General features: G+C 61.7%; 40 protein-coding genes and 1 pseudogene. 16 read left to right on the top strand and 25 right to left on the bottom strand.

What is annotated here, in order from left to right; translation table 11 throughout:
- Positions 1–23: 23 nt before the first annotated feature.
- Together ABI_RS19190 and ABI_RS19195 are read right to left on the bottom strand one after the other, a co-directional pair.
- A complete protein-coding gene (locus ABI_RS19190) occupies positions 24–782 on the bottom strand; it encodes an NAD kinase (protein WP_006274725.1) in 759 nt (252 codons plus the stop codon).
- A 38-nt stretch (positions 783–820) separates the two neighbouring features.
- On the bottom strand, positions 821–1642 hold the full coding sequence (locus ABI_RS19195) for a DUF2336 domain-containing protein (RefSeq protein ID WP_006274726.1): 822 nt from the start codon (positions 1640–1642) through the stop codon (positions 821–823).
- A gap of 173 nt (positions 1643–1815) precedes the next feature.
- On the opposite strand from ABI_RS19195, the gene ABI_RS19200 reads away from it, so the two are divergent.
- Entirely contained in the window at positions 1816–3210 is a 1395-nt protein-coding gene (locus tag ABI_RS19200; protein ID WP_006274727.1) for a hypothetical protein, read from the top strand.
- Here ABI_RS19200 and ABI_RS19205 read toward each other — a convergent pair.
- Both ABI_RS19205 and ypfJ read right to left on the bottom strand, forming a co-directional pair.
- Positions 3194–3577 carry a hypothetical protein gene (locus ABI_RS19205; RefSeq protein WP_006274728.1) on the bottom strand — a complete coding sequence of 128 codons (384 nt, stop codon included), beginning with the start codon at positions 3575–3577 and terminating at the stop codon, positions 3194–3196. The two genes, ABI_RS19200 and ABI_RS19205, sit on opposite strands and share 17 nt — an antisense overlap.
- A gap of 69 nt (positions 3578–3646) precedes the next feature.
- Positions 3647–4489, bottom strand: coding sequence for a KPN_02809 family neutral zinc metallopeptidase (gene ypfJ, locus ABI_RS19210; protein ID WP_006274729.1), 843 nt, complete (start codon positions 4487–4489; stop codon positions 3647–3649).
- A gap of 264 nt (positions 4490–4753) precedes the next feature.
- Here ypfJ and ABI_RS19215 point away from each other — a divergent pair, with 264 nt between their 5' ends.
- Both ABI_RS19215 and ABI_RS23925 read left to right on the top strand, forming a co-directional pair.
- Complete coding sequence (locus ABI_RS19215; RefSeq protein ID WP_006274730.1) at positions 4754–5848, top strand: efflux RND transporter periplasmic adaptor subunit; 1095 nt, start codon at positions 4754–4756, stop codon at positions 5846–5848.
- A 1-nt stretch (position 5849) separates the two neighbouring features.
- Positions 5850–9380 (top strand): efflux RND transporter permease subunit, encoded by a 3531-nt coding sequence (locus tag ABI_RS23925; RefSeq protein WP_050808361.1) that lies wholly within the window; start codon positions 5850–5852, stop codon positions 9378–9380.
- Between the two features lie 313 nt (positions 9381–9693).
- On the opposite strand, the gene ABI_RS19225 is transcribed toward ABI_RS23925, so the two are convergent.
- The 3 genes from ABI_RS19225 to ABI_RS19235 are packed head-to-tail and all read right to left on the bottom strand — an operon-like array spanning position 9694 to position 12702.
- Entirely contained in the window at positions 9694–10992 is a 1299-nt protein-coding gene (locus ABI_RS19225) for an HlyC/CorC family transporter (RefSeq protein WP_006274731.1), read from the bottom strand.
- Position 10993: 1 nt separating this feature from the next.
- Positions 10994–12121, bottom strand: a complete 1128-nt coding sequence (aroB, locus tag ABI_RS19230; RefSeq protein WP_006274732.1) for a 3-dehydroquinate synthase — start codon at positions 12119–12121, stop codon at positions 10994–10996.
- Positions 12118–12702, bottom strand: a complete 585-nt coding sequence (locus ABI_RS19235) for a shikimate kinase (protein WP_006274733.1) — start codon at positions 12700–12702, stop codon at positions 12118–12120. Before ABI_RS19235 ends, aroB begins: the two co-directional genes overlap by 4 nt.
- Before the next feature lie 100 nt (positions 12703–12802).
- On the opposite strand from ABI_RS19235, the gene ABI_RS19240 reads away from it, so the two are divergent.
- From ABI_RS19240 to ABI_RS23930, 3 genes are all read left to right on the top strand, one after another.
- Positions 12803–13714, top strand: a complete 912-nt coding sequence (locus ABI_RS19240; RefSeq protein ID WP_040309748.1) for a site-specific tyrosine recombinase XerD — start codon at positions 12803–12805, stop codon at positions 13712–13714.
- Between the two features lie 116 nt (positions 13715–13830).
- Positions 13831–14790, top strand: a complete 960-nt coding sequence (locus ABI_RS19245) for an acetyl-CoA carboxylase carboxyltransferase subunit alpha (RefSeq protein ID WP_085930207.1) — start codon at positions 13831–13833, stop codon at positions 14788–14790.
- A 105-nt stretch (positions 14791–14895) separates the two neighbouring features.
- Positions 14896–15558 (top strand): hypothetical protein, encoded by a 663-nt coding sequence (locus tag ABI_RS23930; protein ID WP_006274736.1) that lies wholly within the window; start codon positions 14896–14898, stop codon positions 15556–15558.
- Here ABI_RS23930 and ABI_RS19255 read toward each other — a convergent pair whose 3' ends face one another.
- The 4 genes from ABI_RS19255 to ABI_RS19270 all read right to left on the bottom strand — a co-directional run bounded on the left by ABI_RS19255 (position 15559) and on the right by ABI_RS19270 (position 19816).
- The gene (locus ABI_RS19255) at positions 15559–16032 is read right to left on the bottom strand and encodes a DUF6702 family protein (RefSeq protein WP_006274737.1); all 474 of its coding nucleotides are present in this window, start codon (positions 16030–16032) and stop codon (positions 15559–15561) included. It lies immediately after the preceding gene.
- 11 nt (positions 16033–16043) lie between these two features.
- Positions 16044–18419, bottom strand: coding sequence for a M1 family metallopeptidase (locus ABI_RS19260; protein ID WP_006274738.1), 2376 nt, complete (start codon positions 18417–18419; stop codon positions 16044–16046).
- 96 nt (positions 18420–18515) lie between these two features.
- Positions 18516–19355 (bottom strand): mechanosensitive ion channel family protein, encoded by an 840-nt coding sequence (locus ABI_RS19265; protein WP_050808362.1) that lies wholly within the window; start codon positions 19353–19355, stop codon positions 18516–18518.
- A complete protein-coding gene (locus tag ABI_RS19270) occupies positions 19352–19816 on the bottom strand; it encodes a nucleoside deaminase (RefSeq protein WP_006274739.1) in 465 nt (154 codons plus the stop codon). The genes ABI_RS19265 and ABI_RS19270 overlap by 4 nt, the downstream gene beginning before the upstream one ends.
- Positions 19817–19873: 57 nt before the next feature.
- Here ABI_RS19270 and ABI_RS26565 point away from each other — a divergent pair, with 57 nt between their 5' ends.
- The 3 genes from ABI_RS26565 (at position 19874) to ABI_RS25790 (ending at position 23081) form a co-directional block, all read left to right on the top strand.
- Entirely contained in the window at positions 19874–22156 is a 2283-nt protein-coding gene (locus ABI_RS26565) for a pseudouridine synthase (RefSeq protein ID WP_006274740.1), read from the top strand.
- A 5-nt stretch (positions 22157–22161) separates the two neighbouring features.
- Positions 22162–22737 (top strand): 16S rRNA (guanine(966)-N(2))-methyltransferase RsmD, encoded by a 576-nt coding sequence (gene rsmD, locus ABI_RS19280; protein ID WP_006274741.1) that lies wholly within the window; start codon positions 22162–22164, stop codon positions 22735–22737.
- 194 nt (positions 22738–22931) lie between these two features.
- Positions 22932–23081: a hypothetical protein gene (locus tag ABI_RS25790; protein WP_006274742.1), complete on the top strand. Its 150-nt coding sequence runs from the start codon at positions 22932–22934 to the stop codon at positions 23079–23081.
- A 169-nt stretch (positions 23082–23250) separates the two neighbouring features.
- On the opposite strand, the gene mutL is transcribed toward ABI_RS25790, so the two are convergent.
- The 5 genes from mutL to ileS all read right to left on the bottom strand — a co-directional run bounded on the left by mutL (position 23251) and on the right by ileS (position 30441).
- Complete coding sequence (gene mutL / locus ABI_RS19285; protein WP_006274743.1) at positions 23251–25101, bottom strand: DNA mismatch repair endonuclease MutL; 1851 nt, start codon at positions 25099–25101, stop codon at positions 23251–23253.
- A gap of 297 nt (positions 25102–25398) precedes the next feature.
- Positions 25399–26163, bottom strand: coding sequence for a methyltransferase domain-containing protein (locus ABI_RS19290; RefSeq protein WP_083811573.1), 765 nt, complete (start codon positions 26161–26163; stop codon positions 25399–25401).
- Positions 26164–26248: 85 nt separating this feature from the next.
- Positions 26249–26806: a DUF3035 domain-containing protein gene (locus ABI_RS19295; RefSeq protein WP_006274747.1), complete on the bottom strand. Its 558-nt coding sequence runs from the start codon at positions 26804–26806 to the stop codon at positions 26249–26251.
- A 112-nt stretch (positions 26807–26918) separates the two neighbouring features.
- Positions 26919–27455, bottom strand: coding sequence for a signal peptidase II (gene lspA / locus ABI_RS19300; RefSeq protein ID WP_006274748.1), 537 nt, complete (start codon positions 27453–27455; stop codon positions 26919–26921).
- A complete protein-coding gene (gene ileS / locus ABI_RS19305) occupies positions 27445–30441 on the bottom strand; it encodes an isoleucine--tRNA ligase (RefSeq protein ID WP_040309749.1) in 2997 nt (998 codons plus the stop codon). The genes lspA and ileS overlap by 11 nt, the downstream gene beginning before the upstream one ends.
- 425 nt (positions 30442–30866) lie before the next feature.
- Here ileS and ABI_RS19310 point away from each other — a divergent pair.
- The 4 genes and pseudogenes from ABI_RS19310 (at position 30867) to ABI_RS19325 (ending at position 33680) form a co-directional block, all read left to right on the top strand.
- Positions 30867–31852 (top strand): annotated as a pseudogene (locus ABI_RS19310) (PQQ-dependent sugar dehydrogenase).
- Between the two features lie 63 nt (positions 31853–31915).
- Positions 31916–32554 carry a GyrI-like domain-containing protein gene (locus tag ABI_RS19315; RefSeq protein WP_006274750.1) on the top strand — a complete coding sequence of 213 codons (639 nt, stop codon included), beginning with the start codon at positions 31916–31918 and terminating at the stop codon, positions 32552–32554.
- Positions 32555–32617: 63 nt separating this feature from the next.
- Positions 32618–32998 (top strand): hypothetical protein, encoded by a 381-nt coding sequence (locus ABI_RS19320; protein ID WP_006274751.1) that lies wholly within the window; start codon positions 32618–32620, stop codon positions 32996–32998.
- A 55-nt stretch (positions 32999–33053) separates the two neighbouring features.
- Positions 33054–33680, top strand: a complete 627-nt coding sequence (locus tag ABI_RS19325) for a hypothetical protein (protein WP_006274752.1) — start codon at positions 33054–33056, stop codon at positions 33678–33680.
- Here ABI_RS19325 and ribF read toward each other — a convergent pair.
- On the bottom strand, positions 33670–34668 hold the full coding sequence (gene ribF / locus ABI_RS19330; RefSeq protein ID WP_006274753.1) for a riboflavin biosynthesis protein RibF: 999 nt from the start codon (positions 34666–34668) through the stop codon (positions 33670–33672). The two genes, ABI_RS19325 and ribF, sit on opposite strands and share 11 nt — an antisense overlap.
- Before the next feature lie 96 nt (positions 34669–34764).
- Positions 34765–35187: a MaoC family dehydratase gene (locus ABI_RS19335; RefSeq protein ID WP_006274754.1), complete on the bottom strand. Its 423-nt coding sequence runs from the start codon at positions 35185–35187 to the stop codon at positions 34765–34767.
- A gap of 276 nt (positions 35188–35463) precedes the next feature.
- On the opposite strand from ABI_RS19335, the gene ABI_RS19340 reads away from it, so the two are divergent.
- Entirely contained in the window at positions 35464–35850 is a 387-nt protein-coding gene (locus ABI_RS19340) for a response regulator (protein WP_006274755.1), read from the top strand.
- A gap of 24 nt (positions 35851–35874) precedes the next feature.
- On the top strand, positions 35875–36819 hold the full coding sequence (locus tag ABI_RS19345; RefSeq protein ID WP_006274756.1) for a protein phosphatase CheZ: 945 nt from the start codon (positions 35875–35877) through the stop codon (positions 36817–36819).
- Positions 36820–36942: 123 nt separating this feature from the next.
- On the opposite strand, the gene ABI_RS19350 is transcribed toward ABI_RS19345, so the two are convergent.
- The 7 genes from ABI_RS19350 to xseA form a co-directional block, all read right to left on the bottom strand.
- Entirely contained in the window at positions 36943–37263 is a 321-nt protein-coding gene (locus tag ABI_RS19350) for a GNAT family N-acetyltransferase (RefSeq protein WP_006274757.1), read from the bottom strand.
- A gap of 110 nt (positions 37264–37373) precedes the next feature.
- Complete coding sequence (locus tag ABI_RS19355) at positions 37374–38252, bottom strand: TIGR01459 family HAD-type hydrolase (protein WP_006274758.1); 879 nt, start codon at positions 38250–38252, stop codon at positions 37374–37376.
- A gap of 66 nt (positions 38253–38318) precedes the next feature.
- Positions 38319–39605 (bottom strand): flagella assembly cyclic-di-GMP phosphodiesterase TipF, encoded by a 1287-nt coding sequence (gene tipF, locus ABI_RS19360; RefSeq protein WP_006274759.1) that lies wholly within the window; start codon positions 39603–39605, stop codon positions 38319–38321.
- 91 nt (positions 39606–39696) lie between these two features.
- Positions 39697–40191 (bottom strand): response regulator, encoded by a 495-nt coding sequence (locus ABI_RS19365; RefSeq protein ID WP_006274760.1) that lies wholly within the window; start codon positions 40189–40191, stop codon positions 39697–39699.
- 126 nt (positions 40192–40317) lie between these two features.
- Positions 40318–41103: a M23 family metallopeptidase gene (locus ABI_RS19370; RefSeq protein ID WP_006274761.1), complete on the bottom strand. Its 786-nt coding sequence runs from the start codon at positions 41101–41103 to the stop codon at positions 40318–40320.
- A 32-nt stretch (positions 41104–41135) separates the two neighbouring features.
- On the bottom strand, positions 41136–41351 hold the full coding sequence (locus ABI_RS19375; protein ID WP_050808364.1) for a DUF2093 domain-containing protein: 216 nt from the start codon (positions 41349–41351) through the stop codon (positions 41136–41138).
- Positions 41352–41395: 44 nt separating this feature from the next.
- Entirely contained in the window at positions 41396–42958 is a 1563-nt protein-coding gene (gene xseA, locus ABI_RS19380; protein ID WP_006274763.1) for an exodeoxyribonuclease VII large subunit, read from the bottom strand.
- Between the two features lie 117 nt (positions 42959–43075).
- Here xseA and ABI_RS19385 point away from each other — a divergent pair, with 117 nt between their 5' ends.
- Entirely contained in the window at positions 43076–45118 is a 2043-nt protein-coding gene (locus tag ABI_RS19385) for an ATP-binding protein (RefSeq protein WP_006274764.1), read from the top strand.
- Positions 45119–45158: the final 40 nt, after the last annotated feature.

The raw sequence follows: 45158 nt of genomic DNA on the forward strand, positions 1-45158 counted from the left end.
CGGGCCAATTTGCATACAGTCTCTCAGGCTATAAATTGTTCCGCCATAACCCGTTCGTCGTAGCCCTTGCCGGCATCGAACAGCAGAGTCGCTTTCAGATCCTCGGCTTCGGCGATATCAACACTGATCACGTTGCGGACCTCAAAGGTGTCAGCGGCCGCGCTGATCGGGCGTTTATCGACCTCCAGCGCCTCGATCCGTACCTTGGCCGTATGCGGCAGGATGGCGCCGCGCCAGCGCCTGGGCCGGAACGCGCTGATCGGTGTCAGAGCCAGCGCCTTGGCGGTCAGGGGGATAATCGGCCCGTGCGCCGACAGATTATAGGCCGTGGATCCGGCCGGGGTCGACACCAGGGCGCCATCGCAGATCAGTTCGTCCATGCGCTCTTTCCCGTCGATCAGGATGCGCAGTTTCGCCCCTTGATGCGACTGCCGAAGCAACGACACCTCGTTGAAGGCCAGGGCGCGGTGTTCCTTGCCATCGCGGCACAGCGCCGTCATGCTCAGCGGACTGATCAGGGTGCTTTCGCTCTTGATGATCCGCTCTATCAGCCGCTCTTCCGAGAAGTCGTTGAGCAGAAACCCGACCGAGCCGCGGTTCATGCCGAAGATCGGCACCTGGTCCTTCAGGTATCTGTGAAGGCTTTGCAGCAGGAAGCCGTCGCCGCCAAGGGCCACGACCACATCCGGATTGGCAGCCGATCCATACAAGGCTTTCAGGCGCGCGCAGGCGACCTGGGCTTCGGGACGGTCGGACGCGGTGAAGTCAAGGCGCAGGGACATGACAGGGTTGTAGCTGTTTGCGGAGGAAATACAACCGGCTACGCCAGACGTGCGGCGAGCTTCTGTCGGGCTTCGGCGGGGGGGAGGGTAAACACGGACAGGACAACGGGCCGATGACGGTCGTTGAGCTGAGGCTCGCCGTTGTGGCGATTCTGCCAGAAGGACAGCAGGTGCAGGAAGACCGCCCTGTCGAGTTCCAGAGCACAGCACGTCAGGGCCAGGGGGACGGCGGAGCCGGCGGCCAGGACCCTGTTGAGACTATCGATATCCAGTTTCAGGCGGCGCGAGGCTTCGCGGACGAAACCGTCGGTCTCGCCGGAACGCATGAATTTCAGTAGTTTGAGATTGCTGTGGCTGTCCCAGGTGGCCGGGTCGGCAGCCGGCACGGCACGGCGAAAGCGTTCCGACAGGGCCTGGCGCAGTTCGGGGCGTTCCTGGGCCAGACGTTCCAGTCGGGTCTGGTCGTCTTCGTCCAGTTCGGCGGCCGGGTTACGGACCAGGGCGACCAGCACGCTGTCGTGCCCGGACCTCTGGAGGGCGCGGACGACCTTCCAGTCGAGGGCAGGGCGTTGCGCGATCAGCAGATGATGGGCTTCGCCGGTGGCGGCAATCAGGGCCAGCAAGGCCGGCGTATCCAGCGAGGGCAGGGACGACCTGAGCAGGGGCGCCGCCAGATCGATCGGCATGCGGCACAGGCGCACGATCAGGTCATGGTCGTTGCGCAAGGCTTCGGGCGCATGAGCAACAGCGCGGGTTTCGCAGTGCGGTGTATGGAAACGGACCGTGTGGAAATCTGGGCGCGGAGCCGCGACCGGTTCTACGGGCTCGGCGATGGGTTGGACTGACTTCAAGGCCGGCACGGCGGACTCCACGATTCGCGTCAAGTGTGCCGAAACAGGGTGAACAGCTGCTTAATATTTCCACAACCGGTACGCGTAACAATGGTCTGACCAAATTCTGCCGGTGTTAATCTTGTTTCAATCCAAGGTCGTTACAGTAACAGGCTGTATCAGTACCCATACAAGGGCAGTTCATGTCCGGAAGTGACCAGGAAATATCAAGGGGATATGCGGCCGGTGGGGCGCCGCCTGCGCCCTCGCGTGAGCGGCTGGTGTTGCAGCGCGACGATGCGGTGAACATCGTCGAACGCCTGCGCGAGACTCATGTCGACGTCCACGGCCATGCGTTTCTGCTTCAGTTCGATACCCTGATCGTTCGTCTCGGCGTCAAATGGCATGCCAAGTGCGATCTGGTGTTCGAGCATCTTAAAACGAATTTCGAAAAGGTTTATCCCGAGCCCAACTGGTGTATTGGCGTCAATGGCGATGCCTGGCTGGTGATGATTCCGCAGTTGAGCCCGCGCAAGGGTGCGCTGGCCGTGGCTGACATGTGGCGCGACCTGTGCGGTTTCTTCGTCGGCGACATGTCGTCAGTGGAGGTTCCGATCTACGACGTTCTGGTCGAGGATGTTGACCGGTTGTCGATCGGCAAGATCGATCTACGTACCTATGTCGGTCCTGCGCAGATCGATGCGCCTTTGAGGGCCCGTCATGGCCCTTTCCAGGATGAGGGCGGTGAAAGCGGCCATGCAACCGGAGGCATGGCCCATGCTGTGCCGATTCAGCGTCCGGTGATCGTGGCAGCGTCGGTGAACTATGCCGGACGGACCCTGAAGGTGGCCAGTTCCGTCGAACCTCTGTTCGAGATGAAGAAGATGGTGATGATCGGCCATCGTCTCGAAGCCATGGTGATGGAAAACCTGGATAACGCCTTGCTTGACCGCAAGCATCTGGCCAATCTCGACTGGAACCTTCGTGAGCAGGTCGATCTGGTGAACATTGACCAGGGCCTGAAACTGTTGCGGCTGCGTTCGCCGGAACAACGCAAGATGATGATGGTGGTGCCTGCGGCCTTCTCGACCTTCGCCTCAGCGCGGTCGCGTCAGAAGATCACGGTCGAGGTCGCCAAGGCGGCGGCCGAGATGGGCCTGAAAGTGCTGTTCGAGGTACGAGGCCTGGATGGGGTTCCGCCCCATCGCGTTCTCGAAATCGTCTCGATGATCAAGCCGTTCTGCATGACGGTCGTGGGATCAGTCAATGCCGATCGCAAGACGATTGCCACGCTGAACAAATGCGGCCTGTCGGGGGTCTGCATTGAGTATGACGGCGTCAAGCGTGACGAGGCGGGTTTGCAGGACCATCTCTCGACCCTGGCCGCGGCGGCCAAGCTGTCGGCGGGGGCCTGCATGGTCCAGGGGTTCGACAATTATCGCCAGATGGCGGTGGCGCGGCTGGCGGGCGTGACCCACGCCAGCATGAAGACGGCCGCCCTGATGTCGCCCAAGGGCGCGGCCCACGTGGCGTCACGGGCCGCAGAGGGGCTGCGCGACAGTGACGCGCCGCTGCCCAGCCTTAGTCAGGGGCTTTGACGGGGGCGCAGTTGGCGTCGTGAATGCGCCGGCCTTCCGACGCTTTTTTCAGCGCAAAATCGCGGGCGTCGATCAGAACCATGTCCGACGAACGCGCCATGTCATTGGCGTCTTTTGGCGCGGCCATGGCCTGGTCATAAAAGCCAGCGGCCTTGTTCCAGTCGATCACGGCCGAATCCAGTTGCGGACAGACCTCCGCTGCGTCACTGCCGGTATCAAGCAGGGCCGAAACGCCGGTCAGGAGCGTGTCCCCCAACTGATCGTAGAGTTCGGCATATTCGATCGCCGTATCATAAGGGGTCTTGTCGTCCGCGAAGGCCGCGGCCGGTGACAGGAGCAGGGTGAACGCAAGCGCATAACGGAACATGGCGGCCTCGACAGGGATGATCCCGCCAAGCTAGCCGCTGTGTGTGCTGCGCCCTACTTACAAATCCTGTTATGCAGCGAAGGTGTCGCAGTCCGCCGGGTTGCCGCGCGAAAACCCGGTTTTGAACCACTTGATCCGGTCGGCTGAGCTGCCGTGGGTGAAGCTGTCCGGGACGACCCGGCCCTGAGACGCCTGCTGCAGCGTATCGTCGCCAACCGCCGAGGCCGCGCCGATGGCTTCTTCGATATCGCCGGCTTCCAGCCAGTTCATCTTGGTGTTGGAGCGGTAAGCCCAGACGCCGGCATAGCAATCCGCCTGAAGTTCCAGCTTGACAGACAGAGCATTGGCCTGCGTCTTGCTGACCTGACGCTCCTGCTGCTGGATATAGTCGGTAATCCCAAGCTGGTTCTGGACGTGATGTCCGACCTCATGGGCGATGACATAGGCGCGGGCGTAGTCGCCCTTGGCGCCCAGTTGCTGATCCAGCGTGCTCCAGAAGCTGAGGTCGATATAGACGCGATTGTCGGCCGGGCAATAGAAGGGCCCCATGGCCGCCTGGCCAGTGCCGCAGCCGGTATTGGTAGCGGCTTCGTAAAGAACGACTCGCGACGGCTGGTAGGACTTGCCCTGGGCTTGGAACAACTCGACCCAGGCGTCATTGGCTGAGGTGTGCACCGTATCGACGAAGGCGCCGGCCTCGTCTTGCGGTGCTCCGACCGACGCCTGCTGTTGCTGCTGGCCGCCCTGGACGGCCTCGAGCCCGCTCAACACGGTCTGCGGGTCGATGCCAAAGAAGTAGTAGCCGGCCAGCGCCAGGATTACCGCGACGATACCGCCGCCGCCGATCATGCCCGGCCCGCCCAGGCCCCGCCGGTCCTCAACGCCGCCTCTGCGTCCGCCTTCCCACTTCATGCCAAGCCTCCATTATGTCTGTCCGGACTCACACACATCTTAACTCTGTTTTCAAGAGGGTGTGTGTTGGCCGCGCCACGTGAAGAATTTTTAACCTCGCCAGTACCCAATACTGACAGTTTCAGGTGGCCGATGAAACTAATTGCCGGTATGACAGGGCTGTCAGAGATAAGTTGCACTTGCGAACATTTTGCAGCGCTTCGTTGACTTGGTGAGAGGCCGCCGCCATCATGGGTGGTGGATAGAGACACGGGATTCTAAAGCATGTTTATGGGGCTTGGCATGGGTTCGCGGCCGCTGCGTCTGGCAGCCGGTCTGGCGACGGCATTGGTGATGGCTATCAGCCTTCAGGCATGTTCCGAGAAGAAAGACGAGAAGAAGACGGAGGAAAAGAAATCCGCCGTTCACGCTTCGACGGTGAGCTACGCCGTGGTGGGCCAGGTCAGTGCGCCGATCACCATCACCGGTTCGGGTACCGTCAGCGCCTGGCAGGAGGTGCCGGTCGCCGCCGAAACCGGCGGGCTGACCGCGGTCGCCCTGCTGGTCGACGAAGGCGCCTTTGTCAAGCAGGGCCAGCCCCTCTTGCGCATGAACGACGTCCTTCTTCAGGCGCAGCTCAAGCAGGCCAAGGCCAGCTTCGACCAGGCCAACAAGGCCTATGACCGCGCCAACACGCTGTTCAAGCAGGGCTATCTGTCGGCGGCGGCTTTGGACAATGCTCAGGCCTCGATGCTGACCACCCAGGCCGCCATGGAAACCGCCCAGACCCAGCTGTCGCTCGCCACAGTGCGCGCGCCGGTCTCAGGCATCATCACCAAGCGCACAGCCGTGCTGGGGCAGGTCGTGTCGCCGGGCGCCGAACTGTTCCGCATGGTGCGTGACGGCCGCGTCGAACTGAACCTGGAAGTGGTCGAAACCGAACTGGCCCTGGTGCGTCCGAACATGGCCGCGACGGTGACCTCGCAATCGACGGGGCCTGTCACCGGCACGGTGCGCATTGTGACCCCGCAGGTCGATGCTGCCACCCGCCTGGGTTATGCCCGCATCTCGGTGCCATGGGAATCGGGCCTGCGTCCGGGCATGTTCGCCCAAGGATCGATCGATGCCGGCACCCAGCCGGCCCTCGTCATCCCGCAGTCGGCCATCGCCTACAGCGAAAACAAGCCGGGCGTCTATGTCATCGGTCCTGCCAACAAGGTCGCGTTCCGCCAGGTCAGTCTGGGTGGCCAGCAGGGCAAGAACATTATCGTCCGCGAGGGATTGTCCGTCGGTGAACGTATTGTCACCACAGGTTCAGGCTTCTTGAACAACGGCGACACGGTGAAGCCGGTCGGCAACCCGCAAACGACGGGCCTGTAAGATGTCTGCTGATAAAACTCCCACCCCGAAGACGCAACCCACCGGTTTCCAGATATCGTCCTGGTCGATCCGCAACCCTATTCCGGTCATCGTCTTCTTTGTCGTGATGACCGTGGCCGGCATCATCGGCTTCAACAGCCTGCGCATCAACAACTGGCCCGACATCGACTTTCCGATCGTCGTGGTGACGGTGGTGCGCTCGGGCGCTGCGCCGACTGAACTGCAAAACCAGGTTACGCGCATTGTCGAGGATTCGGTCTCCGGGCTCGGCGGCGTGCGGCACATCCAGTCCTATGTCAACGAAGGGGCGTCGACGACCGTCATCACCTTCCAGCTCGAAACTGATCTGGAAAAGGCGACGAACGACGTCCGAAACGCTGTGGCGGGGGTGCGGGGTAATCTGCCCGGCGATGTGCAGGATCCCATCGTCTCGCGCGTCGAAAACGCCCAGGGCCAGGCACTGGTCAGCTATACCATACGCGCCGCCAATATGACCCCGGACCAACTCAGCTGGTACGTTGATAATGACGTTGCCAAGAAGATTCTCGGCGTCAAGGGCGTGTCGCAACTGAACCGCGACGGCGGCGTCAGCCGTGAAATCCGCATCGAACTGGATCCGGCCAAGCTGGCCGCACGAGGCGTGTCGGCGGGCGATATCTCGCGTCAACTGACGTCCTTTAACGTCAACATGCCCGGCGGCCGGTTCAATGCCGGCTCCTCGGAACAGACCATCCGCACCATCGGCGGCGCCGATACTGTCGAGCAACTGGCTGAAACCCGTATAACCCTGTCCAATGGCGGCACAGTACGCCTGGGCGATCTGGGCTCGGTGACCGACACCTGGTCCGAACCGCGCGCCCGCGCCCGGTTCAATGGCCAGGAGGTGGTCGGCTTCAACGTCCAGCGCACCCGTGGCACGTCGGAACACCACGTCGCCAAGGCGGTGCGGGCGGCGGTCGAGCAGTTGAAAAAGCAGAACCCCAACGTCCAGATCGAAGAGGTGGCCTCCAGTGTCACCGAGGTCGACCGCAGTTTTGACGTCTCTATGGAAGCCCTTGTGGTTGGGGCTGCCCTGGCGGTGCTGGTCGTTTTCCTGTTCCTGCGCGACTGGCGGGCGACCCTGGTGTCAGCGATCGCCATGCCGATGTCGTTGCTGCCGACCTTTTTCGTCATGTACCTGTTCAACCAGTCGTTCAACGTGGTCACCTTGCTGGCCCTGTCGTTGACGGTCGGTATACTGGTCGACGATGCCATCGTGGAAATCGAGAATATCGTCCGGCATATTCGCGAGGGCAAAAAGCCCTATCCGGCCGCGATCGAAGCCGCAGACGAAATCGGCCTGGCCGTCGTAGCGACCACGGCGACCCTGATCGCGGTGTTCGCGCCGACCGGTTTCATGCCGGGCATCGTCGGGCAGTTCTTCGAGAGCTTCGCTATTGCGACCTGCGTCAGCGTCTTCTTCTCGCTGGTCGTGGCGCGGACCCTGACCCCGTTGATGGGCGCTTACCTGCTCCGCGCCAACCCCAAGCATGACCATGACGTCCCGTTCTGGATGGGCACCTATCAGAAGATGCTCAAATGGACGCTGGAGGGCCATCTGAAGTGGCGCTGGTATATCCTGTTCCATGGCGCCCTCGTTCTGCTGGTCTGCGGCATTATGGGCGTGATGCAGAAGAACTACATGGTCGCCGGGATCGGCGTAGGGGTCTTCCTGGCCACCGTTGTGTTGTTTGTCATCTTCCACAACACGTACATGAAGGCCCGCTGGGCAGCGTTGGAGTTCGGCGGTTTGTTGTCGCTGGCGATAATTGGCATGGGCCTGCCCAAGCCGCCGCAACCGGGGGCTCAGGCGGCCGTCGAGGCTGGCCAGGCGGCCGCTCAGGCCAATCCGATGGTGAGCGCCATCGTCTTTGGCGTCATTGGACTTTTGCTGCTGATCGGGACCCTCTTCCTGGTTATCAAGATGAAAAAGTCTCTGCTCAGTGCTCGCTGGGCCGTCATCATTGGCGGCATCGCCTTCTTCATCGGGTCGGTAGCGCTTCTGCAACTGATCCCCAGCGATAACTTCCCGGCCGACGACGCCTCCATGTCGGTGATGAGCATCTCGCTGCCGCCGGGGACACCGCTTGAGCCGACCGATACGATCGTCAAGCGCATTGACGCCGACCTGCGCAGCCGTCCGGAGGTGAAGAGCACCTACGCGACAATCAATATGAACAGCGCGACCATCATCGCCAATCTGGTGCCGCGCCACGACCGCAAGGTGACGCAAGTCGAATTCGAACAGGCCTTTTCCAAGACGCTGGACGCCTATCCCGGTATCCGGGCCAGCTTTGGCCAGGGCGGCGGCGGCGGCACAGGTGTTGCCTATATTCTGGTCGGCGAGGACGAAAACGTCCTGATGTCGACCCTGGCCCAGTTGCAACGTGAAATGCAGGCCCTGCCGGAACTGACCAATGTCCGTTCCGAGGACAACCTGACGCGACCGGAAATCGTCATTACGCCCAAGCCCGACCAGGCCGCCTTGATGGGGGTGTCGACCCAGGACATCAGTTCGGTGGCCCGCGTCGCGACCGTGGGCGACATCGATCAGATCCTGGCCAAGTTCAATCAGGGCGACCGTCAGGTACCGATCCGCGTCCTGCTGAAAGAAGATGCCCGGCTTGACGTCAGCAACCTGAACAACCTGATGGTGCCGACCCGTTTCGGCACCTCGGTGCCGCTGTCGGCGGTGGCCGACATTAGCTTCGGCGCCGGTCCCATTACGATCAATCGCCTCGACCGGACACGGACGGCGACGATTCGCGCCGACCTGAACGGTGTCCCCACCGGTCCGGCCGACCTGGCTGTGGCCAATACGCCGACCATGAAGAAGATTGCGGCGAACCAGATTCCTGGTGTTCGGACGGTTCTTAATCCGGATACTGAAGACTTCGCGGCGATGGCGATAAACTTCCTGATTGCCATCGCGACCGGTATCGCCCTGATGTACGTGGTGTTGGTGCTGCTGTTCGGATCGTTCTCTCACCCTTTCACCATCATCTTCGCCTTGCCTCTGTGCTTTGGCGGCGCCTTCATTGCGCTCCTGATGTTCCGGATGAGTCTCAGTATGCCGACCTATATCGGCCTGATAATGCTGGTCGGCATCGCCGCCAAGAACTCGATCCTGCTCGTCGAGTACGCCATGGTGGCCATCAAAGAGGGGATGACGCGGACCGAGGCCCTGACCGAAGCCGCCAAGAAGCGCGCCCGCCCGATCGTCATGACCACCATCGCCATGGGCGCGGGCATGATCCCGGTCGCGGTGGGCGAAGACGCCTTCCGTCAGCCGATGGCGGTGACGGTGATCGGCGGCTTGATAACCTCGACCCTGCTGTCGCTGTTGTTCGTGCCGGCGACCTATACGGTGATCGACCAGATCTCGCACTTCTTCGGCAAGCTGATCTCGCCGGCCTTCCAGGCCCAGGGCAAGGACGAACCGGAACCGGAGCCCGATCCGGCCCCCCCGCCGGTCGAAGAGTGGAAATACTGAAAAAAAAGAGCCCTTCGGATTGATCCGGAGGGCTTTTTCCTTTGCGCGGTAAGAAGGCGAACCACCGATGGACACGAATCAAGCAGATTTCATGGTGTCCTGGAACTGAACCGCGCAGATGCATCTGTTGCAAAGTGGATCCACAGATTACACCGATTACACAGATTAAGCGTTCAATCTGTGTAATCGGTGTAATCTGTGGATCCGCTTGAATCATAGATGTCGCCGCTCGACAGGGGCCGAACGACCCGGAAATCCGTGTCTATCTGTGTCTATCCGTGGTTCAAAACTTCGGACTTCGGACTTCGGCGGCTCAGGCCTCGGAATTCAGTCCCGATGTCACCGACACGGGCGTGATCTTCAGCGCCGTAATCTGGTTGCGTTGACGACGCATGATCTGGAAACGGCGACCATAGAACAGGAAGGTCTGGCCGGGCTCGGGGATGGTCCGCGCCTCGTGGATGACCAGGCCGGCCACGGTCACGGCGACATCGTCGGGCAGGTCCCAGTCCATGGCGCGGTTGAGGTCGCGGATGGGCATATCGCCGTCGACATGGATCGAGCCGTCCGACTGCTTGCGGATGGCGGTGAAGACGGCATCGTGCTCATCGTCGATCTCACCGACAATTTCTTCCAGGATGTCTTCCAGCGTCACCAGGCCCTGCAAGGCGCCATACTCGTCGACCACCAGGGCGAAGTGCTGCTTCTGTTTCAGGAAGGCGGCCAGTTGATCCTTCAGGTTGGTGGTGTCGGGAATGAACCACGGCGTGCGGGTGATGGCCATGACGTCGACCGAGGCGAGATCGCCCCGGGCGCGCGTTACCGCCGCCATCAGGTCGCGGGCATGCAGGATGCCGATGATGTTTTCCGGGTTATCGCGGTACATCGGGATGCGCGTATGGCTGAAGTTCAGAGCCGCCTCGATGATCTCGGCCATCGGCAGGTCAGCATCGATCATATCGATCGACTTGCGGTGCACCATGATCTGGCTGACGTCCAGATCCTGGAGATCCAGCACGCCGCGGAACATATTGCGGTCCTCGGCCTCGACGGCGCCTTCGTCGTGGTGGTATTCCACGGCACCACGGATCTCCTCGTGAGCCGCCAGGACGTCGACTTCCATGGATAGCCTTACGCCGAACAGGCGAAGCGTGCCGCGGACGAACCACTGCACCGCCTGGACGACCGGCCCGAAGATGTAGACCGTCCACATCACCAGAGGCGACATGCCGCGGGCGACGTCGTCGGGCTTCAGGATGGCCAGGGTTTTTGGCAGGACTTCGCCGAAGACCAGAATCAGCACGGTCATGACCGCGGTCGAAATCGCCACGCCCCAATAGCCGGGGAACAGGCCACCCAGAACGCTGGTCGTCAGGGCGGAGGCGCCAATATTGAGCACATTGTTGGCCAGCAGGATGGCGCCGATCATCTTCTCCTGGTCGCCCAGCAGGATGTTGACGCGTTTGGCGGCCTTGTCGCCGTCGCGCTCCAACTGGTGCATTCGCCCGCGCGACGCGGCGGTCAGAGACGTTTCCCCGGCCGAGAACAGTGCCGACATGAACAGCAGGGCAATCAGGGAGGGCGCCAGAAACAGGATCGTGGCGATGAGCATATCAGGCGTCCTGCAACTGGGCGCCGTCGCGCACCAGGAAGTCATGAACGGACTGACGATCGACCCTCTTGGCGACGAAGGCCTTGCCGATGCCCTCGACCAGGACGAAGGTCAGGGTACCGCCCTCGGCCTTCTTGTCGTGGCCCATATGGACCAGCAGTTTGTCCGGATCGAAGGGGGCGTTCCTGATATCTGACATGGCCGTCGGAAGGCCGGCATGTCGCACAGCAGCGATGGCGCGTTCGGCCTCACTGGCCGCACAGCCTCCCGTCGCCGAACTGTAGCGGAAAGCCTGGGCCATGCCGATGGCGACGGCTTCACCGTGCAGCAGCAGATCGCCGAAGCCGACCTCAGCCTCCAGAGCGTGGCCAAAAGTATGGCCCAGGTTGAGCAGGGCGCGTTTCCCGCCTTCGCGTTCGTCCTGGGCGACGATCTCAGCCTTCATCTCGACCGAACGCGCCACGGCGTGGCGGATGGCCTCGGGCTCCAGCGCCAGGACGGCGGCATCGTTGGCCTCCAGCCAGTCGAAAAAGGCGTGGTCGCCCAGCAGGCCATACTTGATGATCTCTGCATAACCGCAGCGGATCTGGCGGGCGGGCAGGGTGGTCAGGACATCGAGATCGCACAGGACCAGGCGCGGCTGGTGAAAGGCGCCGATCAGGTTCTTGCCCTGCGGGTGGTCAATGGCGGTTTTCCCGCCGACCGAGCTGTCGACCTGGGCCAGAACGGTGGTAGGAATCTGGATGAAGTCGATGCCGCGCATATAGACAGCGCAGGCAAAGCCGGTCAGGTCGCCAATGACCCCGCCGCCAAACGCCAGGACGATGTCCTTGCGGTCGAGTCCGGCGGCCACGAAGGCGTCGGTGACCTGCTGAAGACCTTCCCATGACTTGGTCTGTTCGCCGGCCTCGACCACAAGGGTTTCAACTGTAAAGCCCGCGGCTGTGAACTGAGCTTCCAGCGGGCCCAGGTGTAGCGGCGCGACATTGGCGTCGGTGATAATGAAAACCCGGCGGTTCTTCAGGAAGGGCGCGATATGGCCGACGGCGTTTTGCAGCAGGCCCTGGCCGACCAGGACCTCATAGGGTTTAAAGCCCTCGCCGGCGACCGGAATACGGGTGGTGGTCATGCCAGGCTCTCCACATGGGCTTTCAGCGCGTTCAGCACTAGTTCCAACGACTTGGCGTGCGACTGGTCGCCGGTATCGACCACCACATCGGCCATTTGATAGAGGGGGTATCGAGTCTTCGCGTGTTCGCGCAGCACGTCCATCGGCGAGCGGTCCTTGAGCAGTGGCCGATGCGGCTTGTTGGCAACGCGGCGCGAAAGCACCTTCAGGTCGGTCTTCAGCCACACGGTGATGGCCTTGGCCTTCAGGTTCTCGCGTGTTTTTGCCGAGGTGAGGGCGCCGCCGCCGGTCGCCAGGATCTGGGGCGGCGAATCGAGCAGACGCGAGATCACCCGCTCTTCGCCGTCACGAAACCCCTTTTCGCCATAGTGGGCGAAGATATCGGCAACGCTTTGGCCCGCTGCCTTTTCGATTTCCTCGTCGGCATCGACGAAGGGCAGGGCGAAGTGCTCGGCCAGGCGCTTGCCGATCGTGGTCTTGCCGACACCCATCAGCCCGACCAGGGCGACGGTTTTGGGCAGTATGAAGCTGGGGCGATCCGGCACAGGCGCGGCCGCCGCAGGTTGGGGTGTCGCGGTCATCTTAACGCCGCGAGAAAGGGAAAAGAGTCATAATGCAGAACTTTTACACGATGTTAGGGGGGCTTTGCCAGTGTTGCCGGGAAAAAACCCAAAAGGTCTCATGTCCCGTTTCGATCCTGTGCGACAGTTTCTGCAGATGATGGCCGTCGAGCGCAACGCCGCCCGGCCGACTCTGGACGCCTATGGCCGCGATCTTGACGACCTGATGGCGACCTGCAAGGTGACGCCGCAGGGGCTCCTGGGTCTGTCGGATGGCGATCTGGCCGGTTATTTTCAGGACCTGTCGGAACGCGGCCTGGCCTCGTCGTCGCTCCAGCGCAAACGCTCGGCCGTACGCCAGTTCTACCGTTTCTGTGTCGCGGAAAACCTGACCGGGCACGACCCCTCGCGCAAGATCGCCGCAGCGAAGAAGGGGCTCAAGCTCCCCAAGATCCTCAGCCGCGACGAGGTCGATGCCCTGATTGCCGCGGCTGACGCCATTGCCCCCAACCAGGCGGTGCGACTGGAGTGCCTGATCGAGATGGCCTATGCCTCGGGCATGCGCATCTCGGAACTGGTCGGTCTGAAGCTGGATGCGGTGGCGCGTGACCCGGCATGTCTGATTATCAAGGGCAAGGGCGGGGTTGAGCGTCTGGTTCCGCTGAACCCGTCGGCACGCGCGGCGATCAAGGAATATCTCGACATCCGCTACACCTTTTTACCCGCCGGGGATAAGGCGAACCCGTATCTGTTTTCATCGCGCGGCAAGGAGGGACATCTGACGCGTCGCCGAGTCGGGCAACTTCTGGACCAGGCCGCCATCAATGCCGGGATCGATCCGGCGCGGGTGTCGCCGCACGTCCTGCGCCATGCCTTTGCGACCCACCTGCTGGAAGGCGGCGCCGATCTGCGCGTGGTCCAGACCTTGCTGGGGCACGCGGATATTTCGACGACCCAGATCTATACCCATGTCGCCGGCGAACGCCTGCGCGAAGTGGTCGAAACTCACCATCCGCTGGCCAAGGGGCGATAATCCCAGCCAAAGAATCCCCTTTGACGCGGGGACGGTTGCTGATAAAGGCGACCTTTCCTAAAAGTGCATTGTAATTTTACGCCCTGCGCGAACAACTGGGCCCTTCACAGAGCGACCTGATGCGACATTATCTCGATTTCGAACGTCCGATCGCCGACCTCGAAGCCAAGATCGAGGAGCTGTCCGCCCTGTCCCAATCGGGTGGGGCCAATCTCGAATACGAACTCCAGGCCCTGCGTGACCGTACCGAAGTCTTGCGCAAGGACACCTATGCACGCCTGGAACCGTGGCAGAAGACCATGGTTGCGCGGCATCCGGAACGTCCGCATCTCGTCGACTATATCGGCGGCCTGATCACCGAATTCGTCGAACTTCGGGGGGACCGCAAGTTCGGTGACGATCAGGCCATCGTCGGTGGCCTGGGCCGCTTCCGTGGCCAGCCGGTCGTGGTCATGGGGCATGAAAAGGGTTTCGACACCGCCAGCCGCCTCAAGCACAATTTCGGCATGGCCCGCCCGGAAGGCTACCGCAAGGCGGTGCGCCTGATGGACATGGCGGAACAGTATGGCTTGCCGGTCCTGACCTTCGTCGACACGGCCGGCGCCTATCCCGGCATCGGCGCCGAGGAACGCGGCCAGGCCGAAGCCATTGCCCGTTCGACCGAGCGCGGCCTGACCCTGAAAACACCGATGATCGCCACCGTGACAGGCGAAGGTGGTTCCGGCGGCGCCATTGCCCTGGCCGCTGCCAACCGCGTCCTGATTCTGGAACATTCGATCTACAGCGTCATTTCGCCGGAAGGCGCCGCCTCGATCCTGTGGAAGGACGGAGCCCGCGCCAAGGATGCCGCCGATCGCATGAAGATCACGGCGCCGGACCTGCTGAAGCTCGGCATTGTCGACCGCATCGTCGAGGAGCCCGCCGGTGGCGCCCATTCCGATCGGGATGCCATGATCGAAGCCCTTGGCGACGTCCTGGAAGAGGAACTGAAGGCGCTCAGCTTCCTGTCGCCGGAACAATTGGTAGACCAGCGCGCCAAACGGTTCTACGATATTGGCAGGGTTGGGCTGGGCTAAGTAAGGCCTTACGCCGTCCTTACAAATCCCATTCGCTAACCCCTTTGTAACCGAATGGGCGCATTCCTAGGCTTGACGTGATTCCACGCCCAGCGGAGCCTTCCCATGCGCACAGTTCTTCTCACCTCGGCCGCCGTCCTTGGCGCAGCCTTCCTGTTGCCGGCCACGGCTCATGCCATCGAAGATCCCTATATCGCGGCCCGCGCCAGCACGCTGGGCGTCGGCGTCGAAGGCGGTGTGAAGGTCGCGCCCTTCTTCCGCGTGCGGGGAATCGTCCAGGGGCTCAATGTCGACTATGACGACGAGATTGACGACGTTCAATACAACGGCAAGTTCAAGCTGGGCTCGGCCGGCGTGACGGCTGACTTCTTCCCGTTCAACGAAGGTCCGGTGTTTATTTCGGCCGGGATTTTCTCGAATGGCAACAAGATCGACGCTTCCGCCCGCCCGACCAGCAATACCGAAATCGGCGGCGTTACCTATACGCCGGACCAGATCGGCACTTTGACCGCCAAGGCGCGCTACAAGTCGACGGCGCCCTACCTCGGTGTCGGCGCCGAATGGAGCCTCTACCCGGCGGTGATCAGCCTGGAAGCCGGCGCCTTTGTGCAGGGCGAGCCCAAGGTCACCCTGACTTCCGACGGCAGCTTCGCCAGCAACCCGGCCTACCAGTCGTCGCTGGAACAGGAACGCCGGTCGATCGAGGACGACCTCGATAAAACCAAGGTGTGGCCGGTGGTCTCCCTGGCCGTCGGCATTCGTTTCTGATCAGGGTTTCTTCGCGAAGGTGACGCTTTTCGGCGCGTCACCGCCGTGGAAATGCAGGCTTCGGGTGACGTCACCCAGGCGAATATTGACGACGCCTTCCGGCGCTTCCTCAGACGACGGGAACAGCCCGTAATCGATGGTCACTACCGTCGGCATCGTCGTGAGCTTCCCGCTGTAGACAAAGATCAGGTCGTCGCCGCGAAAGTCGTGTGACACGAACCTGAGACCCTGGCCGTTCACAATAAAGGCTTCAGCCAGGTGGTCTTCCAGGGCCTTGAGGGCCTGCGGGTCATCGACGCTGGGCGCCGCCTCAGGCGCCAGCGCGACCAGTTCCGGCTCGGTGTCATGCGCCGACAGGGTGTGGGTGACCACCACATCTCCGCTTTCGGCGATGGTCACGACCGAAAGCGTGTGATGACCCCGATGGGCTTGCGCCGCGCCAGCGGCCATCAGGCCAGCGGCGAAAAGCAGCATCAGAAATCGTCTCACTTCTTTTCCTCGGCTTTTTTGGCCTGAGGCTGGGTTTTCACGCCATCGGGCGTAACGACCATCTCCATGTCCTTCATGCGGTTGGAAGCTTCTTCATCGTCAGTGATGCTCAAGGTCACCGGATCGATGCGGCGCGGGAAGGCGTTGTTGGCGACGTCGGTGTCGGCCGTTTCCCACAGTGGATCTATCTCCGCCTGCTTCAGCGTCTTGGGCGTGACGTACTGCCAGATGGCTTCGGCCGGATTCATCCGCCAGATCTCCGCCGGGATACGCACGGTTTCGGAGGTGCCGTCGGTGAAGTCCAGCTTCAGGATGACCGGCATAACCAGGCCGCCCTTGTTGCGGAAGGTGAAGTTATAGAAGCTGTCCTTGACCGCCAGAGCCTCTTTCAACTCAGGATCGGCATCCTTCATGGCATCGGCATACTTCTTCTTCGCCTTGACGGTCGGGGTGAATTCGTCAGTGGCGTCGTAGAAGTCGCGCGTCGCCGGATCGGTTTCGACCACCGTTGGTTCAGTATTGCGCACGGAGGTCAGGGAATCGGGCTTTTGGTCGTCCTGCAGCTTGTCCCACGGCTTTTCAATTTCGGGGTCGCGGGTATTGATGCGCGCCTTCTTGATGTCGGCCAGTTCCAGGTCGACATGGTCGGTCGAATAGAACCAGCCGCGCCAGAACCAGTCGAGATCCGTGCCCGAGGCCTCTTCCATGGTGCGGAAGAAGTCATAGGGCGTCGGACGCTTGAACGCCCAGCGCCGGGAATATTCCTTAAAAGCGAAGTCAAAGGTTTCACGGCCCAGGATGGTTTCGCGCAGGATGACCAGGGCGGTCGCCGGCTTGCCATAGGCGTTGTTGCCGAACTGCATGATCGATTCCGAATTCGTCATGATCGGAACCTGATTTTCGCTCAGCATATATTCGCGGATTTCGCGAGGTTCACCGCGGCCACGCGGAAAGTCCTTGTCCCACGTTTTCTGGGCTTCGAACTGGATGAAGGAGTTGAGGCCTTCGTCCATCCAGGTCCATTGCCGCTCATCGGAATTGACCGCCATGGGGAACCAGATGTGGCCGACTTCGTGGATGACGACCCCGATGAGGCCATACTTCGCGCGTTCGGTATAGGTCAGTTCACCGGTCTTCTTGTCCTTGATGGGACGCGGACCGTTGAAGGTGATCATCGGATATTCCATTCCGCCGACCGGACCGTTCACCGATTGCGCTGTCGGATAGGGGTAGGGGAAGGCGAAGTCGCCATAGACCTTGAGCGTATGGGCAATCGACTTGGTCGAATAGGCGTCCCATAGGGGGCGGGCCTCCTTCGGGTAAAAGGACATGGCCATGACCACCGGATGGGCCGGATCGGCATTCTTCACGCCCTGGGCATCCCATATGAACTTTCGCGATGAGGCGAAGGCGAAGTCGCGGACATTGCCGGCCGTAAAATGCCAGGTGCGTGTACCGGATGGTTTGCCACCCTCGGCCGCCGCAGCCTCCTGCGGCGTTACAATATAGACCGGCGCGGACGCTGTGCGGGCCTGGGCCAGGCGCTGCTGCTGGACGGATGTCAGGACGGCTTCGGGGTTGCGCAGTTCACCCGTCGCCGAGATGATGTGGTCGGCCGGTACGGTCAGTTCGACATCGTAGTCGCCGAATTCCAGCGTGAATTCGCCGGCGCCGACAAAGGCCTTGTTGTGCCAGCCCTCATAGTCGGAATAGACCGCCAGGCGCGGGAACCACTGGGCGCCGAGGAACAGACAGTTGCCGTCCTCGCCGGGCTTGGTGAAGCATTCATAGCCGGAGCGGCCGCCCACGACCCTGGTTTCGGGGATCGGAAGTGTCCAACTGACCGAAAAGCTAAGGCTTTCACCGCTTTTCAACGGCTGCGGCAGATCGATGCGCAGCAGACTGTCGACCACGGTGAAGGGCAGGGGGGCACCGTTGGCGTCTGTGACGCGCAGGTCATTAAAGCCACCTTCCCATGTCTGCATGCGCTTGGCGCGGCGCACACCGCCGACCGAAAGCTCTTTGCCGGCCGTGGTTCGCGTCAGTTCGGCAATCGAGTCGCGCTTGTAATTGTTGTGGTCGAGCGCCAGCCACAGATAACGCAGAGTGTCCGGCGAATTGTTGGCATAGGTGACGGTTTCGCTGCCGGTCAGCGAACGCCCGGCCTCATCCAGGGTGGCGCGGATGCGGTAGTCGACCTTCTGCTGCCAGTAACGGTAGCCGGGTTCACCGGCAGCATTGCGGTAGTCCGTCGGCGTCGGCCAGGCCTCGCCTTCCAACTGACGGAACTTGTCCTCGAATCTGCCCTTGCTCTGGTCGACAGGGTCGGCATGGACGACGGCCGGCGTTGTCAGCAACGCCATTCCCAACATAAAACGCTTCACGATCGCTCCTGCGGACACGGATAACTGGTTTGCATTGAAACCAACAGGTCCCGCCAATGCAAGCGAATTGTCACGTTTCTGACATTATTGACCGGAGTGTTCCAGGGACACCTGATGCGGATAGGGCACTTCGATTTCCGCCGCATCCAGCGCCGATTTCACATCCAGGATCAACCGTGTCCGCGACGCAAGGACGTCTGACGGCATGACCCATATGGCGATGCGGATCGTCATGCCGCTTTGGGCAAAGTCCTGCACGGCGACCCATGGCTCGGGGGCCGCCATGCGACCGGGTTGATCCTTGGCGACCCGAAGCAACAAGGCCAGGCAAGCGGGTAGGTCGGTGGCCATGCCGACATCAAGTTTCACCTCGATCCGGACAGCCCCATTTGTGGTGAGGTTGCTGATCTCATTAGAGAAGATCTTGGTATTGGGGACAAAAACGCGAACATTGTCGCCATTATTGATCTCGGTGGCGAACAGCCCCAGGCGGTGGACTGTGCCGCTGACCTCACCGATCTTGACGCTGTCGCCTATGCGATAAGGACGGTTGAACAGGATCATCAGGCCGGCGGCGACATTGCCCAGGGTGCCCTGCAACGCCAGACCGATGGCCAGGGACGCTGCGCCTAGCACGGCAATGAACGAGGTCGTTTCGACCCCCAGCCTGTTCAGCGCGGCCACCAGCCCCACCGTCAGCAGCAGCCAGCGGATCACCTGCGACAGAAATTCCGGCAGGGTGCGGTCGGCATCGTTCTGGACGAAGCGGCGGACGAGTTTCTTGGCACCGTCAGCCAGCCACTTCGACACCCACAGCGTGATCAGCAGAATGATGCAGGCAACCGCTATATTGCCAAGTATATCCGGGTAATTAAGCAACCGGTCCAGCAGGTCGGCTGAAGGTGCGGCGGGCTCGGCCGTCATGCCTTGCGTCTTTCCTTGAAGAAGCCCTTGAGCAGGGCCGAACTGTCCTCACCCAAGACGCCGTCGGTCACCTCGGGCCGCCAGTGGCAGGTTGGCTGGGCGAAGAATTTTGGACCATGTGCCACTGCACCGCCCTTAGGGTCTGGCGCGCCATAGATAACCCTGGCGATACGGGCATGCGAAATGGCGCCGGCGCACATGGCGCAAGGTTCCAGCGTGACATACAGCCACAAGCCGCCAAGTCTATAATTGCCGATGGCCTGTCCTGCGGCGCGCAAAGCCAGGATTTCGGCATGAGCACAGGGGTCGTTAAGCAAGATCGGCGAATTTCTGGCCGTCGCCACAACAGTTTTACTTGACGGATCGAAGATTAGAGCGCCTATCGGCACCTCACCGGACCGGGCCGCTTCATGGGCCAGGTCCAGCGCCGCCAGCATCAAGGTTTCGTCTTCGCTTTGCATAAGCGTTTTCAAAGACGGGTCTGGCTCCGGCGTCAAGTACAATTCAAGGATATGACCGTGACCGACGAGAGTAACGCTGGAGAGCGTGACGTTTCGCAACCGAACGAAGCGCCCCAAACGCCCGAAAAGACCTTTACCAAGAAGCCATTTGTCAAGAAGGACGGCTTCAAGAAGGAGGGGGGCAAGGACGGCAAGCCGCCGCCCAAGGCCACGGAACGTATTGCCAAGGTTCTGGCCCGAGCCGGCCTGGCCTCGCGCCGCGAAGTCGAGCGCCTGATCGGTCTGGGCAAGATCGCCGTCAACGGACGCATCCTGGAAACCCCGGCTGTTCTCGTCTCGTCGGCCGATATCATCACGGTTGAAGGTCAGGTCATCGGCAAGGCCGAACCGACACGGGTGTGGCGCTATCACAAGCCTGTCGGTCTGATCACTACCCATTCCGATCCGCAAGGCCGTCCGACCCTGTTCGATCAACTTCCGACGCACCTGCCGCGCGTCATTTCGGTCGGTCGCCTCGATCTCAACTCCGAAGGCCTGCTGCTGCTGACCAATGACGGTGAGTTGGCGCGGTCGCTGGAAAAGCCGTCCTCGGGCTGGGTCCGCCGCTATCGTGTCCGCGCCCTGGGGCACGCCAGCCAGTCGCGTCTCGACGCGCTGAAGGACGGCACCACGGTCGAAGGCGTCATCTATGGCCCCATGGAAGCGACGATCGACAAGGTCGCCGAAAAGGCTGACGGCCGCGCCAATGTCTGGCTGACGGTCGCGATCACCGAAGGCAAGAACCGTGAAGTCCGTAAGGTGTTGGAATCGATCGGCCTGAAGGTCAATCGCCTGATTCGCCTGGCCTACGGTCCGTTCCAACTCGGCAACCTGGAAACAGGCGAGGTCGAGGAGGTCGGTCCGAGGGTGATCCGGGAACTGCTGGCCGACGTCGTGTCGCTGAAGAACCTGCCGCCGGAAGGTGCCTCCCAGACCGGTGATGCCCCGCGTGAGCGTCCGGCCCGTGGTGATGCCCGAGGTGAAGGCTTTGGCGGCCGTCGTGGTGGTGGCGATCGCTTCGATAAGGGCGACCGCCCTGACCGCGGTGACCGCACGTCGAGCCGTCCCCAAAACGCCCGTGGTAAGCCGGAGTTTGCGGAAAAGCGTGAATTCAAGGAACGCGACTTCGACCAGCGTCCGCGCTTCGAAGGCGACGGCGAGGCCCGCGACCGTAAGCCCGAACGTCCGTTTGAGAACAGGCCTTTTGGTGAACGCAAGTCCTTCGGCGATCGCAAGCCGTACGGCGCCCGTGACGGCGGTGATGCCCGATCGAGCTACACGCCGCGTCCGGACCGGGGCGCCGGAAATGATCGCAAGCCCTTTGAGAAGAAGCCTTACGCACCGCGTCCGGCGGGTGACGATGCCCGTTCCGGCTACACGCCGCGTCCCGAACGTGGCGGCGACAACGACCGCCGTCCGTACGCCAAGACGTCATATGCTCCGCGCCCGGACCAGGGTGAAAGCGGTGCCTATGAGCGCGCCAAGCGCGAGTTCGGTGCTCAAGACCGTCCCAAGCCGCGTTTCGACCGCCCGGCGGGCGACGATGCCCGCTCTAGCTATAAACCGCGTCCGGAGCGCAGCGCAGACGGCGCCCAAAAGCCCTACGCCTCAAAGCCTTACGCCAAGAAACCCTATGCACCGCGTCCCGCCCAAGGGGAAGCCGGCGCATATGATCGCGCCAAGCGTGAATTCGGGGGCCAAGACCGTCCCAAGCCACGATTTGACCGCCCGGCGGGCGACGACAGCCGTTCCAGCTATTCGCCTCGCCCTGACCGCGGTGGTGACGCGTCCAAACCCTATGCCGCGAAGCCCTATGCCAAAAAGCCCTATGACAACAAGCCGCGCGGCGACCGTCCGGCCGGAGAGGGCTATAAGAAGCCTTACGCCGCCAAGCCCTATGGGGCGCGTGCGGACTCCCGTGACGGCGGCGACAGCAATACTAAGCGCGAATATGCACCCCGCCCCGACCGTGAAGTTGGCGCAGGCGGCGGCTACAAGAAGCCGTTTGTTCGTAAGGGCCCGCCGCGCGACGGCGAGGGTGGCGGTGAGCGCAGCAGCTATGCCAAGCCGTTTCAATCATCTGGCCGGCCTGCCGGCGATCGCCCGGCCTATAAGGGTCGTGACGGCGGCGGTGATGCCCGCAAAAGCTTTGGTGACCGACCCCGTTCGGGTGGGTTCGGTGGCAAGCCAGGCGGCGCCCCACGCTCGGACGGTCCCCGGGGCCCGCGTTCTGATGGGCCCCGTTCCGATGGGCCACGTCCCGGCGGCAAGCCTCCATTCCGTAAGCCGCGCGACCAGTAAGCGCGATGCGGGTTGTCGGCGGCGAGTTCAAGGGGCGCAGCCTCGCCACTCCGGACGGGCGTAACACACGGCCGACGTCGGACCGTGCCCGCGAGGCCATTTTCAACGTTTTGGCCCATGCCGACTGGGCGCCGGATTTCGACGGCGCCCGGGTGATGGACGTGTTTGCCGGCTCGGGCGCTTTGGGCTTCGAAGCCCTGTCTCGCGGCGCCACCTTTTGTCTGTTTATCGAAACCGACGAGGGCGCGCGTGGCGCGATTCGGGACAATGTCGAAGCCTTCGGTCTTTTTGGTACGACCCGTGTCCACCGTCGGGACGCGACCCAGCTGGGCGTCCGTCCCGGTCCGAAAAGCGAAGCCTTCGACCTCGTTTTCCTCGATCCGCCCTATCACAAAGGCTTGGGAGAGAAGGCTTTGGAGGGTCTTGTTAGCGGTAACTGGCTGTCCGAAAATGCCATAATCGTCTTCGAGCGCGGTTCGGATGAGGACGATTTTGTCACAGGGGTGTGGGAAATAATCAACACAAAAACCTATGGCGCAGCGCAGGTTTTGTTCATTAAACAAAAAATTTACATTAAATAATCCATTGAATTTAAACGACATAATATCGTTACTGCGCCTGCGAGTGGTATTTTTGGCGCAAGGCCCGAGATTTTGTATTGACGGGTCGTCCGTCTTATCCACAATATGTCGTTAACAAGGCGTAAATGATAAGCAGGGCATAAAACTTGCTATGACGCCTGGTAGAGTATCACTAAAATACTAGGGGTGATGAGATGGACTATCAAGCGGCGCATGCTGTTAAAACCAAAGTGTCAAAGCGTCGTCCGGACGCGCTGAAACTCCTGCTGATTGCGGGACTTAGCGTCCAGGCCTGGGGTGTCGTAATGGGGCTTGGCCTCATCATTCTGAACCTGACTCACTGATATTCATACGCACCTGCGCACCTTTTGGTCCGCGGGTTTTTTTATGAAATCTTTATGTCGGAAATAAAGAAAGGGATGCGATCGCCGCATCCCTTTTCCAGTGGCAACGGTCCAGTGCCACCGGCGTCTTGATATGTAGCCGATTTCCGCAAGCTCTGCGATGACTCGCTCAGCGTCGCCCGAAGAGCTTCTCGATATCCTTCAGCTTCAGTTCGACATAGGTCGGCCGACCGTGATTGCACTGACCGGAGTGCGGCGTGGCCTCCATCTGGCGCAGCAGGGCGTTCATCTCGTGGGCATTGAGACGCCGGCCCGATCGCACGCTGTGGCGACAGGCATGGTCGCCGCAGATTTCCGCCATCCGCTCTTTCAGCGCCAAAAGTTCGCCGTGCTCGGTCAAATCGTCGACCAGGTCACGCACCAGGCCGGAAATATCGCAATCTCCCATCAGCGCAGGAATATCGCGCACCAGCACACTGGTCGGGCCAAAGGCCTCAACCTGCAGGCCCATGGTGGCGAGGTCATCGCGCCGGGCAACCAGGCGCGCCACCTCTTCACGTTCCAGGTCGACGATCTCCGGGATCAACAGGCTCTGGCTCTGGACGTGGCCCTGGGCCATGGCGACCTTCATCTCTTCGTAGACCAAGCGCTCATGGGCGGCGTGCTGATCGACAATGACCAGCCCGTCGGCGGTCTGGGCGATGATATAGGTCTCGTGAATCTGTGCCCGGGCGGCGCCCAGAGGAAACGCATCCACCGCGGATGCCGCTACATCTACTGGTCGTTCGAGAACCGGCGCTTCGGACACGCCGAGCGCATAGGCCGCAGTCTCATACGAAACTGGTTCAAAACGCGCGGTCGGCGCGAAGGGTTCCGGCGCCATGTAGGGGCGTACGGCCGCGATCTGGGACGGCGTCGGCCGGTTCAAGTTGAGAAGGGGCTGGACGCTTTCGACGCGGAAGCCCGTCAATGCTGTCTGCGCCACGGTTGTGGCGGCCCGGTGGCCGGCGGAGGCCAGGCCGTGCTTCAGCGCGCCGATAATCAATCCACGAACCAGGTTGGGATCGCGGAAGCGCACCTCCGCCTTGGCCGGGTGAACGTTGACGTCGAGGTCCTGCGGATCGATCTCGACGAACAGGGCGGCCAGTGGGTGACGGTCGCGCGCCAGGAAATCGGCATAGGCGGCGCGAAGCGCCCCGGTCAGCAGTTTGTCGCGCACCGGCCGGTTGTTGACGAAGAGATACTGGTGCATGGCATTGCCGCGCGAAAAGGTCGGTAAGCCGGCATAGCCCGTCAACCGCACGCCTTCGCGCGCCTGGTCGATCAACAGGGCGTTGTCGCCGAAATCGCTTCCCAGGATGGCAGCCAGCCGCCGCAAGCGGCCTTCGAAGCCGGCCTGTTCGGCGAACAGTTTCAGTACCCGCTTGCCGTCCAACTCGAGCGAGAAGCCAACGTCTTCATGGGCCATGGCCTGGCGCTTGACCTCTTCGGCGATGGCCATGTTTTCCGAGCGTTCGGACTTCATGAATTTCAGACGCGCCGGCGTGGCGTAGAACAGGTCGCGCAGATCGATGCGCGTGCCATGATCGCCGCCAAAGGCCGCCGGTTTCAGGCCAGAAACGGCACCGCCGTCGACCTGGATGGCCAAGGCGTCACCGCCCCTGGACTTGGAGACGATGTTGAGCCGCGCGACCGAGCCCATAGAGGGCAGGGCTTCGCCGCGGAAACCCAGGGTCTGGATGTGAAGCAGGTCCCAGGTTCCATCGGCTTGAGGCTTGAGTTTCGAGGTGGCGTGACGTTCGACGGCCAGTTCCAGGTCGGGGCCGGCCATGCCCGATCCGTTGTCTTCGATCAGGATGCGGCTGAGGCCCCCCTGTTCGGCGCGGATATCGATATGGCGGGCGCCGGCGTCGATGGCGTTTTCAACCAGTTCCTTGACCGCCGAGGCGGGGCGCTCGACGACCTCACCGGCGGCGATGCGGTTGATGGTATCCTGGGGCAGACGCTGAATGTTGGACATCCGTTCATACTAGCCGGAGTCGGGAGGATTGTTAAGAAAGGAAGTTTTTGACCACGAACCACACGAACGGCACGAACTTCGAGGTGTAGCGGAAAGAGAGGCGGCCGTTGTCGCTATCCGAAGGTGGACCACGGATGGGCACGGATGCCGCTAAGCGGCCGCCGCATCCGTGGTTCAACACATTCTGACGCGCGGGCATCCACAAAACATCAAGCACGTCCAAAAGTTCGTGCTTTTCGTGAAGCCGCGCAGCGGCGGTTCGTGGTCAAACCCTTACGAACCCTCCAACCCCATAGTCTATGGCCGCTTGAACACCAGCGCCATCCGATCCGTCTGACCGCGCACCGCCGGATCGAACACATTCTTGCTGTGGTCCTCGGTGGTTTCGAGCACGGGGCTGTCGTGCGCCAATTCGAAGCCGGCGGCCTTGAAATCGGCGACCACGCGGGCCTTCTCAATCCGGTGCAGCGTATTGGTCTGGTCGATGCCAACGCCGGCCGCCGTGTCGTGGTCGGTAATGATTACGACCCCGCCTGGCTTTAATTGCGACTTCAGCAGAGCGACAAATGTCTGGACGTTATAGTCCGCCGGCTGGTGGTTATAGGTGTCATGATAAACCATGCCCATGAAAATGACGTCGTAAGGCTCAGCCGGGGCTGGCATGGCGGTGAAATCCGCCGTCATCAGGCTGACATTGGGCCGCGCTGCCGCCAAGGCATCGCGCGCCGGGCCCATCTTGTAGAAGTCGACCCAGCTCTGTGGGTTCTGCGAGACGACCTTGCCGTCACAGACGGCCGCTGACAGCAGGTAGGTGGCATAGCCCTGGCCGGCGCCGATATCCAGAACATGGTCGCCCGGCTTGACGTGGCTGAGCAGGAAATCGATCTCGGCCTTGCGCACTGCGTCGCGCTCGCGCTGGTCGGCGGGGCGGTCGGCCCGGGCAACCGCCGCTGAGACGCGGGTATCGAGCGAGGCATCGGCTGCACAATCCGGGCTGGCCAGAGCCGGCACTGCACTGAGGCTAAGAATAAGAGCAAGTGAGAGGGAACGCAGCGATACCATGGTCTTCTCCTGTGAGTTCATCCATGAAAAAAGGCGTCCCGACGGAACGCCTTTTTCCAAATTCTCACAAGTGAATTTTCTGCAATCACAGGCCCGGAAGCTTGAACTTGCGTTCCTTCTTCTGAGCGATGACGATCGGCTGCTCGCCGGTCAGCGCCTTGACGCGCTCGGCCTCGGCGACAGCATCGACCTGGGCGACTTCGGCCCCGATGGCCGTGTTCGAACCAGCGACGGTCGTATCCTTCTTGCGCCAGAACAGCACCGTATCGGCGAAGCTGGCGTCCTTGTAGGTCAGGTCACCGAACTCGTCGTCAACGACATAGCGTGCCAGGGGATCAGCCTTCTCGGCGCCGGCCTGGGCGACGAACAACTGTTCCCCCTGGGTCCGGTTGACAGCGTCACGCTGGCCCAGCAGAGCCTGACGCGCGGCGCTTTCCGGCTGCAGTTCCTGCGGGCGCGGTTCGCCGGGGGCGGGCGGACGCAGGGCATAGTCAGGCGGAACCACCAGCGGTGCCTTGGTAACGACGCGGAATTCGTCCGGTACGACCTTGTTGAGGCCCAGCGCACTCTTGGTGGACTCACAGCCTGTCAGGCCCAGTCCCGCCAAAAGCGCCAATCCGGCCGCGACCTTAAGCGACTTCATGTAGTAAGCTCCATTTGCCCCCGTCGCGGACGCAACCGCCCGGACAGGGAGTGATACTTGGTTTATGGCCGTCTGCCAAGGGGTTAACCGAATCGGTCACGCCCGAAAACGGTCACATCTGGGGCGGAGCGGCCTTGGCCTGGCGCTCCGACTGGTAGAAATACCAGGCCAGCAGCGCAATGCCGATGCAGATGGCGCTGTCGGCGACATTGAAGACCCACGGGAAAAACAGACCCGAAAAGTCGAGAAAGTCGACGACATAGCCGAAGCGAATCCGGTCGATGGCGTTGCCGATGGCGCCGCCTGCGATCAGAGCGAAGGCAATGCCCAGCAACGGACGGCGAACCCGGAAGACAATCCAGGTCAAAAGCCCTGCCACCACCAGCTGGAACACGGTCAGCACCCAGCGCATAAGTCCGCCGGAGCCGAGCAGTCCGAAACTGATCCCTTCGTTGTGGACCATGCTGATCTTAAAGAACGGCAAAATCTTGACGCTGTCACCCAGGTTGGGTGTCAGGGCTGACAAAACCCACACCTTGGACGCCTGATCGACCAAAATAATGATCGCGATGATCCAGGCCAGCCTGAGACCAAGCGCTGTCACGGGCTGGCGGAACTCGGCCTTCAGCTTCTCGATATCATCCTGCATGGGCGGCATCCCAGGCAGCGACGGCCTCGGCGTCCCGCAAGGACAGGTCGGGATAGAGGGCATCGCTGCCCACTTCCGGCAGGATGCGCCACGACCTCTGGCACTTTTTCCCTTCGGCTTTCTGGAAGACGACGGCGACCGTGTTGATGCCGTCCAGGCGGAAGGCGTCGTCCGGCGCCGTCTCCAGAGAGAGCGTCGCCTGCGAGGTGCGGAAGACCTCGGCGGCATCGATCAGGTCGCCGGAATTGTCGGCAAAGGCTTCGTACAAAGCGATATCGGCGATATGAACCACCGGCGCGGCTTCCAGGGCCGAACCGATGACCTTGTCGCGGCGCTTTTCTTCCAGGGCGGCGGTGACCACCGACAGGACGGTTTCGATCTTGCCCCAGCGTACGGCTTCCGATGGATTGGCCCAGCGTTCGGGCACCTCATCCAGGACGCGGAAAAGGTTGGCCTTTTCTTCGGGGAAGCGTGACGTCCACGCCTCTTCAGCCGTGAAGGTCATGATGGGGCCCAGCCACGCCGTCAGCCGTTCGAACAGAATGTTCAGCACGGTGCGGCAGGCGCGGCGGCGGATGGCGGTCGGCTGATCGCAATAGAGGCTGTCCTTGCGCACGTCGAAATACAGCGTCGAAAGGGTCTGGGAGCAGAACTCACTGACCGGCCGGATGACGGCGGCGAAATCGTACACCTCGTAGGCGTCGCGCACCTTCTGATCCAGGGCATGGACCTCGTGCAGGACATAGCGCTCCAGCGACGGCAGGTCCTGATACCCGACAGCTTCCGAAACCTCATATCCGTTCAGCGCTCCCAGCAGGTAGCGCATCGTGTTACGCAGCTTGCGATAGGCGTCGACTGTGGTCTGGATGATCTGCTTGCCGATACGCAGGTCTTCGGAATAGTCCGACAGCGCGACCCACAGGCGCAGGATTTCCACACCCGATTCCTTGGCGATGTCTTGCGGCGCAACGACATTGCCCAGCGACTTGGACATCTTCATGCCCTTCTCGTCGAGCACAAAGCCATGGGTTAGCACGCCCTTGAACGGCGCTTGGCCGCGCGTGCCGCACGATTCGAGCAGCGACGACTGGAACCAGCCGCGATGCTGGTCCGAGCCTTCGAGATAGAGATCGGCCGGCCAGGCAGTATCTCCTCCGTTTTCTGGCCGGTCCTCGAGCGTAAAGGCGTGGGTCGAACCCGAGTCGAACCAGACATCGAGGATGTCGGTGACCTTCTCGTAGTTTTCGGGGTCATAACCCTTGCCGAGGAAGTCGGCATCCGGCCGGGTGAACCAGGCGTCGGCGCCTTCGGCGGCGATCAGCTTGATGATGCGGGCATTGACGGCTTCGTCACGCAGAGGTTCGCCGGTCGCCTTGTCGACATACATGGCCAGAGGCGTACCCCAGTTGCGCTGGCGGCTGATCAGCCAGTCCGGGCGCGTCTCGACCATGCCGCCGATGCGGTTGCGGCCCGAGTCGGGATAGAATTGCGTCGCATGGATGCCGCGCAAAGCCTTGGTGCGCAGGCCATCTCCATCTTCACTGTCCATACGGATAAACCACTGCGCCGTATTGCGGAAGATCACCGGGGCTTTGGACCGCCAGGAGTGCGGGTAGGAGTGTTCGACCCGTCCGCGAGCCAGCAGGTGGCCGGTCTCGATCAGCTTGTCCATGACGGCGCCGTTGGCGGGGCCGAACTTGCCGGCCTTCTTGCCCTCGACCTCCAGCACCTGTAGTCCGCCGAACAGCGGCACATGCGGGTAGTAGGCGCCGTCAGGATTGACCGTGTCGGGGATCGAATCGAGCGAACGGCCCGACTTCAGCCACACCAGGTAATCGTCGGTCCCGTGGCCCGGGGCCGTATGTACAAAGCCGGTACCGGCGTCGTCGGTGACGTGATCACCGGCCAGCATCGGCACCTCGAAGCCGTAACCGGCATCCAGCGTCGCCAGCGGATGGGCCAGGACAAAGCCCGACATGACATGGCCTGGCACGTCGATGACCTTATCCCAGGCCGACGCATTGGCGGCGATAAGTACGGCTTCGGCCAGCTTGTCCGCCAGGATCAGTTTATCGCCCGGCTTGGCCCAGGGCGCAAAGCCCAGTTCGGCCTCCGACTTCATGCCAGTGATCTCATAGACCGAATAGGCGATCTTGGGGTTGAAGCTGACGGCGCGGTTGGCAGGGATGGTCCACGGCGTCGTGGTCCAGATCACCACGTGGGCGTTGGCCAGTTGTTCGTTCAGTTCGTCGGCCTCTTCGGCCGAATCTCCGAAAACGCTGGAACTCGCTGTATTGGTCACGGGGAAGCGCACCCACACGGTCGGCGACACGTGCGGATGATATTCGACCTCGGCATCGGCCAGGGCAGTGCGTTCGACCGGCGACCACATCACCGGCTTGGAGCCGCGATAAAGCTGGCCCGACATCAGGAACTTGTGGAACTCGGCCGTCACCTTGGCTTCGGTGTCGAAGTCCATGGTGGCATAACGCTGGTCCCATTCGCCCAGGACCCCCAAGCGCTTGAATTCCTCACGCTGGACGTCGATCCATTGCAGAGCGTACTCGCGGCAAGCCTTGCGGAACTCGGCGGCGGGGACCTCGTCCTTCTTGCGGCCCTTGGCGCGGAAGGCTTCCTCGATCTTCCATTCGATCGGCAGACCGTGGCAATCCCAGCCCGGGACGTAGTCGACGTCATAGCCCAGCAGGAAACGCGAACGGACTACAAAATCCTTCAGGATCTTGTTCAGCGCGTGGCCGATATGGATATTGCCGTTGGCATAGGGCGGGCCGTCGTGCAGCACAAAGAGGGGCGCACCGGCGTCTTTGCGGGCCTTGCGGACGGCATGGTAGAGGTCGGCGTCTTGCCATTTTTTCAACATCTCGGGCTCGGCCTTGGGCAGGCCGGCACGCATGGGAAATTCGGTCTCGGGCAGGAAGACGGTGTCGCGGTAATCGCGGGTTGTTTTGGGATCAGTATCGGGCATGGCTTTTCGTCAGGTATTAGTGTGTCGGCAATAGGGCCAAGGAAATACAAAAAGGGTGCGTGTCCCGGCGCGGCTTTCCGCACCGGGCGTCAAATTCGTATAACGGTCCCAAACATCGACATGAGGTGGCTTTAACAGAGCCCTTTCGCCTTGCCTAGCGGGAAAGGCGCGCTTAAGTGAGGAAGTGTTGCAATGGAAGGACGGCCCGCAGCGAACGTTTTCCCAGGCTGGCGCGTGTAAGCCGTGCTGCCTTTTTCCCTATGAGGGTTTTTATGAAATTTGCATCCTTTGCCCTTGTCACCGCGCTGGCCCTTGCCGCCGGCGCCTGCCAGTCTCAGCCGGCCCCCGGTGGCGAGGCTCCGCTCAGCACCGGTGAGCCGCCCTTTACCGTCACCGAAGTGGCGCGTTTCGACTCGCCATGGGCCATGACCTTCCTGCCGGACGGCAGCCTTCTGGTCACCGAGAAGTCGGGCAAGCTCAAATGGTTCGCCAACGGTACCGCGAAGGATGTCGCCGGTACGCCGACGGTCAAGGATGATGGCCAGGGCGGTCTTGCCGATGTTACGCTGGCGCCGGACTATGCCACGTCCAACACCGTCTATCTCAGTTGGACGGAAGCGGGCACCGGTGGCAAGAGCGGCGCCGTTGTCGGGCGGGCGAAGCTCGTGCTGGAGGGCGCCCCGCATCTCGAGGGCCTGAACGTGATCTGGCGTCAGGACAAGGTCAGTGGCGACGGCCACTTCTCGCAGCGCATCGTGTTTTCTCCCGACGGCAAGTATATGTTCGTGACCTCCGGCGAACGTCAGAAGTTCGATCCGGCCCAGGACCTGAAGCTGAACCTGGGCAAGGTGTTGCGCCTGCTGCCGGACGGCACGCCGGCGCCCGGCAATCCCTTCGCCGGAAAAGGCGGCAGTTCCGACCAGGTGTGGAGTTATGGCCACCGCAACCTTTACGGCCTGGCGTTCGACAAGGACGGCCGCCTGTGGGAGAACGAGATGGGCCCCCAGGGCGGTGACGAGGTCAACCTGGTCGTCGAAGGCAAGAATTACGGCTATCCGATCGTCTCCAACGGTGATCATTACGGTGGCGCCGACATTCCCGATCATCCCAACCGTCCCGAGTTTGAAGCCCGAAAGTGTGGTGGAACCCTTCAATCTCGCCGTCCAGCCTGCTGATCTACAGCGGTTCGAAATTCCCGCAGTGGCAGGGTGACATGTTCATCGGCGCCCTGTCGGGGCAGTCTCTGATCCGCGTCGACCTCGATGGCGATAAGGCCGTCAAGGCGGATCGCTGGGATATGGAGACGCGCATCCGCGAAGTCGAGCAGGGGCCGGACGGTGATATCTGGCTGCTGGAAGACGGTTCCAGCGATCCCGGTGGCCGTTTGTTGCGGCTGAGCCCGAAGGGTTAAGGCTGCTGGCATAATTTGGCAGTAAAGGGCGGTATTCCCTTCTGAGCGTAGAGGAATATTGCCATGTCCCAGAATCGAGAAAAGATCGATTTTAAATCTGAATACAAAAGCCTGTACGGCCCGCCTCAGAAGGACTTCCTCCTCGTCGAGGTTCCGCCCTTGCCTTATCTCATGTTTGACGGCCGGGGTGATCCGAACAGTGCGCCGCTCTATCAGCAGGCCATTGAAGCCCTCTATTCCCTGTCTTACACGCTCAAATTCATGAGCAAGCGCGCCTTCGGCCGTGACTATGTCGTCGGTCCACTGGAAGGCCTGTGGTGGGCCGACGATTACGGCGCCTACACCACGCCGGGCCGTCGCGACGAGTGGAACTGGACCATGATGATCCTGCAACCCGACTGGATCGAACCGGCCCATCTCGAAGCCGCCAAGGCCGAGGTCCTGATGAAGAAGGGCCTGCCGGGTATCGAAACCGTCCGGCTCGAAACTATGGAGGAAGGGCTGAGTGCGCAGATCCTGCATATCGGATCCTACGCTGATGAAGCTGCGACCCTGGCGCGTCTGCATAACGAATGGCTACCGCGGAATGGCCTGGCCGAACGAGGCAAGCATCACGAAATCTACCTCAGCGACGCCCGTAAGGTCGAGCCCGCAAAGCTGAAGACCATCCTGCGCCAGCCGGTAAGACCCCTTCAGGGGTGATATATCTGGACTTGCCGGCCTGCGCCGTTCAACGTCAGCCGGTCATCACCGGGGAGTTCCATCATGATCATGAAAACCTTAGCCCTTTCGGGCGCTCTTGCCTTGGCCATCTGCGCTGGGAGTGCCACCTCAGCCCTGGCTCAGACTGATTATAGCGGCCTGTGCGTCGCGGTTGGCGTTGAGATCGGCCTGCGCGGTGAGGCCGCCCAGGAAGCGCTCGATCAGGCCGTCGACGCCGCGGGTTCCGACGTTTCCGACGCCGACCAGGCCGAGATTGACGCCCTCCAGGAACTGCTCGACAACCTCGAAACCATCTCGGCCAGCATGGACGTATTATACGACGCCGAGGCGACGCCGCCGACCGGCCCCGAAATGGACACGGTCGGCGAGGCAGGCATTGAGGAACTGCTCGATGCTGCCAACGAATGCGTCGACGCCGCCTGACGGCTTGCGCCGGACCTTCGGTTTTGTTCACTGTCCGGCAAAACCGGAGGTCTTCATGCGTTTCAATGCCATCCTGATTCTGGCGGCCCTGGCCGGTTGTTCGGCGCCACCGAAGACGGAGGCGCCGAAACCGTCGCAGGCGGCGGCCGACACCTTCACAGGCTGCGAGTGGCAGGAGGTCAAAGGCAAGACGCTGTCGATCTGGTCCTACGCCTGTGGCCCTACGTTCGGCGGCGTCCGGCTAATCGCCGATGACAATTTACCGGGTTTCAGTCTGAAGATGGATAGTGAATCCGGCAGCACTGTCATCCAGCCGGTGATCCGTGTCTTCACCAAGCCTGCCGATGCGCCGATCGAGTCGATCCTGCCGCAGATCCGCGCTGCATCACCCGGCAAGGACACAGCGACCTGTTCTTTTGAAGAGATCACTATGCCGCCGCTGTATAAGGATGAGGACGCCGTCTATCAACTGGCGCCGATGGGGGAGGCCAAGGCGCGCTGGGACAAAAACGTCGGTACGGGCGAGGACCCGACGCCGCCCTGCGGCGACCTCGGCGTGGCTTTTTCCAGCAATCAGCTCTTCGAAATCATGAAAGATGATCCGACCAAGGTCGTCTACATCAACTATGGCAGTGAGATTCAGGTCTTCGACACTACCACGCTGAAATCGCTCAAGCGCTAAACCACGCCCGCGCCGTGCCTGCATCCTTCTGGATCTGCACACGCATCTCTTCGAACGAGTCGAACTTGGCTTCCGGCCGGATAAAGTCGCGCAGCAGGGTCTCTACCGTCTGGCCGTAGATATCCTCCTTGAAGTCGAAGAGATAGGTTTCCAGCAGTTCGATATTGCCGCCGACCGTCGGCCGCACGCCGATATTGCTGACGCCATTGACCACCCGGCCATCGCCCAGCCGCGTCTGGGTGACATAGATGCCGTAGCGCGGCCGCAGATAGTCACCGAGGCGGATGTTAAGGGTCGGAAAATCGATAGTCCGGCCCTGCTTGGCGCCGTGGATGACCTCGCCGACATAGGCCTGGGGCCGGCCAAGGATGTTCTCGGCCGTGCGGGCATCTCCGGCCAGCAGCGCATCGCGCACCGCGGATGACGACAGCTTCTGCCCGGCTTGGTCGGTTTGCAGCGGCAGGATATCGGTGGTGAAGCCGAACTGCTCCCCAAATGCCACCAGGTCCTTGGCATGGCCGCCACCGCGCTTGCCGAACTGGAAGTCGAAGCCGGCCGAGCAATGGCTCAAGGCCAGATGATCGCGCAGGATGACACGGGCGAAGGCGTCGGCGTCCAGCGACGACAGATTGCCGTCGAACCGGATGATCAGGGCATAGTCGACACCCAGGGCCTCGAAGGCGCGGACTTGCTGCGACACGCGCATCAGCCGGAAGGGCGAACTATCCGGCCGGAAGAAGCTCTGCGGGTGCGGATCGAAACAGATGACCGATGAGCGCGCCCCGGTCCGCGCAGCAGCGTCGATGGCGCTTTCGATGACGTGCTGGTGACCGATATGGACGCCGTCAAAGCTGCCGATGGCGGCGGCAGTGCCGCGCGGCAGGTCTCCACCTTCGACCGTGACCCCGCCATCGGCCTGCACGGTCAGCACCAGGGCGGTCAGGCGCTGGGGACGCAGGGCTTTGGGCAGGCTGTCGAAGGGGAACATGGTCGATCCAGGCGGTGATGATGACGTGATCGCCGCCTGGCAAGGGCGACTGCCCGCCGCTGCTTATGCGGCGAGCCAGGCGGCGTTTGAGCTCCACTAAGTTCGCTTGGGGGCAATGACGACAGCGGTGCCGTCGACAAAGGTCTTGTTGCGCACCTTGACCACCGTGCTCAGGGTCACGTGCCCGGACTTCAGATCGATGGCGGTTATGGTGACCATGACCGTAGCATCGTCGCCCGGGCGTACCGCACGTCTGAAGTTCAGCGACTGTGACACATAGATGGCGCCGCGGCCGGGCAGGTCGGATGCGAGGGTCGCCGAGATATAGGCGCCCATCAACATACCGTGGGCGATTCGCCCCTTGAACGGCGAGGCTGCGGCGAAGGCCTCGTCGACATGGACCGGGTTATGGTCGGTCGACACATCGGCAAAGGCGGCAATGCCGGCATCATCGACCATGAAGACGCGCGAGGCGGTCTGGTCGAGGCTTAGTTCGTCGAGATAAAAGCTCTGGCTCATGGGGGTGGTTTAGGTGAAGCGCACCGCAGGAACAAGGGGGCAGGAGGTCGCAACCGTAACGATTCGTGTCCCGCGACGGGACGATTCTGCGAAATTAATCAGATAGCTTCACTATGATTCGTGGTTAATTTAAGATATATCGTTGATTTATAACGGAAATAAATCGAAATGCTCTTAACCTGATTTTATCGGGTTTGATCGATATTGGGACCTGTCTTCAAACGAAGGGCCTGCGTCCTGCAGGGCCCAACCTTAGAAAAAGTGGGGCGTTTACACATGGCCATCGATATGTCCATGCCGGTCCTTGTCGTCGATGACTACAAGACTATGCTGCGGATCATTTCCAACCTGCTCAAGCAATTGGGCTTTGAGAATGTCGAAGAAGCTTCGGACGGCACCGAGGCGCTCGACAAGATGAAGAAGAGCAACTACGGTCTGGTCATCTCCGACTGGAACATGGAGCCGATGACGGGTTACGAGCTGTTGCTCAAGGTCCGGGCGGACGACGTTCTGAAGAGAACACCGTTCATCATGGTCACGGCCGAAAGCAAGACCGAGAACGTGATTGCCGCCAAGAAAGCCGGTGTTAACAATTACATTGTTAAACCTTTCAATGCCGCGACTCTCAAGCAAAAGATCACGGCCGTTCTCGGCGAATTCTAAGTAATTCTTTTTGTTGGAACTATCATGGCTCAGCCTGCATCCAAAAGGGACCAAGCCGTAGACCTGGAGGGATTTGATCCCGCCCTGGTCAGCGAGCTCGAGCCCAAGCTCATAAACCTGATGCAGCAGTCCGAGGCGCTGGTCGCCCTGATGCGCGGGTTTTTCCAGCAACTCGACAAAAAGCGTTCGGATGAATTTCGTATCATCGCCGGCTACATCGCCAAGGCGAAGGAAGAGATCCGCGAAATGCGTCCCCACGACATTTCGCATGACCGCATCCCGACGGCCGGCGCCGAACTGGAAGCCATCACACGCGACACCGAAAACGCCACCCATGCCATCATGAATGCCGCAGAGGCCATCATGGGCATGTCGGAAGGTGAGCCTGGCTACAAGGCTAAGGTCGACGACGAAGTGATGAAGATCTTCGAAGCCTGCTCGTTCCAGGACATCACCGGACAGCGCGTGTCGAAGGTGGTAAACGTCTTGAAGCAGATCGAGGAGCGCGTCGGCAAGCTGGCCAGCACCTTGGGCGTCGACGACAAGCCGGTTGAAATGACTGCCGAAGAAAAGCGTCGTCACGACCTGCTGCTCAACGGTCCGGCCATCGGTGGTCCGGAAACCAAGCAGGACGCCATCGACGCCATGTTCGATGATCCGCCGGTATCGGTCGTCAAGGCCGATGCGCTTGCCTCCAAGGCTCCCGCTCCCGCTCCCGCTCCCGCACCAGCTCCTGCTCCGGCCCCGACGCCGAAGCCCGTGGCAGCTGCACCTGCACCGAAACCTGCGGCTCCTGCACCTGCGCCCGCTCCGGTCGCCCAGGCTCCCGTAGCTAAGGCTCCCGTAGCTAAGGCACCGGAACCGGAAGCCACGAACAGCCAGGACGATATCGATGCCTTGTTCGACATGCCTGCAGAGGATTTGAGCAAGCCGGCATCTCAGGACGATATCGACGCCCTGTTCGACTAAAAAGTTTACGAGAAAAGCAAAGACATCGCAGCGGCCTGCGCCAAGAGCCGACGGTGACATATTGCGATGGTGCGGACAGCGCGGTGAGCCAGGAATGGCCTCCGCGCTGTCTGTTATGCGGCGTCAGACCATCGCCATGTGAAGCAGCGGGTGAGGCCTGCCGTCATTGTCGCGTTCGGACTGTCCCGTAACGCGAAATCCCAACCGCCCATAAAAGCCGACCGCCGGAAGGTTCTGTTCGTTGACATCAACCATCAAGGGGCCGGCCAGGCTGCGGGCGTGCTCGACCAACTGCCGGCCGATTCCCTTACCAGCATGGGCCGGGCTGACGAAAAGGCTGTCGATGCTGTTGTCGGTCAGACCCATAAAAGCGACGGCGTGGTCGTCATCGTCCGACATCACCCAAAGATCCGCCACCGCCAGACAATGATCGGCCACCCGCATGGCGATCTCATCAAAATCTTCAGGCGTCAGAAATTAGTGGGTTGCCCTGACCGAGTCGCGCCAGACATCGAAGAGGCGCAGGCGGTCGTTATCACGCACCTTGCGCAGGATCATGCCGACCAGCGCAGGGCGTCGGCGACATATCTGGCGTGCGCCATCTGGATATCCAGCAGCGTCTTGAGACGCAGCGGGTCGAGTCGGCCTGAATCGTCGGTGGCTTCGATCGCGTGGATACCGGCGGCGACAAACACCAGGTCCAGGCCTTGCGCATTGGCCCCCAGAACATCGGTCGGCAAGCCATCGCCGACGGCGAGAATTTTGGACTTGGCCACGGTTTTTCCGGTCAGCTTTTCGAGGGCAGCGTAACAGAGGTCGTAAATCGGCGGGTAGGGCTTGCCGGCCATGATCACTGGTCCGCCGAGGCTGGCGTAAAGGTCCGCCAGTGACCCGGCGCACATGATGATCTGGTCGCCGCGCTGGACCACCTTGTCGGGATTGGCGCAGATCATGACGATCTTGCGCTGGGCGGCGATGGTAAAGGCATGCTGGTACTGGTCCAACGTGTCGTTTTCGTCGTCGAAGGGCCCCGAGCACGAGATAAAGGCAGCGGTTTCCGGCTTGCCGCTCAGGTCGATCTCCAGGCCCTGATAGAGAACATCGTCGCGCATCGGCCCAACACGCCAGCAGGATCCCTTTGGCGCGAACTGGCGCAGGTATTCGCGGGTGGCGTCGCCGGACGAAATGACATCGGAAAAACCGTTGTCATAGATGCCCAGCGAAGCCAGCTGGCTGATCAGATCGGCCCGCGGGCGCGGCGAGTTGGAGATCAGGATGACCGGGCCACGCTCGGCCTTGAAGCGGCGCAGAGCTTCGTAGGCGGGCGGGAAATGCTGGCGGCCGTTGTGGATGACTCCCCAGATGTCGCAGAAGATGGCGTCATAGTCGCCGGCCACATCGGCCAGGCCATTCAACAGGGTAGGGGAGGTCATAAAGCTTTATCCGGCAACTGATACCGGACGCGGTTTAGCGTTCACACCGGTGAAAGGAAAGCGGTTTTACGCCCGGCGGCGCAGTTGCGGCATGGTCGACTTGGCAAAGCCCGCCGGCGGGGCGGTTTCGGCCAGGACCTGCTCCTTGATGGCGCGCGGTTCACCGAACAGATGCCCCTGTGCGTAGCCAATTTCGATATCCAGGATATCAACCACCTGCTTTTCGCTCTCGACCTTTTCGGCGATGACCTCGATGCCGTAGCGCGCCAGCAGACCAGCATAATCACCGGCGTGGATGTCCTTCAGGAACTTCAGCGCTGGCTTGCCTTCGACTTCGAGCAGTTGTTCCAGCAAGAGACCGGCACCGACCTTGACATAACGCACGTCCGAACGGTGCAAATCCTGAAGGTCGAAGTCGATCGTCATCACCTTGTCGATCGAGAAGCGGAAGCCCAGATCGGCCAGCTTGGCCATGTTGCGGGCTTCGACCGAGCCGCGATTGGCGAAGGCGTCCTGGCCCAGTTCGAAGATCAGCGCGCCCGCCAGGTCCCTGTTCTCGCTGAGGAATTCCAAAAACTGCGGGAAGAAAACCTCATCGCGCAACGACGTCAGGGAGATGTTGCAGAAGATGCCGATGCGGCGGTCCTGTTTGGCCAGGCGGCGGACGATCTGGACGCAACGGAACAACAGCAGGTTATCGATCGACGGCACCAGGCCTTCGGCATCGGCGACATTGAGATATTCCGCGGGCATCAGCACCCGCCCAGTCGCGTCGCGCAGCCGCGAGAAGCTTTCGTAGAAGATGGTCTTGCGCTGGGGCAGGGAAACCACTGGCTGCAGATACAGGTCAACCCGGTTTTGCGTCAGGGCTTCGCGGATGGTTTCGATCAGCGCCAGGGCCTGGGCCTCGCGGGCGTTCTGAGCCGGTGTGCCATGCAGCGGTACCACAACCGCTGGCGCGGATTTCCACTCGTTAAGCCGGTCCTCGATGCTTTCGCCCAGCTTCTTGACCAGGTCCTCCAGCATGCGGACTTCCGATGTCAGTTCCTCGGAGCGCGACGTGCGCTGGTTCTGCACCCGGTCAGCCAGTTCGATCATGTCCTTCTGGGTCGAGTCGATGGCGTCGACCATCAGACGATGAGCGTCGCGGACCAGATCGATATCCTTGGTGATGCGAATCTCGGACATTTTTTGGGTGGCGTAGGCGTGAAAGGCGACACAGACCCCCAGCGTGCCGATGAAGGCAGCCATGGCGGTTCCGCCGTCCGATCCCCCGCGCCAGACCAGGGCGGCGACACAGCCGCTCAGTATGGCATAGGTCACCATCAGCAGGGGAGTTACGATTTTGCCCATATTATGCGTCTTCCGCGCAGAGAATCACTGCTCGACTATCGCGTGATTTGAGCGACGCGCCTAGGGGGTGTTAATAATTGTAAACAAGAATCTAGAACATGCCGTCGGTGTTGCGGCGATGCGGGCCAGGATAGGCCTTGTCATCGATGCGGCGGCGGTCGGGGCCGAAGTAGGTTTTGCAGCGAATAAACGGCCGCGGCCGCATGATCACCGAATCGATACGCCCCAGCAAAGCCCTTGCCGTCAAAGGCTTGACGACGAACTCATTGACACCGGAATCGCGCGCCCGGATGACTTTCGAGCGTTCGGAATGGCCAGTGATCATCACCACCGGCAGATAGGGGTTGGAACTGTCCGACGCGTTGCGTAGCATTCGGGTGAACTCGACGCCGTCAATCGGATCCATATTGAAATCGACCAGTGCGATGTCAGCCGGATATTGACGCAGCATGTCCAGCCCTTCGGCGCCGTCGCGCGCTTCGCGTACGTTACGGATGCCGGTGCCCTTCAGGATCGCGTTTACAATCGATCTCATATGCTGATTGTCTTCGACCAGAAGTATTTTGAGGCTGGTGTAATCGGCCATGTCGGGAAATCGAATCCTTGCCACTTCGAAAGCCGGCGCCGCAAGGTCCCCGCCAGCGCCCTGAACGCGTGTTATGCTGAAACTGTAAGCAACTTCAAGAGAATTATTGTTTCGGCTTTGACGTGATCAGCCGACCATCAGGCTGGGGTCCATACGGCGGTCACCCCATTTCAGCCGCCAGCACAGGTGTGGACCCGTGGCGCGGCCTTTCGCGCCGACGTGGCCGATGATCTGAGCCTGCGTCACACGGTCGCCCTTCTTCACCAGCACCTTCGACTGATGCAGGTACATCGAGATCAGTCCCTGGCCGTGATCGATAAGGGTCAGGCCGCCATCGTAGAACAGGTCGGGCTCGGCCAGGACGACCAGGCCCTGGGCCGGGGCGCGAATGTGGGTGCCGGCGGGGGCTGCCATGTCGAAGCCGTAATGCGGCGCCGTGGGCGTGCCATTGAGGACGCGCTGATTGCCGAACCGGCCCGAGACGCGGAAATCCCTGAGCGGGTAGATAAAGCCGGTGCGGAAGCCGTCGCCGAAATCATGGCTGGTGAAGGCCAGGTTCTTCAGGTCGCTGTCACGCTTGATCCGGGCCAGGATGGCCGGATCTGTCGGGGTTACGGTCTGTTGTGGCAGGCCGTTGACCTTTTGAATGTCGTAGGTGCCAGGCTTGACTGTAATACGCGTGCTGTCGCGGCCGCCGGTGGTGTTCTGCACCTCGATCAGACAGGCGGCCGGGGCATCGCGATCGAGCCCGACATAGAACCAGCCCTTATCGGAGGTGACGCCGCGCTGCACACCGTCGACCCAGAACTGGGCGCCGGGCGTCGTCTGACCCATGGCGTAGCCGCCCTGGACGAAGCGGCCCTTGAGATTGAACGGAAGCGGTTGCGCGGAAGCTGTGGCAGGAACGAGCACTGCCAAGCCCCCTGCGATAAGCGCGCGCCGGTTTACGGGTTCAGGCTTTTCCACCGCTGCATAGCCTCCTCTGGACCGGCATAGGCTTCCTGGTTGCGCGGGTTCCAGTAGCGCAGGGCTTCCAGCGGAACGCGCTTTCCGGTGACGGCGCACACTACGAACTTGCCCGGCCGCATGATGGTGTATTCGCCATCGCCGTAGTGCAGCACGGCCTGGTCGGGTTGAGGCGGGGGAGAGTGCATATTCATGGTGTGAAGGTAGGACGATTGCCGGGCGGAATCAAGCGCACAGACTAAAACAGGCTGCCCTGCTGGGGTGGCGGAGATGGCTTTTTGGGCTGTGGCTTGGGCGGGGCGGAGCCTTCGCCGGCGATGACGGTGGTCTTGCCGTCCTTGAAGGTCAGGGTCAGGACGTCGCCGGCGGAAACCGCCGCCGCCTGGGTCACCACATGGCCTTCGCGTTCGACCAGAGCGAAACCCAGGTCCAGCGGACGGGTCGGGCTCAGGCTGACGCGAAGTTGGTCAAGGCGTTGCAGGCGTTCGGACTGGCGCGACAGAAGCCGCTGCATGGCGTCGCCCATGCGGCGTTCCAGGTCGGGCAGACGGGCATGTTGTTGCGCGATCGCTAGGCGGCGGGTTAAGGCGCCGTCAAGGCGGCCTTCGAGTGGGGCGAAGCGGGAGGTGGCGCGGTCAACATGGCTTTTCAAGGCACCGCCGAGGCGTTGGCCGGCGTGATCCAGACGCTGGCGGGAATGCTCGACCTGGCGCGTCAGCAAAAGCGGGGAAAGCCGCGCCGAGGCCTTGGTGAAGGCGTTGTGGTGCAAGTTGAGATTTTGACTCAGGCTTCCAGTCAGACGTTGCGCAACAAAATCAAGACGTTGTTGGGCGGAATCGATCAGATCGGTCGGCCGTGGCAGGGCGCGCGCCAGCAAGGCCAGCTTTTCGCGCCGGGTTTCCAGCCCGCGCGACATGCAGGCCTGGCGGCGGCGCTCGAGGTCGGCGGCGAGGGCGCGCAGTTCCCCGATGACCGGCGTGGCCAGTTCCGCCGCCCCTGTGGGGGTGGGCGCGCGGCGGTCGGAAACGTGGTCGATCAAGGTGGTGTCGGTCTCGTGGCCCACGGCGGAGATGACCGGGATGGAGCACGCAAACACCGCTCGGGCCAGGGCTTCGTCGTTGAACGGCCACAGGTCCTCGACCGAGCCACCACCGCGCGCGACAATGATCACATCGGGGCGTGGCACGGCGCCAGATTCGAAGCCCCGCAAGGCGTTGATGATCTGAGGCGGGGCAGCGTCACCCTGGACGACCACGGGCCAGACGATGACCCGGCAGGGCCAGCGGTCGCGGATGCGGTGCAGGATGTCGCGGATGACCGCCCCGGTCGGCGAGGTGATGACGCCGATGGTGCGCGGCGCGTAGGGGAGCGGCTTTTTCCGCTCCGGGCGGAAAAGGCCCTCGGCGTTCAGTTTCTGCTTCAAACGCTCAAGTTGGGCGAGGAGGGCGCCGACGCCGGCGACCTCCATCTGCTCGATGACAATTTGATATTTCGATGATGCTGGAAAGGTCGTAATGCGGCCGGTGACGATGACCTCCAGGCCGTAGTCAGGCTGGGTCTGCAGGCGGCTGGCCTGGCCCTTCCAGATGACGCCGTCGATATTGGCCTTGTCGTCCTTCAGCGTCAGATAGATGTGGCCTGACGCGTGGCGAGTGACCTTGGAGATTTCGCCCCGAAGGCGAACGTGGTCGTAGGTCTGTTCCAGGGTGCGTTTGAGGGCACCCGCCAGCTCGGAGACGGAGTAGGCGGGGGCGTTGGAGCCGGCGGGCGAATCGGCGGCACTGAGGAGATCGTTCGGCATGGCGGCAGATTAGGCCAATCGGCCTGAAGCACCCAAGAATTTTAATCCGTCACGTTTAAGTTTTGTTGAGGGCGTTGCCTGTAGTTTCTATCGGTACCTGTCTCGTGAACCCTGCACATGTCGACTGACGGACATATTGACCGGAATGATCTGCTCGACACCGAGCCGGAAGGCGGGCTCGACGGCCTGACCGCGCTGGCGGCCGACATCTTTGATTCCCCCATTGCCCTGGTCGCGCTGAAGGACGGCGAACGCCATGTCTTCAAGGCACGGCACGGCATCCCTATGGATTCGATTCCGCGTGAGATTTCGTTCTGCGATTATACCTTGCGGAGCCAAAGCGTTCTGGTGGTAGAAGACACGCTGGACGACGAGCGGTTCCGCGACAACCCGTTTGTGCTCGATGAGCCCTATGTCCGATTCTATGCCGGGGCACCGATCTTTGTCGACGGAGACGCCGTCGGCACCATCAGCGTGATCGATGTCCACCCGCGCCGCGATTTCGACGCGATCGAGCAGCGCCGGCTGAAAAAACTGGCAGCCACCGCGGCATCGATTCTGTCGCTTCGCCGCGACAGCCTGGCGCGCAAGGTGGCGATTCGGCAGCTTCAGGAAACCCAGAACAAGCTGGAACTGATGGAGGAGGTCGCCGGGGTCGGCTACTGGCACATCGACGTCAAGAAGCAGGATGCCTTCTGGTCGCGTGGCGTCTATGCCATCCATGGCCTGGACCGCGAGAGCTTTGCGCCCGACCTTACCAACGCCATCGACCTGTTCCACGCCGATGACCGCGACGACGTCCGGCGTTGTGTGGTCGACGCCATGCAGAATGGTGCCGACCTGCACTTCGAATGCCGCCTGGTCCGTGGCGATGGCGAGGAGCGTATCGTCTATGCCCGTGGCGGGGTCGAACGCGACGATGAGGGGCAGCCCGAATTCATCTTCGGTATCCTGGAAGACATTACCGACCAGTCGCGCTACGAGGAGACGCTGCGCACGGCCAAGCGCGACGCGGAGGCTCACCAGCAGGCCAAGTCGGACTTCCTGTCCAATATGAGCCACGAGATCCGCACGCCGCTGACCACGATCCTGGGCTATGCCAATCTTCTCAAGGGCGTGGGTGACCTGCCCAAGGATGCCCGCCACTATATCGGCCGCATTAACAAGGCCGGCGAAGCGCTTTTGAGTCTCATCACGGATGTGCTCGACTTTTCAAAGCTGGAAGCCGGGCAGGTGACGCTAGACCCGCAGCCGACCGACCTGCGCCAGTTGGCCGGCGATGTCGTCGACCAGTTCATGGCCATGACCGATACACGCAACATCACCATCGGCTTCGATTATGACGACGCTTCGCCGGTATGGCTGGAGATCGACGATGTCCGCATCCGTCAGGTCCTGTACAACCTGATCGGCAATGCCTGCAAATTCACCCACGATGGCTACGTCGCCGTGACGCTGGCCGTGAGCGACGGTCAGCTTCGCGTCAAGGTGAAGGATTCGGGACCCGGCCTGACGCCCGAGCAGCGGTCGCGCCTGTTCACGCGGTTCAACCAGGTCGACAACAGCATCAACCGCAAATATGGCGGTTCGGGGCTGGGCCTGTCGATCTGCCACGAAATCGTCAAGCTGATGCAGGGCCGGATCGGCGTCGAGTCAGAAGCCGGGCAGGGCAGTACCTTCTGGTTCGAGATCCCGGTGGTGCCAACCGAAGCGCCGGCCCCGGTGGTGACCATCCTGGATCAGCGACCGATCTTTCTGGAAGACCGCAAGGTGCTGATCGTCGACGACCATCCGGTCAATCGCGAACTTATCCGGCTGCTTCTGAAGGACTATGGCCTGGACATCTTCGAGGCCTGCGACGGCGCCGAAGCGTTGGAGATGTGCAGCACCACGCGTTTCGACCTGATCTTCATGGATATCCAGATGCCGGTGCTGGACGGCATTACCGCCACACGGATGCTGTGTGAGCGCGGCGGAGACAACCAGCCCGGCGCTATCGTCGCCCTGTCGGCGGCGACCCAGACCAAGCTGCTGAGCGACACCCGGGGGCATGGCTTCGACCACGTTCTGCACAAGCCGATCGACCTGCCGCAGTTCTATGCGACCCTGCATCGCTGCCTGGAAAATACTGACGGAACGCCGATTGTGTTGGCGTGTTGATGATTTTTTGGGACCTAAGCTGTGGAAACCGCAGCGGGCC

It is taken from the genome of Asticcacaulis biprosthecium C19 (assembly GCF_000204015.1).
GTDB classification, from domain to species: Bacteria; Pseudomonadota; Alphaproteobacteria; order Caulobacterales; family Caulobacteraceae; genus Asticcacaulis; species Asticcacaulis biprosthecius.

Bases quoted from the DNA above. Each gene is read 5' to 3' on its own strand.
- ABI_RS19190 (WP_006274725.1), bottom strand. From the start codon at position 782: ATGTCCCTGCGCCTTGACTTCACCGCGTCCGACCGTCCCGAAGCCCAG.
- ABI_RS19200 (WP_006274727.1), top strand. From the start codon at position 1,816: ATGTCCGGAAGTGACCAGGAAATATCAAGGGGATATGCGGCCGGTGGG.
- ABI_RS19205 (WP_006274728.1), bottom strand. From the start codon at position 3,577: ATGTTCCGTTATGCGCTTGCGTTCACCCTGCTCCTGTCACCGGCCGCG.
- ypfJ (WP_006274729.1), bottom strand. From the start codon at position 4,489: ATGAAGTGGGAAGGCGGACGCAGAGGCGGCGTTGAGGACCGGCGGGGC.
- ABI_RS19215 (WP_006274730.1), top strand. From the start codon at position 4,754: ATGTTTATGGGGCTTGGCATGGGTTCGCGGCCGCTGCGTCTGGCAGCC.
- ABI_RS23925 (WP_050808361.1), top strand. From the start codon at position 5,850: ATGTCTGCTGATAAAACTCCCACCCCGAAGACGCAACCCACCGGTTTC.
- ABI_RS19225 (WP_006274731.1), bottom strand. From the start codon at position 10,992: ATGCTCATCGCCACGATCCTGTTTCTGGCGCCCTCCCTGATTGCCCTG.
- aroB (WP_006274732.1), bottom strand. From the start codon at position 12,121: ATGACCACCACCCGTATTCCGGTCGCCGGCGAGGGCTTTAAACCCTAT.
- ABI_RS19235 (WP_006274733.1), bottom strand. From the start codon at position 12,702: ATGACCGCGACACCCCAACCTGCGGCGGCCGCGCCTGTGCCGGATCGC.
- ABI_RS19240 (WP_040309748.1), top strand. From the start codon at position 12,803: ATGTCCCGTTTCGATCCTGTGCGACAGTTTCTGCAGATGATGGCCGTC.
- ABI_RS23930 (WP_006274736.1), top strand. From the start codon at position 14,896: ATGCGCACAGTTCTTCTCACCTCGGCCGCCGTCCTTGGCGCAGCCTTC.
- ABI_RS19255 (WP_006274737.1), bottom strand. From the start codon at position 16,032: ATGCTGCTTTTCGCCGCTGGCCTGATGGCCGCTGGCGCGGCGCAAGCC.
- ABI_RS19260 (WP_006274738.1), bottom strand. From the start codon at position 18,419: ATGTTGGGAATGGCGTTGCTGACAACGCCGGCCGTCGTCCATGCCGAC.
- ABI_RS19265 (WP_050808362.1), bottom strand. From the start codon at position 19,355: ATGACGGCCGAGCCCGCCGCACCTTCAGCCGACCTGCTGGACCGGTTG.
- ABI_RS19270 (WP_006274739.1), bottom strand. From the start codon at position 19,816: ATGCAAAGCGAAGACGAAACCTTGATGCTGGCGGCGCTGGACCTGGCC.
- rsmD (WP_006274741.1), top strand. From the start codon at position 22,162: ATGCGGGTTGTCGGCGGCGAGTTCAAGGGGCGCAGCCTCGCCACTCCG.
- ABI_RS25790 (WP_006274742.1), top strand. From the start codon at position 22,932: ATGGACTATCAAGCGGCGCATGCTGTTAAAACCAAAGTGTCAAAGCGT.
- mutL (WP_006274743.1), bottom strand. From the start codon at position 25,101: ATGTCCAACATTCAGCGTCTGCCCCAGGATACCATCAACCGCATCGCC.
- ABI_RS19290 (WP_083811573.1), bottom strand. From the start codon at position 26,163: ATGGTATCGCTGCGTTCCCTCTCACTTGCTCTTATTCTTAGCCTCAGT.
- ABI_RS19295 (WP_006274747.1), bottom strand. From the start codon at position 26,806: ATGAAGTCGCTTAAGGTCGCGGCCGGATTGGCGCTTTTGGCGGGACTG.
- lspA (WP_006274748.1), bottom strand. From the start codon at position 27,455: ATGCAGGATGATATCGAGAAGCTGAAGGCCGAGTTCCGCCAGCCCGTG.
- ileS (WP_040309749.1), bottom strand. From the start codon at position 30,441: ATGCCCGATACTGATCCCAAAACAACCCGCGATTACCGCGACACCGTC.
- ABI_RS19315 (WP_006274750.1), top strand. From the start codon at position 31,916: ATGTCCCAGAATCGAGAAAAGATCGATTTTAAATCTGAATACAAAAGC.
- ABI_RS19320 (WP_006274751.1), top strand. From the start codon at position 32,618: ATGATCATGAAAACCTTAGCCCTTTCGGGCGCTCTTGCCTTGGCCATC.
- ABI_RS19325 (WP_006274752.1), top strand. From the start codon at position 33,054: ATGCGTTTCAATGCCATCCTGATTCTGGCGGCCCTGGCCGGTTGTTCG.
- ribF (WP_006274753.1), bottom strand. From the start codon at position 34,668: ATGTTCCCCTTCGACAGCCTGCCCAAAGCCCTGCGTCCCCAGCGCCTG.
- ABI_RS19335 (WP_006274754.1), bottom strand. From the start codon at position 35,187: ATGAGCCAGAGCTTTTATCTCGACGAACTAAGCCTCGACCAGACCGCC.
- ABI_RS19340 (WP_006274755.1), top strand. From the start codon at position 35,464: ATGGCCATCGATATGTCCATGCCGGTCCTTGTCGTCGATGACTACAAG.
- ABI_RS19345 (WP_006274756.1), top strand. From the start codon at position 35,875: ATGGCTCAGCCTGCATCCAAAAGGGACCAAGCCGTAGACCTGGAGGGA.
- ABI_RS19350 (WP_006274757.1), bottom strand. From the start codon at position 37,263: ATGCGGGTGGCCGATCATTGTCTGGCGGTGGCGGATCTTTGGGTGATG.
- ABI_RS19355 (WP_006274758.1), bottom strand. From the start codon at position 38,252: ATGACCTCCCCTACCCTGTTGAATGGCCTGGCCGATGTGGCCGGCGAC.
- tipF (WP_006274759.1), bottom strand. From the start codon at position 39,605: ATGGGCAAAATCGTAACTCCCCTGCTGATGGTGACCTATGCCATACTG.
- ABI_RS19365 (WP_006274760.1), bottom strand. From the start codon at position 40,191: ATGGCCGATTACACCAGCCTCAAAATACTTCTGGTCGAAGACAATCAG.
- ABI_RS19375 (WP_050808364.1), bottom strand. From the start codon at position 41,351: ATGAATATGCACTCTCCCCCGCCTCAACCCGACCAGGCCGTGCTGCAC.
- xseA (WP_006274763.1), bottom strand. From the start codon at position 42,958: ATGCCGAACGATCTCCTCAGTGCCGCCGATTCGCCCGCCGGCTCCAAC.
- ABI_RS19385 (WP_006274764.1), top strand. From the start codon at position 43,076: ATGTCGACTGACGGACATATTGACCGGAATGATCTGCTCGACACCGAG.